General features: G+C 66.8%; 51 protein-coding genes, 3 pseudogenes and 1 riboswitch (1 of these 55 cut by a window edge). Of the genes and pseudogenes, 32 read left to right on the forward strand and 22 right to left on the reverse strand.

Going from position 1 to position 55867, the window contains the following annotated elements:
- Window positions 1-40 precede the first annotated feature (40 nt).
- The 4 genes and pseudogenes from OX89_RS00005 to OX89_RS00020 form a co-directional block, all read left to right on the forward strand.
- Window positions 41-301: pseudogene (locus tag OX89_RS00005) on the forward strand (transporter substrate-binding domain-containing protein); the annotation flags it as partial.
- 120 nt (window positions 302-421) lie between these two features.
- Window positions 422-1174, forward strand: coding sequence for an amino acid ABC transporter permease (locus OX89_RS00010; RefSeq protein ID WP_011804064.1), 753 nt, complete (start codon window positions 422-424; stop codon window positions 1172-1174).
- A 1-nt stretch (window position 1175) separates the two neighbouring features.
- Window positions 1176-1847, forward strand: a complete 672-nt coding sequence (locus OX89_RS00015; protein WP_011804065.1) for an amino acid ABC transporter permease — start codon at window positions 1176-1178, stop codon at window positions 1845-1847.
- Window positions 1848-1869: 22 nt separating this feature from the next.
- A complete protein-coding gene (locus tag OX89_RS00020; RefSeq protein WP_011804066.1) occupies window positions 1870-2607 on the forward strand; it encodes an amino acid ABC transporter ATP-binding protein in 738 nt (245 codons plus the stop codon).
- Window positions 2608-2890: 283 nt separating this feature from the next.
- Here OX89_RS00020 and OX89_RS00025 read toward each other — a convergent pair whose 3' ends face one another.
- Complete coding sequence (locus OX89_RS00025; RefSeq protein ID WP_047349086.1) at window positions 2891-3943, reverse strand: ornithine cyclodeaminase; 1053 nt, start codon at window positions 3941-3943, stop codon at window positions 2891-2893.
- 112 nt (window positions 3944-4055) lie between these two features.
- Here OX89_RS00025 and OX89_RS00030 point away from each other — a divergent pair, with 112 nt between their 5' ends.
- Window positions 4056-4487: an Lrp/AsnC family transcriptional regulator gene (locus tag OX89_RS00030; protein WP_047349087.1), complete on the forward strand. Its 432-nt coding sequence runs from the start codon at window positions 4056-4058 to the stop codon at window positions 4485-4487.
- A gap of 25 nt (window positions 4488-4512) precedes the next feature.
- Here the strand turns inward: OX89_RS00030 and OX89_RS00035 are convergent, their stop codons facing one another.
- From OX89_RS00035 to OX89_RS00045, 3 genes are all read right to left on the reverse strand, one after another.
- A complete protein-coding gene (locus tag OX89_RS00035; RefSeq protein ID WP_011804069.1) occupies window positions 4513-5169 on the reverse strand; it encodes a c-type cytochrome in 657 nt (218 codons plus the stop codon).
- 96 nt (window positions 5170-5265) lie between these two features.
- Window positions 5266-6102 (reverse strand): HAD-IIB family hydrolase, encoded by an 837-nt coding sequence (locus OX89_RS00040; protein ID WP_011804070.1) that lies wholly within the window; start codon window positions 6100-6102, stop codon window positions 5266-5268.
- 17 nt (window positions 6103-6119) lie between these two features.
- Complete coding sequence (locus OX89_RS00045) at window positions 6120-7745, reverse strand: peptide chain release factor 3 (RefSeq protein ID WP_047349088.1); 1626 nt, start codon at window positions 7743-7745, stop codon at window positions 6120-6122.
- 138 nt (window positions 7746-7883) lie between these two features.
- Window positions 7884-7965, forward strand: a riboswitch (S-adenosyl-L-homocysteine riboswitch).
- A 66-nt stretch (window positions 7966-8031) separates the two neighbouring features.
- Here OX89_RS00045 and ahcY point away from each other — a divergent pair.
- The 5 genes from ahcY to OX89_RS00070 all read left to right on the forward strand — a co-directional run bounded on the left by ahcY (window position 8032) and on the right by OX89_RS00070 (window position 12842).
- Window positions 8032-9462, forward strand: a complete 1431-nt coding sequence (gene ahcY / locus OX89_RS00050) for an adenosylhomocysteinase (protein WP_011804072.1) — start codon at window positions 8032-8034, stop codon at window positions 9460-9462.
- A gap of 112 nt (window positions 9463-9574) precedes the next feature.
- Window positions 9575-10573, forward strand: coding sequence for a TlyA family RNA methyltransferase (locus tag OX89_RS00055; protein ID WP_047349089.1), 999 nt, complete (start codon window positions 9575-9577; stop codon window positions 10571-10573).
- Entirely contained in the window at window positions 10570-11409 is an 840-nt protein-coding gene (gene metF / locus OX89_RS00060) for a methylenetetrahydrofolate reductase [NAD(P)H] (protein ID WP_012655616.1), read from the forward strand. The genes OX89_RS00055 and metF overlap by 4 nt, the downstream gene beginning before the upstream one ends.
- A 70-nt stretch (window positions 11410-11479) precedes the next feature.
- Window positions 11480-12103 carry a DUF4124 domain-containing protein gene (locus tag OX89_RS00065; RefSeq protein WP_234305462.1) on the forward strand — a complete coding sequence of 208 codons (624 nt, stop codon included), beginning with the start codon at window positions 11480-11482 and terminating at the stop codon, window positions 12101-12103.
- 19 nt (window positions 12104-12122) lie between these two features.
- Complete coding sequence (locus OX89_RS00070) at window positions 12123-12842, forward strand: septal ring lytic transglycosylase RlpA family protein (RefSeq protein WP_047349091.1); 720 nt, start codon at window positions 12123-12125, stop codon at window positions 12840-12842.
- Window positions 12843-12886: 44 nt separating this feature from the next.
- Here OX89_RS00070 and OX89_RS00075 read toward each other — a convergent pair whose 3' ends face one another.
- Window positions 12887-13777 (reverse strand): 23S rRNA (adenine(2030)-N(6))-methyltransferase RlmJ, encoded by an 891-nt coding sequence (locus OX89_RS00075; protein WP_011804077.1) that lies wholly within the window; start codon window positions 13775-13777, stop codon window positions 12887-12889.
- 215 nt (window positions 13778-13992) lie between these two features.
- Here OX89_RS00075 and OX89_RS00080 point away from each other — a divergent pair, with 215 nt between their 5' ends.
- The 6 genes from OX89_RS00080 (at window position 13993) to erpA (ending at window position 18611) form a co-directional block, all read left to right on the forward strand.
- Complete coding sequence (locus tag OX89_RS00080) at window positions 13993-15879, forward strand: serine/threonine-protein kinase (protein WP_047349092.1); 1887 nt, start codon at window positions 13993-13995, stop codon at window positions 15877-15879.
- A gap of 154 nt (window positions 15880-16033) precedes the next feature.
- On the forward strand, window positions 16034-16462 hold the full coding sequence (gene rplM / locus OX89_RS00085; protein WP_011804079.1) for a 50S ribosomal protein L13: 429 nt from the start codon (window positions 16034-16036) through the stop codon (window positions 16460-16462).
- 10 nt (window positions 16463-16472) lie between these two features.
- A complete protein-coding gene (gene rpsI / locus OX89_RS00090) occupies window positions 16473-16865 on the forward strand; it encodes a 30S ribosomal protein S9 (protein ID WP_011804080.1) in 393 nt (130 codons plus the stop codon).
- A 141-nt stretch (window positions 16866-17006) separates the two neighbouring features.
- A complete protein-coding gene (locus OX89_RS00095; RefSeq protein ID WP_012655620.1) occupies window positions 17007-17723 on the forward strand; it encodes a DUF6776 family protein in 717 nt (238 codons plus the stop codon).
- Between the two features lie 54 nt (window positions 17724-17777).
- The gene (locus tag OX89_RS00100) at window positions 17778-18176 is read left to right on the forward strand and encodes a polymer-forming cytoskeletal protein (protein WP_047349093.1); all 399 of its coding nucleotides are present in this window, start codon (window positions 17778-17780) and stop codon (window positions 18174-18176) included.
- A gap of 60 nt (window positions 18177-18236) precedes the next feature.
- The gene (gene erpA, locus OX89_RS00105; RefSeq protein ID WP_011804082.1) at window positions 18237-18611 is read left to right on the forward strand and encodes an iron-sulfur cluster insertion protein ErpA; all 375 of its coding nucleotides are present in this window, start codon (window positions 18237-18239) and stop codon (window positions 18609-18611) included.
- A gap of 62 nt (window positions 18612-18673) precedes the next feature.
- On the opposite strand, the gene OX89_RS00110 is transcribed toward erpA, so the two are convergent.
- Both OX89_RS00110 and OX89_RS00115 read right to left on the reverse strand, forming a co-directional pair.
- Window positions 18674-19795 carry an anhydro-N-acetylmuramic acid kinase gene (locus OX89_RS00110; protein WP_047349094.1) on the reverse strand — a complete coding sequence of 374 codons (1122 nt, stop codon included), beginning with the start codon at window positions 19793-19795 and terminating at the stop codon, window positions 18674-18676.
- 12 nt (window positions 19796-19807) lie between these two features.
- On the reverse strand, window positions 19808-21172 hold the full coding sequence (locus OX89_RS00115; RefSeq protein ID WP_047349095.1) for a M23 family metallopeptidase: 1365 nt from the start codon (window positions 21170-21172) through the stop codon (window positions 19808-19810).
- Window positions 21173-21364: 192 nt separating this feature from the next.
- Between OX89_RS00115 and tyrS the strand changes: the two genes are divergently transcribed.
- Entirely contained in the window at window positions 21365-22597 is a 1233-nt protein-coding gene (gene tyrS, locus OX89_RS00120) for a tyrosine--tRNA ligase (RefSeq protein WP_047349096.1), read from the forward strand.
- A gap of 71 nt (window positions 22598-22668) precedes the next feature.
- Here tyrS and OX89_RS00125 read toward each other — a convergent pair whose 3' ends face one another.
- Together OX89_RS00125 and OX89_RS00130 are read right to left on the reverse strand one after the other, a co-directional pair.
- Window positions 22669-23097 (reverse strand): bacteriohemerythrin, encoded by a 429-nt coding sequence (locus OX89_RS00125; protein ID WP_047349097.1) that lies wholly within the window; start codon window positions 23095-23097, stop codon window positions 22669-22671.
- A 252-nt stretch (window positions 23098-23349) separates the two neighbouring features.
- Complete coding sequence (locus tag OX89_RS00130; RefSeq protein WP_047349098.1) at window positions 23350-24360, reverse strand: LysR substrate-binding domain-containing protein; 1011 nt, start codon at window positions 24358-24360, stop codon at window positions 23350-23352.
- A gap of 223 nt (window positions 24361-24583) precedes the next feature.
- On the opposite strand from OX89_RS00130, the gene OX89_RS00135 reads away from it, so the two are divergent.
- The 3 genes from OX89_RS00135 (at window position 24584) to OX89_RS00145 (ending at window position 27349) form a co-directional block, all read left to right on the forward strand.
- A complete protein-coding gene (locus tag OX89_RS00135; RefSeq protein WP_234305463.1) occupies window positions 24584-24952 on the forward strand; it encodes a DUF2917 domain-containing protein in 369 nt (122 codons plus the stop codon).
- Window positions 24953-25143: 191 nt separating this feature from the next.
- Window positions 25144-26574 (forward strand): bifunctional UDP-N-acetylglucosamine diphosphorylase/glucosamine-1-phosphate N-acetyltransferase GlmU, encoded by a 1431-nt coding sequence (gene glmU / locus OX89_RS00140; RefSeq protein WP_047349099.1) that lies wholly within the window; start codon window positions 25144-25146, stop codon window positions 26572-26574.
- Between the two features lie 4 nt (window positions 26575-26578).
- Window positions 26579-27349, forward strand: coding sequence for an ATP-binding protein (locus OX89_RS00145; RefSeq protein ID WP_047349100.1), 771 nt, complete (start codon window positions 26579-26581; stop codon window positions 27347-27349).
- 34 nt (window positions 27350-27383) lie between these two features.
- Here OX89_RS00145 and OX89_RS00150 read toward each other — a convergent pair.
- From OX89_RS00150 to OX89_RS00160, 3 genes and pseudogenes are all read right to left on the reverse strand, one after another.
- Window positions 27384-27724 (reverse strand): annotated as a pseudogene (locus OX89_RS00150) (chaperone modulator CbpM).
- Window positions 27725-27726: 2 nt separating this feature from the next.
- Complete coding sequence (locus tag OX89_RS00155; protein ID WP_047349101.1) at window positions 27727-28722, reverse strand: DnaJ C-terminal domain-containing protein; 996 nt, start codon at window positions 28720-28722, stop codon at window positions 27727-27729.
- Window positions 28723-28847: 125 nt separating this feature from the next.
- Window positions 28848-29339, reverse strand: a complete 492-nt coding sequence (locus OX89_RS00160; protein ID WP_047349102.1) for an Lrp/AsnC family transcriptional regulator — start codon at window positions 29337-29339, stop codon at window positions 28848-28850.
- Window positions 29340-29475: 136 nt separating this feature from the next.
- On the opposite strand from OX89_RS00160, the gene glmS reads away from it, so the two are divergent.
- Window positions 29476-31386 carry a glutamine--fructose-6-phosphate transaminase (isomerizing) gene (gene glmS, locus OX89_RS00165; RefSeq protein ID WP_012655631.1) on the forward strand — a complete coding sequence of 637 codons (1911 nt, stop codon included), beginning with the start codon at window positions 29476-29478 and terminating at the stop codon, window positions 31384-31386.
- A gap of 154 nt (window positions 31387-31540) precedes the next feature.
- On the opposite strand, the gene OX89_RS00170 is transcribed toward glmS, so the two are convergent.
- Complete coding sequence (locus OX89_RS00170) at window positions 31541-32176, reverse strand: NAD(P)-dependent oxidoreductase (protein ID WP_047349103.1); 636 nt, start codon at window positions 32174-32176, stop codon at window positions 31541-31543.
- 115 nt (window positions 32177-32291) lie between these two features.
- On the opposite strand from OX89_RS00170, the gene OX89_RS00175 reads away from it, so the two are divergent.
- Window positions 32292-33194: a LysR family transcriptional regulator gene (locus OX89_RS00175; protein ID WP_012655633.1), complete on the forward strand. Its 903-nt coding sequence runs from the start codon at window positions 32292-32294 to the stop codon at window positions 33192-33194.
- A gap of 12 nt (window positions 33195-33206) precedes the next feature.
- Here OX89_RS00175 and OX89_RS18885 read toward each other — a convergent pair.
- A pseudogene (locus OX89_RS18885) lies at window positions 33207-33689 on the reverse strand (DUF4256 domain-containing protein); the annotation flags it as partial.
- A gap of 324 nt (window positions 33690-34013) precedes the next feature.
- Here OX89_RS18885 and OX89_RS00185 point away from each other — a divergent pair.
- Complete coding sequence (locus OX89_RS00185) at window positions 34014-35075, forward strand: NAD(P)-dependent alcohol dehydrogenase (protein ID WP_047349105.1); 1062 nt, start codon at window positions 34014-34016, stop codon at window positions 35073-35075.
- Here the strand turns inward: OX89_RS00185 and infA are convergent.
- The gene (gene infA / locus OX89_RS00190; protein WP_084001957.1) at window positions 35072-35341 is read right to left on the reverse strand and encodes a translation initiation factor IF-1; all 270 of its coding nucleotides are present in this window, start codon (window positions 35339-35341) and stop codon (window positions 35072-35074) included. The two genes, OX89_RS00185 and infA, sit on opposite strands and share 4 nt — an antisense overlap.
- Window positions 35342-35845: 504 nt before the next feature.
- Between infA and OX89_RS00195 the strand changes: the two genes are divergently transcribed.
- From OX89_RS00195 to OX89_RS00210, 4 genes are read left to right on the forward strand one after another with little or no spacing between them, the layout of a single operon-like run.
- Window positions 35846-39259, forward strand: a complete 3414-nt coding sequence (locus OX89_RS00195; protein ID WP_047349107.1) for a response regulator — start codon at window positions 35846-35848, stop codon at window positions 39257-39259.
- Window positions 39260-39300: 41 nt separating this feature from the next.
- Window positions 39301-40134 (forward strand): protein-glutamate O-methyltransferase CheR, encoded by an 834-nt coding sequence (locus OX89_RS00200; RefSeq protein WP_047349108.1) that lies wholly within the window; start codon window positions 39301-39303, stop codon window positions 40132-40134.
- Window positions 40131-40730 (forward strand): chemotaxis protein CheB, encoded by a 600-nt coding sequence (locus OX89_RS00205; protein ID WP_047349109.1) that lies wholly within the window; start codon window positions 40131-40133, stop codon window positions 40728-40730. The genes OX89_RS00200 and OX89_RS00205 overlap by 4 nt, the downstream gene beginning before the upstream one ends.
- Window positions 40727-41875 (forward strand): hybrid sensor histidine kinase/response regulator, encoded by a 1149-nt coding sequence (locus OX89_RS00210; protein WP_047349110.1) that lies wholly within the window; start codon window positions 40727-40729, stop codon window positions 41873-41875. Before OX89_RS00205 ends, OX89_RS00210 begins: the two co-directional genes overlap by 4 nt.
- Before the next feature lie 52 nt (window positions 41876-41927).
- On the opposite strand, the gene OX89_RS00215 is transcribed toward OX89_RS00210, so the two are convergent.
- Both OX89_RS00215 and alkB read right to left on the reverse strand, forming a co-directional pair.
- Complete coding sequence (locus tag OX89_RS00215; protein ID WP_047349111.1) at window positions 41928-42299, reverse strand: response regulator; 372 nt, start codon at window positions 42297-42299, stop codon at window positions 41928-41930.
- A 159-nt stretch (window positions 42300-42458) separates the two neighbouring features.
- Window positions 42459-43121 carry a DNA oxidative demethylase AlkB gene (gene alkB / locus OX89_RS00220; RefSeq protein WP_047349112.1) on the reverse strand — a complete coding sequence of 221 codons (663 nt, stop codon included), beginning with the start codon at window positions 43119-43121 and terminating at the stop codon, window positions 42459-42461.
- A gap of 183 nt (window positions 43122-43304) precedes the next feature.
- On the opposite strand from alkB, the gene OX89_RS00225 reads away from it, so the two are divergent.
- Together OX89_RS00225 and OX89_RS00230 are read left to right on the forward strand one after the other, a co-directional pair.
- Entirely contained in the window at window positions 43305-44879 is a 1575-nt protein-coding gene (locus OX89_RS00225) for an AMP-binding protein (protein WP_047349113.1), read from the forward strand.
- Window positions 44880-44950: 71 nt separating this feature from the next.
- Window positions 44951-45613 (forward strand): DsbA family oxidoreductase, encoded by a 663-nt coding sequence (locus tag OX89_RS00230; protein WP_047349114.1) that lies wholly within the window; start codon window positions 44951-44953, stop codon window positions 45611-45613.
- A gap of 68 nt (window positions 45614-45681) precedes the next feature.
- Here OX89_RS00230 and OX89_RS00235 read toward each other — a convergent pair whose 3' ends face one another.
- The 3 genes from OX89_RS00235 to cphA (OX89_RS00245) form a co-directional block, all read right to left on the reverse strand.
- Window positions 45682-46188, reverse strand: a complete 507-nt coding sequence (locus OX89_RS00235; protein WP_047349115.1) for a CreA family protein — start codon at window positions 46186-46188, stop codon at window positions 45682-45684.
- Window positions 46185-48770 carry a cyanophycin synthetase gene (cphA, locus tag OX89_RS00240; RefSeq protein WP_047349116.1) on the reverse strand — a complete coding sequence of 862 codons (2586 nt, stop codon included), beginning with the start codon at window positions 48768-48770 and terminating at the stop codon, window positions 46185-46187. Before cphA (OX89_RS00240) ends, OX89_RS00235 begins: the two co-directional genes overlap by 4 nt.
- A 94-nt stretch (window positions 48771-48864) precedes the next feature.
- Window positions 48865-51048, reverse strand: coding sequence for a cyanophycin synthetase (cphA, locus tag OX89_RS00245; protein ID WP_047349136.1), 2184 nt, complete (start codon window positions 51046-51048; stop codon window positions 48865-48867).
- Between the two features lie 251 nt (window positions 51049-51299).
- Here cphA (OX89_RS00245) and OX89_RS00250 point away from each other — a divergent pair, with 251 nt between their 5' ends.
- The 3 genes from OX89_RS00250 to OX89_RS00260 all read left to right on the forward strand — a co-directional run bounded on the left by OX89_RS00250 (window position 51300) and on the right by OX89_RS00260 (window position 54793).
- Window positions 51300-53612 (forward strand): ABC transporter ATP-binding protein, encoded by a 2313-nt coding sequence (locus OX89_RS00250; RefSeq protein WP_047349137.1) that lies wholly within the window; start codon window positions 51300-51302, stop codon window positions 53610-53612.
- 16 nt (window positions 53613-53628) lie between these two features.
- Window positions 53629-54135 (forward strand): DUF1854 domain-containing protein, encoded by a 507-nt coding sequence (locus OX89_RS00255; protein ID WP_047349117.1) that lies wholly within the window; start codon window positions 53629-53631, stop codon window positions 54133-54135.
- 217 nt (window positions 54136-54352) lie between these two features.
- Entirely contained in the window at window positions 54353-54793 is a 441-nt protein-coding gene (locus OX89_RS00260) for a hypothetical protein (RefSeq protein WP_047349138.1), read from the forward strand.
- A gap of 100 nt (window positions 54794-54893) precedes the next feature.
- Here the strand turns inward: OX89_RS00260 and OX89_RS00265 are convergent, their stop codons facing one another.
- A complete protein-coding gene (locus OX89_RS00265) occupies window positions 54894-55271 on the reverse strand; it encodes an EF-hand domain-containing protein (protein ID WP_047349118.1) in 378 nt (125 codons plus the stop codon).
- 31 nt (window positions 55272-55302) lie between these two features.
- Window positions 55303-55867 carry the 3' portion of a 5'-nucleotidase gene (locus OX89_RS00270; RefSeq protein ID WP_011804114.1) on the reverse strand. 377 nt of this gene lie beyond the right edge of the window, so 565 of the gene's 942 nt are visible here — the last part of the coding sequence; its start codon lies off the right edge, out of view — the gene reads right to left on this strand; the stop codon is at window positions 55303-55305.

The raw sequence follows: 55867 nt of genomic DNA on the forward strand, positions 1-55867 counted from the left end.
GCGTCCCTGATGCGTTCGAAAAGCACTTTTTCAACGGCCTGTTAAGATCGTGGGCGAAGTGCTGTCGGTGGAGCCCATCGCCTGCATGATCCGCAAGGACGATCCCGCCTTCAAGAAGGCCGTGGACGACTCCATCAAGCGCCAGATTGCCGATGGCTCTCTGGCCAAGCTGTACGACAAGTGGTTCATGCAGCCCATCCCGCCGGCCAACGTGAAGATCGGCCTGCCGCTGTCTGAAGCCACCAAGGAAGCCTGGGCGAATCCGAACGACAAGCCCATGGAGTCGTACGAAGTCAAGTAATCGGCTTGCATTGCATCGCCCCTTCGGCCTCTGGGCCCGAAGGGGCGTTTTTTGTTGTTGCGCCAGCGCCGCCATGTGCCGCCGCGGCAACACGGATCGAAGAATAGAAGGGGTGCTCCTATGAATTGGGATTGGCAGGTGTTCTGCCAGGACACCATTACCCAAGAGGTCGGTCAAAGCTGCTTCGGCAAGAACGGCGACATCACCTACCTCGACTGGATGCTGTCGGCCTGGGGCTGGACGGTATCCGTTTCCTTGCTGTCGCTGGCCGTTGCGCTGGTGGTCGGTTCGCTGGTTGGCACGCTGCGCACGCTGGAAGGCCGCCCATGGACGGTGCGCCTGGGCAATGCCTGGGTCGAGCTGTTTCGCAACATTCCGCTGCTGGTGCACATCTTTGTGTGGTACCACGTGGTGCCGTCGATCTTCCCGGCCATGAAGTCGCTGCCGGGCTTCGTGCTGGTGGTGTTTGCGCTGGGCTTCTTCACCTCGGCGCGTATCGCCGAGCAGGTGCGCTCGGGCATCCAGGCGCTGCCGCGCGGCCAGCGCTATGCGGGCATGGCGCTGGGCTTCACCACGTTCCAGTACTACCGCTACGTGCTGCTGCCGATGGCGTTTCGCATCATCATCCCGCCGCTCACCAGCGAGACCATGAACGTGTTCAAGAACTCGTCGGTGGCGTTTGCCGTTTCGGTGGCCGAGCTGACCATGTTTGCCATGCAGGCGCAGGAAGAGACTTCACGCGGCATCGAGGTGTACCTGGCCGTCACGGCGCTGTACATCATCTCGGCCTTTGCCATCAACCGCATCATGGCGTTCATCGAAAAGCGCACGCGGGTGCCGGGCCTGATTGCCGCAGGCGGGGGAGGACACTGATATGAACCTGAATATCGATTGGTCCTTCTTCACCTGGGAGCTGTTCAGCAACTTCGTGATCAAGGGGCTGTACTTCAGCCTGGTGCTGACGGTGATCGCCACCGTGGGCGGCATCCTGCTGGGCACGGTGCTGGCGCTCATGCGCCTGTCGGGCAAGAAGTGGCTGGACGTGCCGGCCACCATCTATGTCAACGGCATGCGCTCGATTCCGCTGGTGATGGTGATCCTGTGGTTCTTCCTGCTGGTGCCCATGATCATCGGTCGCCCCATCGGCGCCGAGGTGTCGGCGGTGGTGACCTTCATCGCCTTCGAAGCCGCCTACTTCAGCGAAATCATGCGCGCAGGCATCCAGTCCATCCCGCGCGGCCAGGTGTTCGCGGGGCAGGCGCTGGGCATGACCTACGGGCAGAACATGCGCCTGGTGGTGCTGCCGCAGGCCTTCCGCAACATGCTGCCGGTGCTGCTCACGCAGACCATCATCCTGTTCCAGGACACGTCGCTGGTGTACGCCATCGGTGCCTACGACATGCTCAAGGGCTTCGAGATCGCGGGCAAGAACTATGGCCGCCCGATCGAGGCCTACCTGGCCGCGGCCGTGGTCTATTTCATCCTCTGCTACGCGCTGTCCTGGCTGGTCAAGCGCCTGCACAAGAAGATCGCCATCATTCGCTGAAGCGGCGTTCCAAGGAATTGCAATGATTGAACTGAAGAACGTTTCCAAGTGGTACGGCAGCTTCCAGGTGCTCACGGACTGCTCCACGAACATCCAGAAGGGTGAGGTGGTGGTGGTCTGCGGGCCCTCCGGCTCCGGCAAGTCCACCCTCATCAAGACCATCAACGCGCTGGAGCCCTTCCAGAAGGGCGAGATCTTCGTGGACGGCGTGGCCGTGCACGACCCCAAGACCGACCTGCCCAAGCTGCGCAGCCGCGTGGGCATGGTGTTCCAGCACTTCGAGCTGTTCCCCCACCTGTCGGTGACCGAGAACCTGACCATCGCGCAGATCAAGGTGCTGGGCCGCAACCCCACCGACGCCAAGGCGCGCGGCCTGAAGATGCTGGAGCGCGTGGGCTTGACGGCGCACAAGGACAAGTTCCCCGGCCAGCTGTCGGGCGGTCAGCAGCAGCGCGTGGCGATCGCACGCGCACTGTCGATGGACCCCATCGTGATGCTGTTTGACGAGCCGACCTCGGCGCTGGACCCCGAAATGGTGGGCGAGGTGTTGGATGTCATGGTGGGCCTGGCCCAGGAGGGCATGACCATGATGTGCGTGACGCACGAGATGGGCTTCGCGCGCAAGGTGAGCAACCGCGTGATCTTCATGGACGTGGGCGGCAAGATCCTGGAGGACTGCTCGAAGGAGGAATTCTTCGGCAACCCCGAGGCGCGCCAGCCGCGCACCAAGGACTTCCTCAACAAGATCCTGCAGCATTGATTCTGCACACCCCCTGAGGCGCTTCGCGCCTTCCCCCACACTCGCAGCGCTGCGCTGCAGGAGGGGGCGCAGCCGGCGGCAGGGCAGAGCCCGGCCCACGGCTGCCATGGTCCGGGGCGCGCCAGTGGGATGGGCCGTGGCCCAGGCTTGCCCGGGTGGCGTACAAAAGCAAAGGGGCAAAAGGGCAAAAGGGCAAAAGGCGCCATTGGCGCCTTTTGCTTTTATTTTGATAGCTGCTAGCGCTTTATGGATGGGTGTTAGAGCCTGATTTGGCTTGAGGCGGTCAAGCCACGCGCCGCAGCCGCGTGCGGCCTTGGACGCTCGCACCGCGCGTGCGGCCGAACAGGTCCTTGGGGTCGTCTGTGGGCACCAGCTCCACATCCACGCCCAGGCCGCGCGCCTGGGCCTGCTGGTACAGGTAGCGCAGTGCGGAGTAGTCCTCCAGCGCAAAGCCCACGGAATCAAACACCGTGACTTCGTCGGCCCGCGTGCGCCCCGGCGCGTCGCCGCGCAGTACCCGCCAAAGCTCGGTAACGGGATGGTCCGCGGGCAATTGCTGGATCTCGCCCTCCACGCGGCTTTGTGGCTCGTATTCCACGACCACGCGCGCCCCGCGCAGCACATCGGGGTGCAGTTCGGTTTTGCCGGGGCAGTCGCCACCCACGGCATTCAGGTGCATGCCGGGCTCCACCATCGCGGGAGTGAGGATGGTGGCGCGGCTCTTGTCGGCGGTGACCGTGGTCACGATGTCCGCGCCGCGCACGGCCTCGGCCGTGCTGGCGGCGCGCTCCACGGTGAGGTCATCGACATGCGCCAGGTTGCGCACCAGCTTGTCGGTGGCGGCGGGGTCCGTGTCGTACACCCGCAGTTCGCGGATGCCCAGCAACGCGTGGAAGGCCAGGGCCTGGAATTCCGCCTGTGCGCCGTTGCCGATCAGCGCCATGCGGCGGCTGCCGGGTCGTGCAAGCGCCTGCGCCGCCAGCGCCGACGTGGCAGCGGTGCGCAGCGCCGTGGTCAGCGTCAGCTCCGACAGCAGCAGCGGATAGCCGGTACGGACCTCCGCCAGCACGCCGAAGGCCATCACTGTGGGCAGTCCGCCGGCAGGGTTGCCGGGATGGCCGTTCACATACTTGAAGCTATAGAGCGCATCGTCAGCCACGGGCATCAGCTCAATCACGCCGCGCGGGCTGTGGCTGGCCGTGCGGGCGGACTTGTCAAAAGACTCCCAGCGCAGGAAGTCGGCGCGAAGCTCGGTCGCCAGCTCGGTCATGCAGCGTGCGGCACCCCGTTCATGCACGAAGGCAGCAAGGGTCGGCAAATCAATGAGGCGTGTCATGGTGTCGGTCCAACGTGTTTCCCCATTGTGGACAGGCCCTGCGCTTGCGGCCAGCCTGCAAACTGCTCAATAAGCGCAAAAAACTGGCGTTTCGCCAGCAACCCGTGGCACTATGCGCAACATGGACGACGTCGACCGCGAGATCATTGCGCTGCTGCGTGCGGATGCCCGCATGCCGGTGGCGGCGCTCGCCGTACGTCTGCGCGTGGCCCGCGGCACCGTTCAGAACCGCCTGCGCCGGCTGGAGGAAGAGGGCGTCATCGTCGGCTACGCCGTGCGGCTGCGCCCCGAGTCGGAGCCCCACCGGATCCGCGCCTGGATGAGCATTGCAGTGCAAGGGAACGCGGCGCCTGACGTGATTCGCGCCCTGCGTGGAGAGCCGCTGGTTGGCGCGCTGCACAGTACCAACGGCCGCTGGGACATCGTGGCCGAGCTGCACGCGCAGAGCCTGGAGGAATTCGACCTGGCGCTCACGCGCATTCGGCTCACGCCGGGCATCGCGCGCACCGAAACCAGCATCCTGCTGTCCACGTACAAGCTGTGATCGTCCCGCCCGAGCGGGCGGTGCTTCATTGCATCGACGAGACGTACGCCACCAGCGACTCGATGTCGGCGTCCGTGAGGAGCTTGGTGTTGGGCGTCATGATCGAATTGGCGCGCGTGTTTGGGCCGTCGCGGTAACGCTTGAGAGTGCTGCGCAGGTAGTCGGTCTGCTGGCCGGCAATGCGTGCGATCTGGTCGTTGCCCCGGCCCATGTCGCCATGGCAGCGAAAACAGTTCTTGCCGAAGATCTCCTGCCCCTTGGCCAGCAGCGCTGCGTCCGCCACGGGTTTGGGAGTGACGGGCTGCGCGGCGTAGAAGAGCACCATGCCGATCTTCTCGTCGCTGTTCATCGCGCGGATCATGCCTTCCATGAACTCGTAGCGGCGGCGCCCGTCCGCGAACTGCCGCACCTGCTCGAGCAGATAGGCCGGGTTCTGGCCCGCGAGGTTGGGTACCGAGGGTTTGGTGCTGTTGCCTCCGTCGCCATGGCAGTTGGCGCACACCGCCGAGACCTTGCGGCCCACCTTGTAGAGTTCGTCGGCCAGCTTGGGGTCCGCCATGGCTTGCTGCAAGCGCGTGTCGATGTCCACCTTGCTGCGGCCGGCCTGGGCCATCGCCGCGGGTTGCCACGCCAGCCCGGCGAACAACGCCAGCGCCAGCATTGCGGGAATGCGCCTTGCCATGGTGTAACCCTTTTTATGAAAAGGGTCATTCTAGAAGGCCAGCTGTGAAGCCCCCGTGGCGTTTTGGTAGTGCAGCGCGCACCTGGACGGTCGATGTCAGCGATCGTTGATGGCGAGCAAGGATTGCGCAAGTTCTGCAAACCCTGCCCCGCGCTCGCCCTGCGTCACATAGCGCGGCAGATGCTGCAGTTGGGGCACGAAACGCGCAATATTGGCCACACCCACGCTGTGCGGGAAGTGCGCAAACATGAGCTGGTCATTGGTGGAGTCACCGATGTAGACCCAGCGCTCCAGCTCGGCGTCCAGATCACGCCCGAACAGCTCGCGCACGATCCAGCGCGCACCCTCCAGCTTGTTGTGCGCGCCGAACCAGCCATTGATGTGGATGCTGCTCACCGTGGCGTTCATGCCCGCGGCATGCATCAGCGCCACCGCCTGATCGATGGCCGCCTGGGGCAGGTGCGTGAATTCACTGTGGTCGATGGCGATGTCCGTCTCGCGCCCCGGCGAGTCGGTGGCGCGCCGGGCGCCGGGCACGGCGGCTTCAATCTCGGCCAGCACCTGTTGCATGCGCGCGAAGTTGGAGGCGCGCGTGGCGGCGTCCTGTTGATACAACTTTAATAGCTGCTCGCGCTTATCGCACGGGGACTGTAGGCCATTTGGGGCAAAATTTCGGGACGCCCGCAGCAGCGCCACCGCACCGTTCTCAGCAACGATGCTGTCCACCGGCCAGGCAGCGGCAAAAGGCTCGCTCCAGCCCACCGGCCGGCCCGTGATCGGAATGACGTGCAGCCCTGCGGCTTTCAGGTCGGCCAGCGCCTGCAGGGCATCGGCGGTGATGGCGCCATCGGTGGTCAGGGTGTCGTCGATGTCGGTGAGCACGCCGGTGATGCACGTGCGCGCCAACTCGTCCCATGAGGCAAGAGGGTGCATGGCGGATGGGGGTCGCGTCAACTGTTCTGCAACGCCAACCCCGCATGCTCCCGCAGCGGATGGAAGTGAATCTTCGGGAACCGCTCCTGCGCCAGCCGTACGTCATATGGGCTCGTGCACAGATAGGCCAGCGTGTCCGCCGCATCGCGCGCCATGCGCATGGGGTAGGCGTTCTCGAACTCGCGCAGTTCGGCCGGCGTGTCGGCGGTGATCCAGCGGGCTCCCGTGTACTGGCAGGCTTCCAGACGGATGTCGCAGTCGTATTCGGTGTTCAGACGGTGCTGCACCACTTCGAACTGCAGCTGGCCCACGGCACCCAGCAGCATGTTGCCGCCGGCCTCGGGCTTGAAGACCTGGATGGCGCCTTCCTCGCCCAATTGCATCAGGCCCTGCTGCAGTTGCTTGGTGCGCAGCGGGTTCTTCAGCACCACGGTCATGAACATCTCGGGTGCGAAGAACGGCAGGCCGGTGAACTGCAGGTTGGCGCCGTCGGTGATGGTGTCGCCCAGCTGCACGCCGCCGTGCGTGGTGAAGCCGATGATGTCGCCGGCGTAGGCCTCTTCCACCGCCTCGCGGCGCTGGCTCATGAAGGTGACCACGCTGGTGGGGCGCAGTTCCTTGGCGGTGCGCTGCACCTTGAGCTTCATGCCGGGCGTGTACTTGCCGCTGGCCACGCGCACGAAGGCGATGCGGTCGCGGTGGTTGGCGTCCATGTTGGCCTGCACCTTGAACACCACGCCCGAAAAGCCTTCGTCTTCGGGCAGGATGGTCTTCTCGACGGTCTGCTTGTTGACGACGAGCGAGCTCTTGCGCGGGCCGGGCGGGGGCGACATGTCCACCACCGCATCCAGCACTTCCATCACGCCGAAGTTGTTCACGCCCGAGCCGAAGAACACCGGTGTGAGCTTGCCGGCCAGGAAGGCTTCATGGTCCCAGGGCGCCGAGGCACCTTGCGCCAGCTCCATGCTTTCCAGTGCGTCGTCAAAGGCCTGACCGAAGCGCGCGCGCAGCTTGTCGGCGTCGGAAAGAGGAATGACCTCGAAGTCCTGCGGGCGCTTTTCGCTGCCGGGCTGGAAGACCGTCATGCTTTGCGTGCGCAGGTTGATGATGCCGCCGAAGCTCTTGCCCTGGCCCACGGGCCAGGTGATGGGGCAGCAGGGCATGCCCAGCTCACGCTCCACCTCGTCGAGGATGTCCAGCGGGTCGCGCACCTCGCGGTCCATCTTGTTGACGAAGGTGATGATGGGCGTGTCGCGCTGGCGGCAGACCTCGATCAGGCGGCGCGTCTGCGCCTCCACGCCGTTGGCCGCGTCGATCACCATCAGGGCCGAATCGACGGCCGTGAGCACGCGGTAGGTGTCTTCCGAGAAGTCCTTGTGGCCCGGCGTGTCCAGCAGGTTGATGACATGGTCGCGGTAGCTCATCTGCATCACGCTCGACGCCACCGAGATGCCGCGCTGCTTCTCGATCTCCATCCAGTCGGACGTGGCGTGGCGGCTGGCCTTGCGGCCCTTCACGGCGCCGGCGATCTGGATGGCGCCGGAGAACAGCAGCAGCTTTTCCGTCAGCGTGGTCTTGCCGGCGTCGGGGTGGGAGATGATGGCAAAAGTCCGGCGGCGCCGGGTTTCTGGGGCGTACGACACAGTGATTCTGGGTGAGGGCCGCGCGGTGCGCTGCGGCCGGTGCGAGAAGAGGCGGGCGCACCCTGCGGGAGCGCCCTGGCATTGGGCGGGGATTCTACGGCGCGGCGCGTGGTGCGGGGGCGCCGGTATAATCTTGCACTTTCCGAGGAGCGTTGCAGCGTCCCCAGCACGGCGGGGCGCGAGGCTCGGAAGTCATACCCAGCAACGACGCTCACCCACGCCTTGCGGTGCGGTGAGCCCCATCCCCCAGGCGCGGTTTTTTCAGATACCCATCAAGGAAACCACCATGAGCGCTGTTCTCAAGTCCCCAGCCGACTCCGCGATTGCCGATATCTCCCTGGCCGACTGGGGCCGCAAGGAAATCCGCATTGCCGAGACCGAGATGCCCGGCCTGATGGCCATCCGCGAGGAATTCGCGGCCAAGCAGCCCCTGAAGGGCGCACGCATCACCGGCTCGCTGCACATGACCATCCAGACGGCCGTGCTGATCGAGACCCTCAAGGCCCTGGGCGCCGACGTGCGCTGGGCCTCGTGCAACATCTTCTCCACGCAGGACCACGCCGCCGCCGCGATTGCCGCCACGGGCACGCCGGTGTTCGCCATCAAGGGCGAAACCCTGGTGGACTACTGGGACTACACCCACCGCATCTTCGACTTCGGCCCCAAGGGCAGCGAGGGCGAAGGCCCGAACATGATCCTGGACGATGGCGGCGACGCCACGCTGCTGATGCACCTGGGCAAGCGCGCTGAAAAGGACGCTTCCGTGCTGGCCCACCCCGGCAGCGAGGAAGAGCGCATCCTGTTCGCCGCCATCAAGGCCAAGCTGGCCGAGGACAGCACCTGGTACAGCCGCAAGAGCGCCCAGATCATCGGCGTGACCGAAGAGACCACCACCGGCGTGCACCGCCTCAAGGAAATGTCGGCCAAGGGCACGCTGCTGTTCCGTGCGATCAACGTGAACGATTCGGTGACCAAGTCCAAATTCGACAACCTGTACGGCTGCCGCGAGTCGCTGGTGGACGGCATCAAGCGCGCCACCGACGTGATGATTGCCGGCAAGGTGGCCGTGGTGGCGGGCTATGGCGACGTGGGCAAGGGCTCGGCCCAGGCGCTGCGCGCCCTGAGCGCCCAGGTGTGGGTGACCGAGATCGACCCCATCAATGCCCTGCAGGCTGCCATGGAAGGCTTCAAGGTCGTGACCATGGAGTGGGCCGCCGACAAGGCCGACATCTTCGTGACCACCACGGGCAACCGCGACGTCATTACCTTCGAGCACATGAAGGCGATGAAGGACCAGGCCATCGTCTGCAACATCGGCCACTTCGATAACGAGATCCAGGTCGCCAAGCTCGAAGAGCACTGCCAGTGGGAAGAAATAAAGCCCCAGGTCGACCATGTGATCTTCCCGGACGGCAAGCGCATCATCCTGCTGGCCAAGGGCCGCCTGGTGAACCTGGGCTGCGGCACGGGCCACCCCAGCTTCGTGATGTCCAACTCGTTCGCCAACCAGACGATCGCGCAGATCGAGTTGTTCACCCACCCCGAGGGCTACGACGTGGGCAAGGTCTACGTGCTGCCCAAGCACCTGGACGAGAAGGTGGCGCGCCTGCACCTGAAGAAGGTGGGCGCCATGCTGACCGAGCTGAGCGACGAGCAGGCCGCCTACATCGGCGTGCCGAAGCAGGGCCCCTACAAGCCCGACACCTACCGCTATTGATTGTTAAAAAGCATAGCTGCTTGCGCTTGCCAGTAGTCGTTTTCAGCATGAAAAATTGCTGAAATTGGCTCGCTGCAAGCGCTGCCAGCTATCGATATGAGAGGATAGCGCGATGCGCGCGGACGTATTTCTGGTGGAAGGCGGCTACGCGGCCACCCGGTCGCAGGCCCAGCGGTTGATTGCCGCCGGCGTGCAGTGGCGCCTGGCGCCCACGCTGCCGTGGCAGAAGGTGGCCAAGAACGGCGACGACATTCCTGCGGGGGTCGAGGTGCAGCTGCTGGACGCTGCGGAGGCCAAGTACCTCTCGCGCGGCGGCCTCAAGCTTGAAGGCGCGCTGGCGGCCACGGGCATGCAAGTGGCTGGCCTGCGCTGCCTGGACGTGGGGCAGAGCACCGGCGGTTTCACCGACTGCCTGCTGGCACATGGCGCCGCCCAGGTGATTGGCGTGGACGTGGGCCACGGCCAGTTGCACGAGCGGCTGCGCGCCGACCCGCGGGTGGTCTGCGTGGAAGGCGTGAATGCCCGGGCCCTCACGCCCGAGGCGTTGCAGGACGCCTGCGACGTGGCGCTGTCCGAAGTCATCGAGGACGCGGAAGACAACGACACCCAGCCCCAGGCCCCCTACGCCTGGATGCGCAACGGCGGCATGGTGGACGATGAGTACGACGACAGCGACGACGCCAAGGAGCATGAGATCGAGAGCTTCAAGGCCGAGCGCGCCGCCAAGGCCAAGGCACGCGCCGAGGGCTCATTGCCCGTGCAGCGCCGCCGCCGTCCCGGGTGCGAGGACGTGGACATCACGCCGGCGTTCGATCTCGTCACCGGCGACTTGTCCTTCATCTCGCTCACGCTGGTGCTGCCTGCGCTGGTGCCGCTGTTGAAAGAGCAGGGCCAGCTGTTGATGCTGGTCAAGCCGCAGTTTGAGTTGCAGCCCGGCCAAGTGGGCAAGGGCGGCATCGTGCGCGATGCGCAGCTGTATCCGCAGGTGGAGCAGCGCATCCGTGACTGCTGCGCGGAGCTGGGGCTGCACGTGGTGGCCTGGATCGATAGCCCCATCGAGGGGGGCGACGGCAACCGCGAGTTCTTCATCCATGCAAGGAGGAAGGCATGAGCCTTTCCACGGCCTTTCCGGTCAGCTTTGAATTCTTCCCGCCCAAGACGCCCGAGGGCGCCGACAAACTGCGCGCCGTGCGCCAGCAGCTGTATGCGCGCCGGCCCGAGTTCTGCTCCGTCACCTACGGCGCGGGGGGCTCCACGCAGGCGGGCACCTTCGGCACGGTGCGCGAGATCCTCGCCGAGGGCGTGAGCGCGGCCTCGCACTTCTCGTGCATCGGCGCCACCAAGGACGGCGTGCGCGCGCAGCTCGCCGAGCTGAAAGCCATGGGCGTGAAGCGCCTGGTTGCGCTGCGCGGCGACCTGCCCAGTGGCTACGGCATCGGGGGCGAGTTCCATTACGCGAGCGATCTGGTGGCGTTCATCCGCGCCGAGACGGGGCGCGACTTCCACATCGAGGTGGCAGCCTACCCCGAGGTCCATCCCCAGGCACGTTCGTCTGATGCCGACCTGCAGGCCTTTGCCACCAAGGTGCGCGCGGGCGCCGACTCGGCCATCACACAGTACTTCTTCAATGCCGACGCCTACCTGCGCTTCGTGCAGGACGTGCGCCGCCTGGGGCTGGACGTGCCCGTGGTGCCGGGCATCATGCCGATCATGGGCGCGTCGCAGCTGCTGCGCTTTTCGGACGCCTGCGGCGCCGAGATCCCGCGCTGGATCCGCCTGCGCCTGCAGGGCTATGGTGACGATGTGGCGAGCATTCGCGCCTTCGGCCTGGATGTCGTCACGCACCTGTGCGAGCAACTGCGCCGCGAGGGCGTGCCGGGCCTGCACTTCTACACCATGAACCAGAGCGCGGCCACGTTGGAAATCTGCGACCGCCTGGGGCTCTGAAGCAGCGGGGATGGGTAATATCGGCAGCTTTTTCCCGTCCTCTTCCTCCTATCCCCTGCGCGTTTGCGGTATGAGTCCCGTCATTGCCTCCCTGCTGTTCACCACGCTGTCGCTTGCGATGGCATCGCCCGCGTCGGCGCAGACGCGCTATTCCTGCCGCGACGAGCAGGGCGCCGTCTACACCCTGGCGCGCCCGTGCCCGAAAGGCATGGTGACCAGCGCCGTCTCGGCGGGGCCGGTGGAGCCGCGTGCAGAGCCCCGCAGCTATGCGCCCGCTCCGTCCCGGCGCAGCAGTGCGATGCGCGAGGTGCCGGAATACGAGAGCTACATGAGCGGGCGCTGCCGCACGCTGCAAAACAGCATCCGCGGGGCATCGGCCAACGGCTCCAGCTACGACGTCATCGCAGGCATGCAGCGCGAATACCGGCGCGACTGCAGCGACGAGGAGAGCGATGCCGCCTCGCGCTACTACCGCGAGCGCCGCGAGGCACGCAGCCAGCGCCGCACAGAGCGCGAGCGCGAGGAACAAGCCCAACTGGCGCAGGAGGAGCAGGAAAGCCGCAAGGCGCTGCAATGCGCGGAGTCCAAGCGCATCCTGGCCGCCAAGAGAGCGCGCACCGACCTGACACCGGGTGAACGCAATGATCTGCGCCGTTTTGAGACCAACGTCATCACCCGCTGCGGCGACTTCTGACCCTTTGCATCCCGGCCGCATGGGACGGTGGTTGGCCGGCGTGCTGTTGGCGGCCGTGCTGGCGGGTTGCGCGGCGCCACCCGCCGATGCGCCCCCTGTAATAGCACATGGCCCGTCGCAGGCACTGCCGGGACCGGCGGGCGCGCAGGCGGACAGCCCACCGGACTCCGGTGTATCGGCCCCGCCGCGGGCTCGCAAGGAGGGCAGGGTGCGCTCGGCACCGTCTTCTCCGCGTGAAGCCGATACCGCCATCGAGCGCGGCCGCGAAGACGAGGAAGAAAGCGGCGTGCTGCTCGGGCGCGGGCTGGCCTCCTGGTACGGCGGCAGCCTGCATGGCCGGCGCACGGCCAGCGGCGAGCGTTTTGACCGTGGGGAACTCACCGCCGCGCACCGCACGTTGCCTTTCGGGGCGCGGGTGTGCGTGCGCAGCCTGGTCAACGGCAAGGTGGTGGTGGTGGTGCGCGTCAATGATCGCGGACCGTTCGCGCCAGGCCGGGTCATCGACCTGAGCCAGGCCGCGGCGCAGGAACTGGGCATGGTGGGCTTGGGCATCAAGCCCGCGGAGATCTGGCACATGGGGCCGGACGACGACAGCTGCCCCGAAGATCTGCCGGAGCTGGACCCGTCGTCCACGCCCGCAGCCTCGCCGGCCGCTGCTCCAGCGGGCGCCGCGCAAGCGCGCACAAATCAGGGCGCTGCGCGCACTACTCCCCGCAAGAGCCGGGCCCGGCGGCGCTAAACCACGGCATCCCAGGGATCGTGCGGGCGCCGCTGCCCCGGGGCTTAACCCACCTCCAGCGTGTGGGACGCGTTGCGGTCCTGGGCCAGCAATTGCGCCATCTGCGGCAACGCCTCGCGCAGCACGCCCTGCAGCGTGAAGGGAGGGTTGACCACGAACATGCCGCTGGCCGGCAGGCCGGGCCGGCGCGCGCCTTCGCCGGCCGCAGGGGAGGCCAGTTTGCTGGATTTCACGGTCAGCGTCGCATGCAGCCAGGGCTTGCCCGCCTTCTGGGCCAGCGTCTTGAGCCGGCGCGGCAGATCGTGCGCCTCCGCCCGCGGAATGATGGGGTACCAGACGGCATACACGCCGGTCGCAAAGCGCTTCAGCGCATCCTGTAACAGCGCCTGCACGCGCAGGTAGTCGCTCTTGATTTCATAGCTGGGATCGCACAGTACAAGCGCGCGGCGGGCCGGTGGGGGGATGAACTTCTTGACGCCCTCAAAACCGTCCTCCTGCAGCACGGCCACCTGCCTGCCTGCTTCAAGCTGGGCTATGTTGCCGGCGAGGGAGCGGGCGTCGGTGGGGTGCAGCTCGAACAGTTTGAGCTTGTCCTGGGCGCGCAAGAGGCGCTGCGTGATGAAGGGCGAGCCGGGGTAGACGCGCGTGGCATCGCCCTGGTTGAAGGCGCGCACCATGTCCACGTAGTCCTGCAGCGCGGGTGCCAGGGCGGGAAGAGCCGCTGGCGGCACGAGGCGCAGGATGCCGTCCGCGGATTCGGCGCTGGTGGAGGCATAGTCTCCGTCGAGCCGGTACAGGCCCGCGCCGGCGTGGGTGTCCAGAACGGTCAGGGCCGCGTCTTTCTGTAGAAGGTGTTGCAAGGTGGCAATGAGCACCGTGTGCTTGAGCACATCGGCGTGGTTGCCTGCGTGGAAGGCGTGGCGGTAACTGAACATGCACCCAATGGTAACCAGCGCCATCGCGGGCACAATGCGGGTCCGCTTGGTACGGGAAGTGATGTTTTTGGCAGACAGGATGCGCTTTGTTGCGCGTCGGCCTGGCTGCCTGGCGCATCATGGCGTCCGCTGCGGCGTGCCGCGGTGCTTCCTCCGCTTCCTCGTTAGACTTCGCTGCCCTCGCTGATCCGCATCCCTTGTCCGCAACGCCCTCCATGTCTTCGCTCCCCCCCCGCTTCACGCCCGCCAGCGTCGCGCACCACGTCGACGCCCTCCCGGCGGGCACCCGGTTGGGAGAGTTCGAGATCGTGGCGCTGCTGGGCGTGGGTGGCTTCGGCATGGTGTACCAGGCGTTCGACCATTCCCTGCTGCGTTTCGTCGCGATCAAGGAATACATGCCTGCCGCCCTGGCGGGCCGCGCGGACGGGCATTCGCTCTGGGTGCGTTCCTCGTCGGACGAGCAGTCTTTCCAGGCGGGCCTGGCCTCGTTCGTGGACGAGGCGCGCCTGCTGGCGCAGTTCGACCATCCCTCGCTGGTGAAGGTCTTCCGGTTCTGGGAAGCCAATCACACGGCCTACATGGTCATGCCCCTGTACAGCGGCTTGACCCTCAAGCAGGCGCGCGCGCACATGCGCACGCCGCCCCCCGAGGAATGGCTGCGCAAGGTGTTGTGGTCGGTCACCAGCGCGTTGCGGGTGCTGCACGAAGGACAGACGCTGCACCGTGACATCTCGCCGGACAACATCTTCCTGCAGGACCATGGCCCACCAGTGCTGCTGGACCTCGGCGCCGCGCGGCATGCGATCAGCGACCGGGACCAGAAGCACACGGCCGTGCTCAAAGTCAACTACGCGCCCATAGAGCAGTACACGGACGCGGCACCGCACCTGCACCAAGGGCCGTGGAGCGACCTGTATTCGCTGGGCGCCGTCGTGCATGGCTGTCTGTGCAACGACACGCCGTTGCCCGCCACCTTGCGCGCCATACGTGACCGCATGGTGTCGTTCTCCCGCGTAGCACGCACGGTGCGCAAGCAGTTCGGCGTGGAATACTCGCGTCCGTTCGTCGATGCGGTGTCGCAATGCCTGGCGCTGCAGCCGCAGGACCGTCCGCAATCGATCGACGCGTTCCTGCAGACGATGGGCATGACGGCTGCGCCCGCGGGACTGGACGGATTCGACTTCCGTGCCGAACTGGGCGCCATCTGGGTGGAGCCCTCGAGCAAGGATGCGCAGGGCGTGGCAGTCCCGATGATCGACCTCACGGCGATGTCGCAGCCGCAGGATTCCCGGCCGCAGGCCGCCACCGTTGTGGCGGCGCCGGCTAGCGCGCCGGCAGACCTCATGGTGTCACCCGTGGAGCCTGCGACCGTGTTTGCGGAAACCGTTGCCGATGCGGGCGACACGCAGGCCTTCGCAGATACGCGCGAGATGCCGCAACATGACGCGCCGACCGGTACACGCCACCCGACGCACGCGCGCGCACCCCGCCCCCAGAAGGCTGCACGCCATGCATCAGCCCCCCGTGTTGTCAGAGCAGGCCATGGCGGACGGGCACGCCTGGTGTGGGGTATGGCTGCCTCCCTGGCGCTGCTGGTCATCGCCAGCAGTCCGTGGTGGGGAGGCCGGGAGAGCACGCCGCGGTATACGCCCGAAAACGAGATCATCACGGAACTTGCGTCACCAGCGCCAGCACCGGAGCCGGCAGAGGTGGTGATGGTGTCGCATGAGGCGGCGGACCCCGCGTCCGCGCCAATGGCAGTGCAGCAAGAGGCTGCGTCGGTGGCTGAGGCCCGGCCGGCGGTCGTTTCCAAACCCCGGCTTGTGCGCAAGGCTGCCGAGGCGACCGCGCCTGCCCCAGCGCCCGCCCCTGTGGCTCCGGCTCCCGAGCCAGCGCCGCCTCCCCCTGCGCCGTCACGCCCTGCGGTGCCCGCAAGGGTGCTCGGGCCTGACGAGGCCTGCGAGGCATCCAGTTTCTTTGCTCGCCCGTTGTGCATTCACGAGCAATGCCAGAAGCCGGGGCTGGCCAACCATCCCGTTTGCGTGGAAAACCGCCGCCGGCAGGAAGCCGAGGAGCGCAGGCGACAGCTTTACTCGCAGTAGGGCACTGCGCAGCGGTCGATTTTGTATAATGGCCGGCTTCGCAGCGATTTTTAGGTCCCGCGGCGAAGCGCGACATCCCACCTAAGAGGCTTTCATCAGAAAAGCACCGACCGTGGAAAAGGACCGCCAAACCACCTCTAGAAAAGAGAAACTCATGTCCACATTCAGCGCAAAGCCCGCTGAGGTCGTGCACGAGTGGTTTGTGATTGACGCCACCGACAAGGTGCTCGGCCGGGTAGCCAGCGAAGTTGCCCTCCGTCTGCGCGGCAAACACAAAGCCATTTACACGCCTCACGTTGATACCGGCGACTACATCGTCATCATCAACGCCTCCAAGCTCAAGGTCACCGGCACCAAGTCCCTGGACAAGGTGTACTACCGCCACTCGGGTTATCCCGGCGGTATCACGGCCACGAACTTCCGCGATCTGCAAGCCAAGCACCCCGGCCGCGCGCTGGAAAAGGCCGTCAAGGGCATGCTGCCCAAGGGCCCGCTCGGCTACGCCATGATCAAGAAGCTCAAGGTGTACGGCGGCGCGGAACATCCGCACACCGCTCAGCAGCCTAAAGCGCTGGAAATCTAAGGAGCCTTGAATGATTGGTGAATGGAACAATGGCACCGGCCGTCGCAAGTCCAGCGTCGCCCGCGTGTTTCTGAAGAAGGGTTCCGGCAAGATCACTGTGAATGGCAAAGACATTCAGCAGTACTTCGGCCGCGAAACCTCGATCATGATTGCCAAGCAACCCCTGGCGTTGACCAACCATGTCGAAACCTTCGACATCCAGATCAACGTGCACGGCGGTGGTGAATCCGGCCAGGCTGGCGCTGCCCGCCACGGCATCACCCGCGCTCTGATCGACTACGACGCGACGCTGAAGCCCGCACTGAGCCAAGCCGGCTTCGTGACGCGTGATGCTCGTGAAGTCGAACGTAAGAAGGTCGGTCTGCACTCCGCACGCCGCGCCAAGCAGTTCTCGAAGCGCTAAGCCTCGGCCACTGCCTTGCGTTATGCTGCAGCGCCCCTCGGCGTGCTGCAGACTGCAGAAACCGCCCTTCGGGGCGGTTTTTTTGTTTTTGGGCGTTGCCGCGGGCGGCGACCATCCCACTGAAAGAAACGTGCACTGCCCATGCGTTACCGACTGCTGCGCCGCCGCCTCACGATCTCCGCTCCGCGCGTCACCGTGCGCAGCGCGCTTCCGTGGCCGCTGCGCTGGGCGGCCGTGGCCATCGTCCTGGGCCTGTGCGCGGCCATGACGCTGTGGGCCTTCGACCTGGGCAAACGGATCGCCGGGCTGGACGCGGGCAGCCGGGAGGAATTGCAGCGCCTTCGTGCAGAGGTGTCGCAGTTGCGCGAGCACAACCGTCTCCAGCACGAAAAGCAGGAAGCCGCGGGCAGCCTGCGCATAGCCGAGCAGGCGGCCATGGATCGTCTGCTGGAGCAACTGCGGCAACTCGAAGCCGACAACCGTAGCCTGCGGGAGGACCTGGGCTTCTTCGAGAAGCTGACCCCCACCGGCAAGCCTGGCAACCTGACCATCCGCGGGCTGCATGCTGAGACCTTGGAGGGAGGTGGGCAGTTGCGCTGGCAGGTGCTGGCCATGCAGCCCATGCGCAATGCGCCGGAATTCAAGGGCCGGCTGGAACTGCTGCTGGCGGGCACGCTGAACGGGGCGGAGTGGTCCTCCACGTCTCCAGCGGTCATCCAGCCGCTTCAGTTCCGGCAGTACCGGCGGGTTCAGGGCGTGGCGGCCCTGCCGCCGGGCGCCATGGTAAAAACCGTGACCGCGCGCCTGATGGATGGAACCTCGTTGCGCGCCGCCCAGACTTTTTCACTAGAGCCATAGGGCCCGGCTGCGGACCCGCATGGCAATGACTACTACACCCCGAGGGAATACCACATGTTTTCGCGCAAGAAGCCACCCCCGATCAAGAGCCTGATTGCGCAAGGAACGCGCGTGCAGGGCGATGTGCTGTTCGCTGACGGATTGCGGGTGGATGGCGAAGTGATCGGCGACCTGCGGTCTTCGGCTGAACCCAGCATTGTGGTGGTGTCCGAATCAGCAAAGGTGGAAGGTGCGGTGCATGCCGCCCATGTCATCGTCAACGGAACGGTGGAGGGGCCCGTATATGCCACGGAGCTGCTGGAGGTTCAGCCCAAGGCGCGGATCACAGGTAACGTGCATTACAAGGCCCTTGAAATGCACCAGGGCGCGGTGATTGCCGGGCAGCTCTGCCCGGCCGCGCCGCTGCTGCTGGAAGAAAAGCCCACACTGAAACTGGCGTCAAACGCACAGTGAACGGAGCGCTGGGGGGCTATGCCTTACCATCGAAACAAAGACTGACCCAAGGAGCCCTTCATGAGCGCCGTTGCCGAGAACACCACGACCGAGATGCCCGCCCCCATCCTTTTCACCGACAGCGCCGCCGCCAAGGTGGCCGAGTTGATTGCCGAAGAAGGCAATCCTGACCTCAAGCTGCGGGTCTTCGTGCAGGGCGGGGGATGCTCGGGCTTCCAGTATGGTTTCACATTTGATGAAATCACGAACGAAGACGACACCACCATGACCAAGAACGGTGTGTCACTGCTCATCGATGCCATGAGCTACCAATACTTGGTGGGTGCAGAGATCGACTACAAGGAAGACCTGCAGGGTGCGCAGTTCGTCATCAAGAACCCGAATGCCGCTTCGACATGCGGCTGCGGCTCCAGCTTCTCCGTGGAAGACCACTGACGCACAGCCCATGAGAATCCGCCGCCTACGGGCGGCTTTTTTATGGCTGCGTGGCAGATTGCTCAGGCGGGGTAGATGGCGCCGAGGATACGCTCCCCGCGGGCGCCCGTGACCGCGGGCAATCTGGCTGTCTGGCCGTTGACGCATTGATGCGCCAGCCACGCGAAGGCAGCCGCTTCGACCTGCAGGGGAGGCAGCCCGTGGTGATCCGAGCTTTCGACGCGAACCGTCGGCGCCAATTGCTGTAGGCGCTCCATCAGATAGCGGTTCAGTGCCCCGCCGCCGCAGACGATCAACAGCCCGCAGTCCCGTGCGTGCCGTGACAGCTCCTGGACGCACGTAAGGGCCGTGTACTCGGCAAGGGTGGCCTGGACATCCTGGGGCGCGGCGCCCACGGCGCTGGCCGCAAGACGTGTGGCCAGCCATTGCGGATGGAACAGGTCACGCCCTGTGCTCTTTGGGGGCGCAAGGGCGAGGAATGGCTCGTCCAGCATCGCCTCCAGCAGGGCGGGCAGGACATGGCCGCTGCGTGCCCAGGCGCCTTCGTGGTCGTAGGGCTGCCCCGTATGCCGCTCGCACCAGTGATCCATAAGGGCGTTGGCCGGGCCGCAGTCAAACCCCACGGTGGTCCCGTCGGCCCGCAGGATGCTCAGGTTGGAAATGCCCCCCAGGTTCAGCACCGCCACGGTGCGTCCGGCTTGGCCGAACACGCCGCGGTGGAAGGCGGGCACCAGCGGCGCGCCCTGGCCGCCCGCCGCCACGTCCCGGCTGCGGAAGTCGGCCACGACGGTAATGCCGGTGATTTCGGCCAGCAAGGCGGGCTGGTTGAGTTGCAGCGTGTAGCCCGTGCCATCGAACGCCTGCGGCCGGTGGCGCACCGTCTGCCCATGCGCGCCCAGGGCCTGCACCGCGGCCGCCGTGAGGCCCGCTTGGTCCAGCAGACGGTGGACTACCTTCGCATAGGTACGCGCCAGCGCATTCGCGGCGAGCGCCGCGCGGTGCAGTTCGTCGTGGCCGGTGCTGTTGAGAGCGAGGAGTTCTGCTCTTAAATTAGGAGCTAATGGCGCTGATGCATGCTGGGCTACAGTGCATTTTTGGCCTGAAAAATGCGCGAGCACACCATCCACGCCGTCCAGCGACGTGCCCGACATCAGCCCGATGAACCACCGTGGCGGCGTATCCATGGGCGAAGGGCGTTACTCGGCGCTGGCTTGCAGGATCTGTGCGGCGGAGGACAGCTGCACGCGCATGTTGCCGGCCAGGCGGTCGAATGCCGGGCGTGCGGCGGCCGAGACCGGCTGGGCTGCCTCGCTCTGGCGCGCAATAACCATCGGGTCCTTGTGCTCGCCCGCGACGCGGAATTCGAAGTGCAGGTGCGGGCCCGTGGCCCAGCCGGTGGAGCCCACGGCGCCAATCTTCTGGCCCTGCTCCACGCTTTCGCCCTTGCGCACGTCGATGCGGCTCAGGTGCGCGTAGACGGTGACGTGCTGGTTGCGGTGCTTGATGTACACCACGTTGCCGTAGCCGTTCTGCACGCCGGCGAAATCCACCACGCCGTCGCCTACCGTGCGTACAGAAGTACCGGTCGGTGCCGCGAAATCGGTACCCAGGTGCGCGCGCCAGGTCTTGTGGATGGGGTGGAACCGCATCGCAAAGCCGCTGGAGACGCGGGAGAACTCGACCGGCGACGACAGGTAGGCGCGGCGCATGCTCTCGCCGTCCAGCGTGTAGTACGAGCCCTTGGTGGCTCCCGGCTCCTGGAACCAGACGGCGCTGTGGGTCTTGTCGCCATTGTGGAACTCGGCGCTCAGCACGCGGCCGCTGCGCAGGGGCTCGCCATCTGCCTCCAGGGTTTCATACACCACCGAGAAGCGGTCTTCCTTGCGCAGGGCGCGCCGGAAGTCGATGTCACCGGAGAACACCTCTGCCAGCTGCACGGCGACGGCGTCGGGAATGTTGGCGGCATCCGTTGCTGCAAACAGCGAGCTGCGGATGATGCCGCCCGCCAGGCGGCTGCCCACCGTCAGCGGCGCCGTCTCGATGCGCGAGGCGAAGCTGCCGTCCTGCTGGCGCTCGACCACCAGGCGCTTGAAGCTCTCGCTGTCGTCGGGGGCCCAGCGCGCCGTCAGGCGGGTGAGGCGGTGGTCGTCGGTCGTCTCGGCGGACATCGAGCGGCCGGTGCGTCCCAGCAGGTTCTGCCGCACGTTGGCGTCACTGCGCAGGAAGGCCGAAGCGGCGGGGTCTGCCACGCCCAGGCGCTGCAGGATGCTCTCGGCGGTATCGGCGCTGCGGGTGACGTCGGAGCGGTACAGCGCGTACTGCGGGATGTCCACCAGCGACGATAGCGGTTCGTCTGCCGCCAGCGACTGCACGGCCTGCGTGACGGTGCGCACGGGCAGGTCGGCCGGGTCGGGAGCGAAGGAAGCCACTGCGAAGGCACCGCCGCCGCCGGTGAGCAGCAGGGTGGCCACGGCGGCGGTGATGCGTTTTGGATGTTTCTGAACGGACTGCTTCAGTTGGTTGAGCAATACCAGGCAGGCGGTCGTCAAGCCGTTGTTCAAGAGTCTTACCCCAGGCGTCTGTGTGCTTCCAGGCCCCGGGCCAGGGTCTTAAAGGGCGGGAGGCACTGTCAATGTCGTAGTGCTGTGGAAGGGAGCGAACGCCGGGCGTACGGGTGGCCCACTAGAATCCACGGCTGGAAAGTGCCCGGAAGTATAGTCGTTGGGGCCCTGGCGGCACCCCAAAAAACCCTTATGAATCAATCTGCTGTTACAACATTCCCGGTGACCGATGGTGTAGGACGGGCGCTTGAAGTCTCCCTGCGCGGGGTCGACGAGCTTCTGCCCCAAGAAGAATGGACCCAGAAACTGGCGCGTTCGGAGGCCACGGGCCAGCCGCTGCGCATCAAGCTCGGGCTGGACCCCACGGCGCCGGACATCCACCTGGGCCACACGGTGGTGCTCAACAAGATGCGCCAATTGCAGGACCTGGGCCACCAGGTCATCTTCCTGATCGGCGACTTCACCACGCTGATCGGCGACCCGTCGGGCCGCAACAGCACGCGCCCGCCCCTGACGGCCGAGCAGATCAAGGTCAACGCCGAAACCTACTACACCCAGGCGGCCAAGGTGCTGGACCCAGCGCGTACCGAGATCCGCTACAACAGCGAGTGGTGCGACCAGTTGGGCGCGCGCGGCATGATTCAGCTGTCGGCCAAGTACACGGTGGCACGCATGATGGAGCGCAACGATTTCCACCAGCGCTTCACCGACGGCAGCTCCATCAGCCTGCACGAGTTCCTCTACCCGCTACTGCAGGGCTATGACTCGGTAGCGCTCAGGAGCGACCTGGAGCTGGGCGGCACTGATCAGAAGTTCAACCTGCTCATGGGACGCCATCTGCAGCAAGAATGGGGGCAGGAGCCGCAGTGTGTGCTCACCATGCCGCTGCTGGTGGGGCTGGATGGCGTGGACAAGATGTCCAAGTCCAAGAACAACTACATCGGCATCACGGAGGACGCCAACTCCATGTTCGCCAAGGTGCTCTCCATCTCGGACACCCTGATGTGGGACTGGTACACGCTGCTGTCGTTCAAGAGCCTGGGCGAAATCGCCGCGCTCAAGGCCGAGGTGGCGGCAGGCCGCAATCCCAAGGATGCCAAGGTGATGCTGGCCAAGGAGATCACCGCGCGCTTTCACAGCGCCGCGCTGGCCGACGCGGCCGAGCAGGATTTCATCAACCGCAGCAAGGGCGGCATCCCCGACGACATTCCCGAAGTCCGCCTGGCGGGCGCGCCCCTGGGCATCGGCGCGCTGCTCAAGCAGGCCAACCTTGCGCCCTCGACCAGCGAGGCCAACCGCCTCATCGACGGCGGCGGCGTGCGCGTGGACGGCGTCGTGGTCAGCGACAAGGGCCTGAAGCTGGAAGCGGGCAGCTACGTGGTGCAGGTCGGCAAGCGCAAGTTCGCGCGCGTCACCCTGGCCTGACGCCCGGCGGGGAGCGACCGCGCTCCCGCTTTGCCAAGCCACTCCGCGCAGTGGCTTTTTTCCATGCCCTTTCAAGCCAGGGCGACGGTGCGTTGCGCCTGCAGCGCCTCGCGCATGAACGGCAGGTAGGCGCGGTCCACCTTGCAGATGTGGTGCACCAGCCATTGCTTGAGGAATTCCAGCGCCTCCAGCATGACCTCCTGCCCGCCGTCAAAGCGCGTCAGCAGATCCATGGCCTTGCGCGTGAAGCCGTCATGCTCGGCCTTATGGACAGGAGTTTCGGCGTAGTCGTGCTGCTGGAACAGCACCTCCTCCACGATGAAGTGGTTGCGCGTGTAGTCCACCAAGCCTTCCAAAATTTCGCCCACGGCGCTGCGGCGCGGGCTCGCCGCGCTCAGTTCATCGTGCAGGGCGTTGGTCAGCGCGACCAGTTGACGGTGCTGGTCGTCGATTTCGGGCAGGCCAAGTTCCAGTTCCGCGGTCCAGGGCATGAAAGGCATACAGGGTCTTCTCTTTTGTCCATTGGTGTTGTCGGGGGCGGGGCATAGCCTGCCGACGGTCGCAGACCTTTGCGTGACAACCCATAAGGGAAGACCATGTCATTCGCATGGATTTGCATGGGCCTTGATCTTCGTCAGACGAAGCGCCCGGCTGCGTGAGCGGTATGCCACGCATTTCTGTGCCCCAAAAGCCCGTTGCGCCCGCCCATTGAGCGCTAAGCGCTATAAATAGCGGAGCAATCGTGCCGTGGCTCAGGAGATGTCGTCGACCAGGTCCGTGTCCGGCACTTCGCCGACGGCTTGGCGCGTGGCTTCGGCCTGCAGCAGCAGCCAGGCGCTGAACGCCTGGATTTCGGGGCGCTGGCCGCTGCGCGGGCCGACGACCAGCCAGTACACCAGCGGAGAGTCCAGCCGGTGGCCCGGCAGCACCTCCTGCAGGTCGCCCGAGGCGAGGCTTTCCGCGATCAGCGGCATGCGCGCCAGCGCCAGGCCCTGGCCGGCCAGCGCGGCCTGCACGATCTGCTGCGCGTAGTTGAAGTACAGCCAGCGCTTGGGCTGCAGCCGCCCCAGGCCGTGCAGTTCGAACCAGCGCCGCCAGGTGATCCACTCGAAATAGGGCATGCGGTGCGCGTCGCCTGCCTCGATGAGCGTGAACTGCGCCACGTCGGCCGGCGTGCGGATGGGCGGCATGCTGTTGAGGAGCCAGGGGCTGGCCACCACCGCCAGTTGCTCGCCAAACAGCCGCTGCGCGCCCGCAGCCTGCGTGCCGGGCACGCTGGAGCGCAGGGCCAGGTCCACGTCGGCCGTCTCCAGGTCCACGATGGTGTCGGTTGCGTCGATGCGGATGTCGATGTCGGGGTTGTCGCGCTGGAATTCCTCCATGCGCGGGATCAGCCACATGGACGCAAAGCTGGCCCAGGTGGTGATGGCCACGCTCTTGCGCCCCGCCGTCTGGCGCACCAGGCGCACGGCCGCGTCCATGCGCTCCAGCGCGGGCGCCACGGCGCGCTGCAGCTGGCCGCCGGCGCTGGTGAGCTCCACGGCGCGTGTGTGGCGCAGAAACAGGGGCACGCCCACTTCGTCCTCCAGCGCCTGGATCTGGCGGCTCACCGCCGACTGGGTCAGGGCCAGTTCCTCGGCCGCGGCGCGGAAGTTCAAATGCCGCGCCACGGCCAGAAATGCGCGCCAATGGCCTACGGCCACGGGCCGGGTGCGCAGATGCGCGATGGGAGGAGCGCTGGCGGGCAAGAGGGGGGAGTTCATGGCAGATTGATGACCATTGGGAATCAAAATGCTAGCGCTTTTTCATCGATCGCGCAGCGGGCTGCTCAGGCAGCGGGAGCACCGCTGGCGGTTGCCGTCCCCCGGGGCATGGGGTGATACCGTGATTGATGCCGTTCCGTAATCGATGAGGCCTTCCGTTTTCATTGGACGGTGCCCGGGTCGCAGTCGCACACTGACGTCACTTCAAAGGGTTTACCAGGAGATGACCGTGACCACCTCGCAAGTTCTGCATTCGCAAGCCTCCAGCGTTCCCGCCGGCGTTGCCGGACCGGAACTGTGCACCATTCCCCAGGGCGCGGCGCGCAGCCTGCACCCCCGCGCGCCGATGCAACTGCGCGTGGTCAGCGGCCTGGCCTGGGTGACCTTGAGCGACGGCCCCCATGGCTGGCGCGAGGATTCGGGGGACCTCATGCTGCACGCGGGCCAGAGCGTGTGCGTGGCCTCCGGCCAGCACGCCGTGGTCGAGCCGATGGGCCGCGAGCCGCTGCAGTTCCAGTGGCGCAGCGCCGCCGCGGTGCGCGCATCGTCACCGCAGCACGCCGCCCCCCGGGGCGATGTCTGCCGCGCCTGACCGTCCGGCTATCGCATCAAACTGGCTGCTAGCGCCCGAATGACAGGCGTTAGCAGCTATTTTTTTAGGAGCAATCAGGGGCGGTGGTGCAGCCGCGCCGCAGAGGGGCAGCGCATGGGCGGCGGGATAATGGCGGCGGGCTGCCGGCCTGGGCTGGCAGGACACGACGACCTTCCACTCTCCACACCTTCATGACAGCACTGGACATCATCATCATGGCCGCGGGCAAGGGCACGCGCATGAAAAGCCGCATTCCCAAGGTCTTGCAGCGCCTGGCCGGCCGGCCCCTGCTGCACCATGTGCTGGGCCAGGCCGCCAGCCTGCAGGCGCGCCGCGTGGTGGTGGTAACGGGCCATGGCGCTACAGAAGTAGAAGCTGCTTGCGCAGGATTGGCGGGCCATGAGGGCACTTTTGACTTGAAGTTCGTGCGCCAGGAGCCGCAGCTGGGCACGGGCCACGCGGTGCAGCAGGCCACGCCCGCGCTGGCGGGCGATGGCACGGTGGTGGTGTTGTCGGGCGACGTGCCGTTGACCCAGGCCGCGACGCTGCGCGCGCTGGTCGAGGCCGGGGCGGGCGAGCGCCTTGCGCTGCTCACCGTGCGCCTGCCCGATCCCACAGGGTACGGCCGCATCGTGCGCGGCGAGGGCGGAACGGTGCAGCGCATCGTGGAGCACAAGGATGCGAACGATGCCGAGCGCGCCATCGACGAGGTCTACAGCGGCATCATGGCCGTGCCCGCGCAGCGCCTGGCGGGCTGGCTGGCGCGTCTGACCAACGACAACGCGCAGGGCGAGTACTACCTGACCGACATCGTGTCCATGGCCGTGGCGGACGGCGTGCCCGTGGCGGCCCACTGCATTGGCGATGCGCTGCAGGTGGCGGGCGTGAACAGCCCCGCGCAACTGGCCGAGCTGGAGCGCGCGCACCAGCGCGCCCAGGCCGCGGCACTCATGGAGCAGGGCGTTCGCCTGGCCGACCCCGCGCGCTTTGACCTGCGCGACGATGCGCGCAGCGGCGCGCGCGGCGAAATCCTCTGTGCGCAGGATGTGGAGATCGACGTGGGCTGCATCTTCACCGGCCGCGTGGAACTGGGCGAGGGTGCGCGCATCGGCGCCTATTGCCACATCAGCAACGCCACCATCGCCGCGGGCGCTGTGGTCCACCCCTTTACCCACATCGATGGCGAGAAGGCCGGCGCCCATGTGGGCGAAGGCGCACTGATTGGTCCCTTCGCGCGCCTGCGCCCCGGCGCGCAACTGGGGCGCGAGGTGCACATTGGCAACTTCGTGGAGGTGAAGAACAGCACGCTGGCCGACGGCGCCAAGGCCAACCACCTGGCCTACCTGGGCGACGCCAGCGTGGGCGAGCGCGTGAACTACGGCGCCGGCAGCATCACCGCCAATTACGACGGTGCCAACAAGCACCGCACGGTGATCGAGGCCGACGTGCACATCGGCAGCAACTGCGTGCTGGTGGCGCCCGTGACCATTGGGGCGGGCGGCACGGTGGGTGGCGGCTCCACCATCACCAAGGACACGCCACCGGGTGTGTTGAGCGTGGCGCGTGGCCGGCAGGTGAGCATCGCGAACTGGAAGCGCCCCGCCAAACAGGCCAAGGGTTGAGGCCATGACCGGCGAGGGCATTCCACCGGCGGACACGCTGGCGCAACTGCGCAGCGAACTGGCCCAGGCGCGCCAGCAGATCAGCGATATGGCGGCGGCGCAGGAGGACTTTCTACGGGGTGTGTCGCACGACCTGCGCGCGCCGCTGCGCCACGTCACCTCCTATGGCGCGCTGGTGCGCGAGGTACTGCAGGAGCAGCCGCCGCAGGTGGACGAGGCGCTGGGTTTCCTGGCCACGATGGAGCAGTCCGCGCGCCGCATGGCGCAGATGATCGACGGGCTGCAGGCCATCGCCCGCGCGCGCAGCGCTGCGCTGCGGCCCCGGGCCGTTGCGCTGACCGTGGCTGTGCAGGACGCTCGGCAGGCTTTGGGTGCGGCGGCCGAAGGCGCGGCATGGAACATTGCGCCGGATCTGCCCGTCGTGCAGGCCGATGCCGAGCTGCTGGCCCAGTTGCTGGTGCAACTGCTGGGCAATGCGGTGAAGTTCTCGCGCGGCGTGGCGCAGCCCCGCGTGCAGGTGCAGGCCGAACCTGCGGCGCAGGGCGGTGTGCACATCACCGTGCGGGACAACGGCGTGGGCTTTGATGGCACGCGCGCGCAGCAGCTCTTTGGCGTGTTCCAGCGCATGCACCGCGAAGCCGAATTCGAGGGCGTGGGCGCGGGTCTCGCGCTGTGCCAGGCGATCGCGCAGCGCCATGGCGCCCGCATCCAGGCCACCGCGGCGCCCGGTGCGGGCTGCACGGTGGCGCTGGAGTGGCCGGCTGCGGCGCGGTAGCGGCCTGCGCTTGCCGCACTTCCCGCCGCCGCGCTCAAGGCATCGCCGCAGGCAGGCCCAGGCGCGTCTGCAGCTCGCGCAGGCGCTGGCGCAGCGCGGTCACTTCCTCGATCAGGTCTGCCGTCAGTGCGGCCAGCTCGGGGTCGGCGTCAAAAGTGGATTCCAGGCGTGCCAGCCGCGCGCGCGCACCACGCTCGCGCTGCTGAATCGCCAGTGCCCGCCGGCCTGCTCGCCTTGCAGCAAGCCGGCCTCCAGGCGCTCCACGACCCAGTCGGGGCCCATGCAGCAGGTGCGTGCCAGGTCTTCCAGCGTGAGGCGGGGCTGCTCGTCCAGCAGCTCGGCCAGGGCATGATCAACAAATGGGGGCGTGGGCATGCTCAGGCTCCTTGCGTAGAGGGCTTGCGGGGCTGGAATTGCGGGAAGGCCTGCGCGAACGCGCGGTAGGCCTGCTGCTGGGCCTCGTTGGTGGCGGGGGGCAGGGCCACGTGCAGTTCCAGGTACAGGTCGCCGGGCGTGGCGGCGGGAATGCCGCGCTCCTTCAGGCGCAGCTTGCGGCCGGGTTTCCAGCGCGGCGGCACGGTCACTTCCACGGTGGCGCCGCCGGGTGTCTGCACCTCGACGGGGCCGCCCAGTTCGGCCTCCCAGGGCGCGAGGGTGACGGACTGGTACACGTCGCGGTCTTCGGCGCGCCAGCGTGCGTCGGGCTTGAAATGCACCTCCAGGAACAGGTCGCCCGCGGGCGCGCCGCCCAGGCCCGGGCCGCCCTGGCCGCCCAGGCGGATGAGTTGGCCCTCCCGCACCCCCTTGGGGATGTTCACCTGCAACTGGCGTTCTTCATTGACCAGGTGGCCGCTGTCGTCCAGCCGCGCACCGCGCAGCGTCAGCGTGCGCTCGGCGCCCAGGTAGGCATCGCGCAGGTCCAGCTCGATGCTGGCGTGGTGGTCGCGCCCGCGCTGCGGTGAGGTTCTGCCGCTTCCATCATGGGCCGACGGGCCCGCGTGCCGGCTGCGCTGGGCGCGGGCGGCGCGGCCGAAGAGCTGCTCGAAAAAGTCGCTGAACTGCGCCGCGTCCATGCCCTCGGCGCCGGGCGTGCCGGTGAACTCGAACCCTGCGTCCCAGTTCGGCGGCGGGCGGAAGTCCTGCCCCGCGCGGTGCGGTGCCTCGCGGCCCAGCGCGTCGTAGGCGGCGCGCTTCTCCGGGTCCGACAACACGGTATTGGCCTCATTCACCTCGGCCATGCGGGCCGCGGCATCGGCCTCCTTGCTCACGTCGGGGTGGTACCGGCGCGCGAGCTTGCGGTAGGCCTTCTTGATGTCGGCGGCAGTGGCGTCGCGTGCCACGCCGAGGATCTGGTAGTAGTCCTTGAACTCCATGCGTCCCTCCATGCATGGCCGGCCCGCAGTGGGCGCGGCCTTGAGGTTCACAGAGTGGAGTCGCTGTCCCGGAAGGTCAAGAGGTCGTGCAGGATTGCTATAAATTCAATAGCTGTTGACGCTTGCTAGATAAGCGCTAGAGGTACTTTTGTTTCAAACTTTGCACGGTGGACCGAGAAGAACGACTTCACGTTGCGCACATTGGCGTCCTGCGTGAACAGCCGCTGCGACAGGGCCAGGTAGCCCGGCATGTCGCGCGTGTGCACGATGAGCACGAAGTCCGGCCCCGGCGAGACACGCCAGCATTGCTGGACCTCGTCTTCGGCGACGGCGCGGGCCTCGAACGCGTCCAGGTGCTCGGCACCCTGGCGGTCCAGTGCAACCTCGACGATCGCAGCCAGCCCGTGGCCCTGCAGCGCGGCCAGGCGGTCGGGCTGCAACAGCGCCACCTGCCGCTCGATCAGGCCCAGGGTGTGCAGCCGCCGCACGCGGCGCAGGCAGGTGGGTGGGGAGACATGCACCTGTTCCGCCAGAGCTTGGTTGCTGAGGGAGGCGTCGCGCTGCAGTAGGTCCAGCAATTGCAAATCCACGGCATCCAGCGAGGAATCAGATTCCATAAAAGTGTGTTTTATGAATAAATATTTCTTAGATTATGGCGGAAGAAATTTTTGTTCATATGCCATGAAAATAAGATCAAAAATTTCTGGATAGGCCGCCTAGCATCTCGCCCATTCTTTCATCGGAGCAGTATTTATGTGCGGCATCGTCGGCGCGGTATCCACCCGCAATATCGTTCCCATCCTGGTGCAGGGCCTGCAGCGGCTGGAGTACCGCGGCTATGACTCCTGCGGCGTCGCCGTGCACGAGGCGAGCCTGGGCGAAATGCCCGCGGGTGGCCTGCACCGTGCGCGCAGCACTGCCCGCGTGGCCGAATTGCTGGCGCAGGTGAACCATGAACACCTCCAAGGCGCCACCGGCATCGCCCACACCCGCTGGGCCACGCACGGCGCCCCCGCCGTGCACAACGCCCATCCCCACTTCAGCCACGGACCCGGTGCCGCGCCGGCGCAGGCAGAGCGCCCCGGCCGCGTCGCGCTGGTGCACAACGGCATCATCGAGAACCACGAGGAGTTGCGCGCCGAGTTGCAGGCGCGCGGCTACGTGTTCTCCAGCCAGACCGATACCGAAGTCATCGCGCATCTGGTGGACAGCCTGTACGACGGCGACCTGTTCCAGGCCGTGCGCGCCGCGACTGCGCGGCTGCACGGCGCATTCGCCATCGCCGTGATCCACAAGGACGAGCCGCACCGCGTGGTGGGTGCGCGCGCGGGCTCGCCCCTGGTGCTGGGTGTCGGTGAGGGTGAGCACTTCCTGGCCAGCGATGCCATGGCCCTGGCTGGTGTGACCGACCAGATCGTGTACCTGGAAGAGGGCGACCTGGTGGACCTGCAATTGGGCCGTTACTGGATCACCACGGCCGATGGCCAGCCGCTGGACGCCGGCAGCCGCCCCGTGCGCACCGTGCACGCACACAGTGGTGCGGTGGAGCTGGGGCCCTATCGCCACTACATGCAAAAGGAAATCTTCGAGCAGCCGCGCGCCATTGCCGACACGTTGCACGGCCTGCAGGGCATCGTGCCCGAGCTGTTCGACGGCGTGGGCCAGCCCGGGCAGCAGGGCGCGGCAGCCTGGCGTGTGTTCAAGGAGATCGACTCCGTGCTCATCCTCGCCTGCGGGACCAGCTACTACAGCGGCTGCACCGCCAAGTACTGGCTGGAGGGCATCGCGGGCATTCCCACCCAGGTGGAAGTGGCCAGCGAATACCGCTACCGCACCAGCGTGCCCAACCCGCGCACGCTGGTGGTGACCATCAGCCAATCCGGCGAAACCGCCGACACCCTGGCCGCACTGCGCCATGCGCAGAGCCTGGGCATGCGCCACACGCTCACCATCTGCAACGTGGCCACCAGCGCCATGGTGCGCGAGTGCGAGCTGGCCTACGTCACCCGCGCCGGCGTGGAGATTGGCGTGGCGTCGACCAAAGCCTTCACCGCGCAGCTGGCGGGACTGTTCCTGTTGACCCTGGCGCTGGCGCAGTCGCGCGGGCGCCTGACCGAGGAGGCCGAGGGCAACTACCTGAAAGCCATGCGCCACCTGCCCGCCGCACTGCAGGCCGTGCTGGCGCTGGAGCCGCAGATCATCAGCTGGTCCGAGGACTTCGCGAAGAAGGAGAACGCCCTGTTCCTGGGCCGCGGACTGCACTATCCCATTGCACTGGAGGGTGCCCTCAAGCTCAAGGAGATCAGCTACATCCACGCCGAGGCGTACCCCGCGGGTGAACTCAAGCACGGCCCGCTAGCTCTCGTCACCAGCAGCATGCCGGTGGTGACCGTGGCGCCCAACGACGCGCTGCTGGAGAAACTCAAGAGCAACATGGAAGAAGTGCGCGCCCGTGGCGGCGTGCTCTACGTGTTGGCCGATGCCGATACCCATATCGACAGCAGCGAAGGTCTGCACGTCATCCGCATGCCAGAGCACTACGGCGCCCTGTCGCCGCTGCTGCACGTGGTGCCGCTGCAACTGCTGGCCTACCACACGGCCTGCGCGCGCGGAACGGATGTGGACAAGCCCCGTAACCTGGCCAAGAGCGTCACGGTGGAGTAAGGCCAAGCACGCCGGCGGCGCGGTTGCCGCCGCCCGGTTGCGGTATTCCAACGATGCCTATCGCCGGCATCGGTGGTTCATTGGTGCAGCGAAAGTCGGGGCAGAGGATCGCCCCGGGTCGGGCGCGAACCGGCACGGGGCTTTTGGTTCGTTCTCAGTGCGCCACAGTGAAGCGCCGGCCGCGGTGTTTCGCGGACTCTGCTTCATCCACCATGGCGACCGCATAGTCCTCCAGCGAGATGTCGCTGGGCCCGCTATCGCACATGATCACGGCATCGTTCGCGGTCCGGTACTGTCCGGTGCGGGTTCCCGGGTGGATCATGGGCGGGGGGCTCAGCACCGTCCAATCCACATCGGGTGTTTCGCGCAGCAGTTTCAGGGCTGCTCGGGCACCCTCGGCCGTCGCTTTCCATTGTTCAGGGAACGACGGTGTGTCGAGCAATTGCACGCCGGGCTCGACCTCCAGACTGCCCGCCCCGCCGACGACCAGCAGGCGGACGCCCGTGGCACGCGCTGCATCGATGATGGAGTGCATTCCTTTGAGGTAATAGCCATATACGTCGGAGTTGGCATGGCCACTGAATGCGCTGATCACCACGTCGTGCCCACGGAGAACCGCGCGCAATTGCTGAGAGTCCAGGGCATCTGCGCCCTGAACCTCAAGGCCCTGCGCGGCGGGGAGTCTTGCGGGGTTGGACACGATGGCGGTCACGTGATGACCGCGCGAGAGCGCCTCTTGGCGGATGGCGGAGCCGATAAAGCCAGTGGCGCCGATCAGTGCGATACGCATGGAATGTTCCTTTCTTTGACCCGCGGATTCGGGGTGCGGGGTCAATGATCCTCTTGCCGCATCGTCAGAAAAAGAGGACAAAAAGGACAATACTGGTATCTAATTCGAACCAATCATGCCATCCCCCGTGGGCGATCTCAACCTGTTGCGCGCTTTCCTGGCCGTCGCCGATGCGCGCAGCTTCACGGCTGCCGCCGAACGTCTGCACATTGCGCGTCCGCAGGTGAGTCTTCAGATTCGCCGTCTGGAGAACGTGCTGGGCGCGGCCCTGTTCCACCGTACGACGCGCACGGTTACGCTCACCGATGCCGGGCAACGGTTGTTCGAAGAAAGCGCGCCTCTCATGCAGGGGCTTGAGCAGGTGCTGCAACACGCCGGATCGCGTGGATCGGGTCTGCGTGGCCGCTTGCGTGTCAGTGCGCCTGTTGAATATGCCGTTCAGGTCATGTCGCCGGTGGTGGCGGAGTTCGCTGTCCGCCATCCCGAGGTCAGTTTGGAACTTGTGGTCAGTGACAAGGTGCAAGACCTCGTTGGCGAGGGCATCGACGTGAGCATCCGTGTGGGGTGGTTGCGCAATTCAAGCGCGCGGGTTGCGAAACTTGGGGAATTTGGGCAGGCGGTCCTGGCGTCACCCGAGTATCTGGCCCGCTGTCCGCGTCCGGAGGCTCCCGAGGACCTGGCGCATCACCGGTGGATCGCGCTGACCTTGCTGCCGGCGCCCCTCACATGGTCATTCACCAACGGGACAAAGGACATCACGGTGCGCATGGCGCCCAAGCTGCGCACCGATTCCGCTGTTGCCTTGCGCGCCTTGCTGCTCAATGGCGCAGGCGTTTCGGTTGGCAGTTTGCTTCACTTGGAGAGTGACATCCGCAGTGGAGCGTTGGTTCGGCTGCTCCCGGAATGGACATTGCCCAAAGGAGGCGTCTATGCCGTGTATCCGCCCGGCACAGCCATTGCACCTGCGGCGCGCGCCTTCGTCGAGCTTCTGAAGGGCGAAATGCTCCGGAGGGCCTGATGCAGGGGTCCAAATCCAACTCGAAGTCTTCTGGTCGAAATCCTCTACCTCCTGTAGTGCGCGGTACTGCGCCTCTGTCAGCAGGGTGACGCCCATGGCCGCGGCCGCTTCGATGGCGCTGTTCTGCGGCTTGTGCAGCTTGCGGGCATGCAGGGCCTGTGCGTCGTAGCACAGGCTCCTGCGCCCGCTCGGGCTCTCCGCCGTGCAATCGCAGAAAAGGTAGGTTCCGTCCGCGGCGGCACTGCCGACGACGTCGGGCTCGCCGCCCGTTGCCTCCATGTCCTGCAGCGCCTTCAGTTTGTTGGCATTCAAGCGTTCATGGACATCGGCCCAGACGACGGTGGGGTGCCGGTGCATGTGGCTCTCGAACCGCTTTTTCAGCGCCTCGACAAGGACGTCACGTTGTGCTGTTTTCATGTCTGCTCCTGGCAACGGCGCCTTCAGCGCCTGGGTGGTGGCTTGTTGCATCGTCAGCGGGCCCAAACGACGACGCATGGCATGTCCAGCGGCGACCTATTTGGGCGCGAGCGCTGCGGGATGCCGAACCCGAGTAGGCTGGCATAGACGTCACGGTTTCACGCCACCGGGCCGGTGCGGAGGTGGGCAAGCAGCCGTTTCACCACCGCACGGTGTGGGGGTGTCATCGTGTCCTTCATGTCAACTCCTTGGTCGGGGGCATGGCCAGGCTGAGGGGCCGTTGACGCGGTTCTACTCCAGCAACGCCCTGCCTCAGGCCGGAAGTGCCGATAAGATTCTGTTCCGAAACGCATCGGACCGAGCCTGTACAACAGGGGCGTGAGCCATTCACAGGAGAACCCCATGACCGTCAAAGCTTACGGCGCCCACGCGAGCGACCGTCCATTGCAGCCCCTGGAGATCGCACGGCGCGCGCCGGGCGCGCACGACGTGCAGATTGGCATTGCCTATTGCGGTGTGTGCCATTCCGACCTGCACCAGGTGCGTTCGGAATGGGCGGGCACGCTGTATCCGTGCGTGCCGGGGCATGAAATCGTCGGGCGCGTGGTGGCCGTGGGCGCCCAGGTGTCGGCGTTCCAGGCGGGCGACCTGGTCGGCGTGGGCTGCATTGTCGACAGCTGCCGGCATTGCCAGGATTGCGACGAAGGGCTGGAGAACTATTGCGGCCACATGGTCGGCACCTACAACGGCCCGACCGAGGATGCACCCGGCCACATGCTGGGCGGATACTCGCAACAGATCGTCGTACATGAGCGCTATGTGCTGCGGGTGCGCCATCCGCAAGGGCAGTTGGCCGCGGTTGCTCCGCTGCTGTGCGCGGGCATTACCACCTACTCGCCATTGCGCCATTGGAAGGTGGGTCCGGGGCATCGCGTGGGTGTGGTCGGCATCGGCGGGCTGGGCCACATGGGCATCAAGCTGGCGCACGCAATGGGGGCGCATGTGGTGGCATTCACCACCTCTGAATCCAAGCGCGCTGCGGCGCTCTCGTTAGGTGCGCACGAAGTGGTGGTTTCCCGTCATCCGCAGGAGATGGCCGCGCATGCCAACAGTCTCGACTTCATCCTCAACACGGTGGCGGCGCCGCACGACCTGGATGCCTTCCTGCGCCTGCTGCGGCGCGACGGTGCGATGACGCTGGTGGGTGCGCCGGCGTCGCCCCATCCGTCGCCCAATGTGTTCAACCTCATCATGAAGCGGCGCACGCTGGCTGGCTCCTTGATCGGCGGCATTCCCGAGACCCAGGAGATGCTCGATTTCTGCGCGGAGCATGGCATCGTGGCGGATATCGAGTTGATCCGCGCCGATGAGATCAATACCGCCTATGAACGCATGTTGAAGGGCGACGTGCAATACCGCTTCGTCATCGACATCGCCACGCTGGCCGAATCGGCCTGGGCCTAGCGGCGATGGGGCGAGGCGCGGCGCGGCGCGCCGCCGGCACGCGGCTCCAGGTGACGGAAGGTGATACGGCCCTTGGTGAGGTCGTAGGGGGACATCTCCAGCGACACGGTGTCGCCCGCAAGCACTCGAATGCGGTGCTTGCGCATCTTTCCGCCCGAATAGGCGATGAGGGTGTGTCCGTTCTCGAGAACTACGCGAAAACGGGAATCCGGCAGCACTTCGTCTACCTTGCCTTGCATTTCAATCAACTGCTCTTTATTGGACACGGAACTCCTTTGAGATCGACGGCAAGAGCCAGCATGGGCATGCCCTTGCCTGGGGGCCTGTGAGGGCACAGGCTGCGGAACGCGCCGGCCGTCCGGCGCGATAGACGAGGTATTGCCCGTCTTTTGCTGCGCTGGCGCGTTGCCGCCTGCGGCAGTGAAATGAAGGGCCGTATGCGCGCTGCAGAACGCACAGTGCGGCGGATCACCGAGGGAAGGGGTAGGAAGCCGGCGCTTGCCGCTGCGGGGATCTGCTTCCCCGGGCGCGCGTAACGCGGGAAAGGATGGGAGTTTAGGACGATTACCTAACCCTTGCTGACCAGTGGTGGATTGGCCCTGCTGGCAGGTGCGACATAAGATCGCTAGAGGGATACGCTGCGGTGAAGACGTTGCCCTACAGGAGCAAGGGACCCGTTGCTCCTGTCATCGCGCGGCAATGTTTACTCCACGTCACACATGACTGTCTCCAGTTCCGATGCTCGGCCCCGTGCGGCCATCCGAGGGGGCATGCCCGTCCGCCTGATGGTGGGATTTGCTTTGGCGGCATTTGCCGCCCTGTTGATCGCCGTGCTCACCTACCGGTCCAACGACGAGCGCGCGAAAGCCGTGGACAATCTCAACGCGACGGTCGAACGGATCACGCAGATCCAGATGGTCTGGTCGCATTTGAAGGACGCTGAATCCGCCAAGCGGGGCTACCTGCTGTCGGGGCAGGAGCAGACGCTGGGCTTGTTCACCGTAGCCCAGGCCGCCGTGCCGGTGGCCCTGGAAAAGCTGCGCGGGATGACGCGCGGGAGTCTCTTGGAGCAGCAGCGCTTCGACCAATTGCAGGGGTTGGCCACGAAGCGCATGACCGAACTTGCGCACATCGTTGCGCTACAGCGCGAGGGCCGGCGCGAAGAGGCCCTGGAGGCCATGCGCGGCGACGGCCAGGCCACCATGGAAACCACCCGCACGCTGGTGCGCGAGATGCTCAACACCGAACAGCAGCAACTGCAGGCCCAGCGGGAGGTGTGGGAAGGAGCGTTTGCCATCTCGGCCTACCTGATGTGGGGCAGTGCCGCCGTGCTGTTGCTGCTGACCTGTGCGTCTGCGGTGATGACCATGGCGGAGTACCGCAGCCGCGAGGTCGAGAACTGGATCAAAGGCAACCTTGTAGGGCTGGGCACGCGGCTGCAAGGTGAGCAGCGCATCCATGACATGGCGGGTGCTGTCATCGGCTATCTGGCGACGGAGTTGGATGCCAGGGTAGGGGCCATCTACGTGACGCAAGGCCACGGCATCTTCGAGCGCATGGGCGGCTATGCGCTGGCGCCCGACACCGGCCCTGGGGCCGTGCGGGCGGGAGAGGGCCTGCTGGGCCAGGCGTTGCAGAGCCGCACTCTTCAGCATGTGCGCCACGTGCCCAGCGGGTATCTGCCAGTGACCTCCGGCACGGGCCAGGCCGCGCCCGCCGAATTGGTGATGATGCCCATCGTGCTCAATGGCGTAGCGCTCGCGGTCGTCGAAATGGGGTGGTTCCGCGCGGTTGCTCCGCACGAGGTTGACTTCCTTGTGCGCGCCGGGGAGCAGTTGGCCCAGGCCGTTCGGGGCGCATTGGATCGCTCGCGCCTGGAGAGTCTGCTGGACGAGACGCAGCGCCAGGCGGAGGAGTTGCAGGCACAGCAGGAAGAGCTGCGCGTCAACAATGAGGAACTGGAGCAGCAAAGCCGCATGCTGCAGGAGTCCCAAAACCTGATGCAGGCGCAGCAGGCGGAGTTGGAGCACAGCAACGCCCAACTGGAAGCGCAGACCGAGCAGCTGCAGTACCAGAAGCAGCGCCTGCTGACTGCACAGGACGCCCTGGAGGCCAAGGCGCGCGATTTGGCGCAGGCCAGTCAGTACAAGAGCGAGTTTTTGGCCAACATGAGCCATGAATTGCGCACACCGCTGAATTCCAGCCTGATCCTGGCCAAGCTGCTGGCCGACAACAAGCAGCAGAACCTGACGGCGGAACAGGTCCGCTACGCGCAGACCATCCACAACGCTGGCACCGATCTGCTGAACCTCATCAACGACATCCTCGATCTGGCAAAGATCGAGGCGGGGCAGACCTCTGTCGAGATTGGCCCGGTGACGGTGGCCAAAGTGGTGGCGGGCGTGATGGAGCCGCTGCGGGCCCAGGCGCAGGACAAAGGCCTGCAATTCAACGCGGTGGTGGAGCCGGGAGTGCCGGCATTCATAACCTCCGACGCGCAGCGCCTGGCGCAGATTCTCAAAAACCTGCTTTCCAATGCGCTCAAGTTCACCGCGCGCGGCGAAGTGACCCTGCGCGTCTTCGCAGGAGACAACGACACGCTGTGCTTTGCTGTGCGGGATACGGGCATCGGCATCGCGCCCGACCAGCAAGAGCGCATCTTCGATGCCTTCCACCAGGCCGATGGCAGTACCCATCGCAAATACGGCGGCACTGGCTTGGGCCTGTCGATCTCCCGGGATCTGGCGCAGTTGCTCGGCGGCAGCATCGCGGTCCAGAGTGCGCCGGGCGAAGGCAGCGTCTTCACGCTGACCCTGCCCGTCACGGCGCCCCTTGCCGGCGAGCCGGGCGAGCGCCGGGCAAAGATGCCAGTGGCGCCGGCGCTTGCCACACGCGCGGCCGAACCACCGCGTGCGAGCCAGCCAGAGGCCCCGGTGGGGAAACCATTTGCTCCCGTGCACGTCCTGCCGGATGACCGGGAGCAGTTGGAACAGGGGCGTTACACCATCCTGGTCATCGAGGACGACCCGCGGTTTGCGCGCATCCTTTGCGACCTCGCGCATGAGATGGGTTTTCAGTGCGTCATTGCCTCGACGGGCAGCGACGGTCTGGCGGCGGCGCTGGAGTACGGCCCCAGCGCGGTGGTGCTGGACATGAACCTGCCGGATTTCTCCGGCCTGGGCGTGTTGGACCAGCTCAAGCGCAACCCCGCCACGCGCCATATTCCCGTGCACGTGGTCTCGGTGGCCGACTACATGCAGGAGGCCATGGAGCGCGGCGCCATCGGCTATGCGCTCAAGCCCGTCAAGCGTGAGGAGCTGGAGCAGGCGCTGCTCCACATGCAGGCCAAATTCACCCAGAGCATGCGCCGCGTGCTGGTGGTGGAGGACGACGCGCGCCAGCGCGAGAGCGTGCGCCACCTGCTGGCAACCGACGGCGTGGAGATCGTGGGCGCCGCCACCGCGCGGCAGGCATTGGACCTGCTCAAGGGCAGCACGTTCGATTGCATGGTGATGGACCTGCACCTGCCCGACCTGAGCGGGTACGAGCTGCTGCAGCAGATGGCCGAGCAGGAAGAGGTGTCCTTTCCGCCCGTCATCGTCTATACCGGGCGCAACTTGTCGCGCGACGAGGAACAGCAGCTGCGCCGCTTCTCCAAGTCCATCATCATCAAGGACGCACGCTCGCCCGAGCGCCTGCTGGACGAAGTCACGCTGTTCCTGCACCAGGTGGAGTCCACCTTGCCGGACGACCGGCGCCGCATGCTGCAGCTGGCGCGCGACCGTGAGTCCACTTTCGAAGGGCGCACCATCCTGGTGGTGGAGGACGACGTGCGCAACGTGTTCGCGCTGTCCAGCGTGCTGGAGCCCACGGGGGCGCGCGTGGAGATCGCGCGCAACGGACGCGAGGCCCTGGAGGCGCTGGAACGTGCCAACGCCGCCGGCGAGAGCACCGTGGACCTGGTGCTGATGGACATCATGATGCCCGAGATGGACGGCTTTACCGCCATGGCGGAAATCCGCCGGCGCCCCGAGTGGCGCCGTCTGCCCATCATCGCCCTGACCGCCAAGGCCATGAAGGACGATCAGGAGAAATGCCTGGCCGCCGGCGCCAACGATTACATCGCCAAGCCGCTGGACGTGGAGAAACTCCTGTCGCTGATGAGGGTGTGGATGCCCAAGTGAGCGTGCGCCAGCGCGAGGACCCACGATATCGGAGCCAACACTTGCCGTACCAACGCAAGACCGCAGAGATCGAGCAGCAGCTGCTGATCGAGGCCATTTACCTGCGCTACCACTACGACTTCCGCGGGTATGCGCAGTCGTCGCTCAAGCGCCGGCTCCAGGCCGCGCTCACGCGGTTCGATTGCGAGACGCTGTCCCAACTGCAGCATCGGCTGCTGCACGAGCGCGGGGTGTTTCCCGCGCTGCTGGACTACCTTACCGTGCAGGTCAGCGATGTGTTCCGCGACCCGGAGTACTTTCGCGCGCTGCGCGAAAAGGTGGTGCCGCTGTTGCGTACCTACCCCTCGCTCAAGATCTGGGTCGCGGGCTGCAGCACGGGAGAGGAGGCGTATTCGCTCGCCATCCTGCTGCGTGAAGAGGGGTTGTTGGAACGCTCGTTGATTTACGCCACCGACATCAACAGCACGGCACTGCAGCGTGCCGAGGCGGGCGTATACGACATTGAGCGCGTGCCCGGCTTCACCGAAAACCATGCGCGCTCGGGCGGGCGTTCCTCGCTGTCCGACCACTACAGCGCCGCTTATGGCCGCGTGGTGTTCGACAAGAGCCTGCGCCGGCATATCGTTTTCTCCGACCACAGTCTGGCGACCGACAGTGTATTTGCCGAGGTGCACCTCATCTCCTGCCGCAACGTGCTGATCTACTTCGACCGTACGCTGCAGGACCGCGCCCTGGGCCTGTTCCGCGAGGCGCTGTGCCGGCGTGGATTCCTGGGCCTGGGGGCCAAGGAATCCCTGCGCTTTTCCTCGCACGCGCCGGCATTCGAGGACTTCGTGGCGCCCGAGCGCATCTTTCAGAAGAGAGGTGACGCATGAGGCAGGTGGCTTCGCCACGCGCGCGCCTGGACGCCATCGCCATTGGCGGGTCGGCCGGCAGCATCGAAGCGCTGGGCGCGGTGCTGCCCGCGCTGCCTGCGGGTTTCCATGCGGCCCTGCTGGTAGTGCTGCACCTGCCGCGCGAGCGGCCCAGCCTGCTGTGCAACATCTTCCGCCAGCGCTGCGCCCTGCCGGTGCGCGAGGCCCAGGACAAGGAACCCGTGGAGCCGGGCACGGTGTATTTCGCGCCGCCTGACTATCATTTGCTGGTGGATTCGGGGCCGAGGCTGTCCCTGTCCGTGGATGCACCGCTGAATTTCTCGCGCCCGTCGATCGACGTGTTGTTCGAATCCGCCGCTGATGAATACGGGCCGCGGCTCATGGCCGTGCTCCTGTCGGGCGCGAACAGTGACGGAGCGCGTGGCTTGCGCGCAGTGCAGGCCGCTGGCGGCGCCACGGTGGTGCAGTCGCCCGACAGCGCTTCGTCCATGGCCATGCCGCAGGCGGCGCTGGCCCTGATCCAACCCGATCAGGTGCTTCCCCCGGCACGCATCGCCGCGCTGTTGACCACCTTGCATAAGGAGGGACTTTCGTGATTTTTGCCCCACCGGCTGCACAGCCCGCGAGTCATCGGACCGGCGCGTGCGTGAAATGCCTCATCGTGGATGACGTTCCTGAAAACCTCGTCGCATTGCAGGCGCTCTTGAAGGATGGGGACGTCGAGATCCTCATGGCCGGCTCCGGCGCCCAGGCACTGGAACTGCTGCTGGCCCACAACGACGTGGCGCTGGCGCTGCTGGACGTGCAAATGCCCGAGATGAACGGTTTCGAACTGGCGGAGTTGATCCGCGGCAGCGAGCGCACGCGGCACATTCCGCTCATCTTCATCACCGCCGGCTCGCGGGACCAGGGCTGGCAGTTCCGCGGCTACGAAAAAGGTGCGGTGGACTTCCTCTACAAACCCGTCGACCCCCACATGCTGGTCAACAAGGCCCGGGTGTTCTTCGACCTGCAGCGCCAGCGGCATGCGCTGGCACGCGAGCTGCAGGAGCGCACCGAGGCGTTGTACATCAACGAGATGTTCATGGCCGTGCTCAGCCACGATCTGCGCAGCCCGCTCAGCGCCATCATGGCCGTGGCCAGTGCGCTGCAGCGCGCTCCCGAGCCCGCCAAGGTGCAGGCTCTGGCGTGCAACGTGCAGCAGGCCGGGCGGCGCATGGGCCGCATGATCGAGGACCTGTTGGATGTGACGCGCGCCCGCCAGCATGGCGGGCTGGCCATCGAGCCTGCACCCATGGACCTGGGGCCGCAGGCGCAGCGCGTGGTGCAGGAAGTCCGTGCCGGCCACCCCGAGCGCCACCTGCGGCTTGAGCAGCAAGGGGATCTGCGCGGCGAGTGGGACGAAGAGCGCCTGGGCCAGATGCTGGCGAACCTGCTGGGCAACGCCATGCACCACGGCACGCCCGACCAGCCGGTGGAGTTGTCACTGGACGGCGCCGCCGCCGATATCGTGGTGCTGCGCGTGAGCAATGGCGGCGGGATTGACACCGAACTGCTGCCCCGGCTGTTCGCGCCATTTACGGGCCGGCGCAACCGGGCCGGTCAACACCAGGGGTTGGGGCTGGGGTTGTTTATCGTGCACCAGATCGTGCAGGCCCATGGCGGGACGATCGACGCCGCCTCGCAGGCGGGGCGCACCTGCTTCACGGTGACGCTGCCGCGGCGCGCGGTGGCGACTTGACAGGACGGGGGCGGGGGGATGCCGGGCCTTCAGCGGCCCGGCAGGTGCCGCCTCAGGCGGGGCTGGCGCTTTGCAGGTGGCTGGCGATCACGTCCAGCAACTCCTCCAGCTCTTCCAGCTCGAACGGCTTGAGCAGGGACCGCACATGCGTGCCCAGCGTGCCCACCCCGTGCTCCAGCGGATAGCCCGAGCACAGCACCACCCAGCGCTGGGGGTTGCTTGCCAGCAGGTGGCGGCACAGATCCAGCCCGCTCATGCCTGGCAGGCTCACGTCGGAAACCACCACGTCGTGCGGCAGGGCCGCATCGCGCTGCAAGGCCTCCTCGGCCGTGGCGCAGGTGACGACGGTGCGGCCTTCTCCCTCCATCAGCAGGCCGATGGTGTCTCGCAGTTCGCAGTTGTCTTCGACGTAGAGGATGCGCAAGTAAGGTCCTTGGGAAGCGGGCTCTGCCGCAGGGCAAAGGGGCATTGTGCGGGGAACGTCTTACGCCGGTGTAAGACAATGTGCCGTTCTGCGAAATTATCGTTAAGAATGGCTACAAGATCCGCCCAGTAAGCGCAAGCAGCTATCAAACATGTAGCATCAGGTGGCCTTGCGCAGCGTGAGGTTGATGCGGCATTCGCCCGTTGCCGGGTGCTGGCCCGGCGCCACCGGCAGCACGCCGTGAAAGCGCAGCCGGTCCACCCCGCCCCAGACCACCGTGTCGCCATGGCGCAGCGGCACGCGCAAGGCGCGCTCGCCACGTGTGGCGCCACCCCACAAGAAGGTGGCGGGCAGACCCAGCGAGATGGACACGATGGGCGCTGCCAGGTCCTGCTCGTCGCGGTCTTGGTGCAGCGACAGGCGCGTGCCGGGGGCGTAGCGGTTGATCAGGCAGGCGTCGGGCACGAAAGCGGCAAAGCCGGCCTCCTGCGCTGCGGCATGTGCCAGCTGCGCGAAATCCGCGGGCAGGGCGGGCCAGGGCTTGCCGGTCAGCGGGTCCAGCGCAGCGTAGCGGTAACCGCGCCGGTCACTCACCCACGACAACGGCCCGCAGCCTGTGGTGGCTACCGACATCGCCTTGCCTCCAGGGGTCTGCATGTGGCGCCACGGCGCTTGGCGCACCACCTGTCGCACTTCTTCCAGCAACTGGGGTGCCTGTGCCAGCGCGAAGCCGCGCAGCAGCACGGCCTGCATGCCCAGCGCCAGCGTGGATGGCTCCGCGGGGTCGTCGGCAAACAGGTCGTCGGAGGGCGCAGGTGGCATGCCCGTAGTGTGAGCCAAAAGGGCCCCCAGCGCTTAACCATCCAGCGCAATGTGCTACTGATAAAGGAGCAATCGTTTGGTCGGTGCTCATCCCCCGCCAGGGATTTCCCTTGTGTATTTCTGCGACTGTGCGCGCTGCCGGCGCTTGCCTATAGTCGCACCAGGAGACAACGCGACAACCCCATGAACATTGCCCACCTGTTGCAGCGCAGCGCGCTGGTGCATGGCGAGCGGCCCGCGCTGCTGGCCGGCACATGCCTGCTGCACGACTACCGTACCCTTGCCGCGCGCGTGGCCGCGCTGGCCGCACACCTGCGCGCGCATTGCGGCGTGCAGCCGGGCGAATGCGTGGCCATCTTCTCGGCCAATGGTCCGCAGTATCTGGAGGCGCTGCACGCCATCCACTGGTGCGGCGCCATCTCGGTGCCCGTCAACTACAAGCTGCATGCGCGCGAGCTGGCTTACGTGCTTGCCGACAGCGGCGCGCGCGTGGTGTGCGTGTCTGCGGCGCTGCACGATGCGGCGCTGGCTGCGGGCGCCGACGCCGCGGCGGTGCAGGTGTTGGGGGCATCCGCCTGGGAGCAGGCGGCGCAGGGCGCGCCGCTGGCGCTGCAGGAGCGCGCTCCCGACGACGTGGCCTCGCTGTTCTACACCTCGGGCACCACCGGGCGGCCCAAGGGGGTGATGCAGACGCACCGCAACCTGCTGGCCATGACCATGGCCTACTTCACCGACGTGGACGACGTGCAGCCCGGCGACGCCATGGTCTATGCCGCGCCCATGTCGCATGGCGCGGGCTTGTACAACTACGCCCACATGCTGCGCGGCGCGCGCCACGTGGTGCCCGCGTCCGGCGGGTTCGATCCGGCCGAGCTGGTGCAATTGGCCGCGGACGTGGGCCGCCTGTCGCTGTTTGCGGCGCCCACCATGGTGCATCGGCTGGTGGAGCACGTGCGCCGCACGGGCGCCAATGTGGACGGCTTCAAGACCATCGTCTACGGCGGCGGTCCCATGTATGTGGACGACCTGCGCCGCGCCATCGACACCATGGGCCAGAAGTTCGTGCAGATCTATGGCCAGGGCGAAAGCCCCATGACCATCACCGCGCTGGCGCGCGAGCACCTGGCCGACACGGCGCACCCGCGCCGGGCCGAGCGCATCGCCTCGGTCGGCGTGGCGCATGCGTGCGTACAAGTGCGGGTGGTGGATGACGAGGACCGACCCGTGCCCACGGGCGAACTGGGCGAAGTGGTGGTGCGTGGCGACACCGTGATGGCCGGCTACTGGCGCAATCCCGAGGCGTCTGCGCAGACGCTGCGCGGCGGCTGGCTGCACACGGGCGATGTCGGCAGCCTGGACGCGCACGGGTTTCTGACCCTGCGCGACCGCAGCAAGGACGTGATCATCTCGGGCGGCTCCAACATCTACCCGCGCGAGGTGGAGGAGGTGCTGCTGCTGCACCCGCGCGTGAGCGAGGTGGCCGTGGTGGGCCAGCACGATGCCGACTGGGGCGAGGTGGTGGTGGCCTTCCTGGTGGCGGGCGAGGGCGGTGCCGTGGACGATGCCGCGCTGCATGCGGAGCTCGACGCGGAACTTGACGCGGAACTTGACGCTTTGTGCCTGGACCACATCGCGCGCTTCAAGCGCCCCAAGGCCTACCGCTGGGTGCCCGCACTGCCCAAGAACAGCTATGGCAAGGTGCTCAAGACCGAGCTGCGCGCATGGCTGCAGGCCGAAGGGGCGGGGCGCGGGCCGTAACAAACCCGGGGCCGGCGCGGACATTGCGCCGCCCCTACCATGGGCGCTTTGCCCCGGCTGGAGCCCTTGCCATGACCCAACCCGTCTCCCTTAAGATCGACTTCGTCTCCGACGTGTCATGCCCCTGGTGCGCCATCGGCCTGCACGCGCTGGAGCAGGCCGCGAAGCGGCTGGACGGCGAGGTGGCGCTGGATCTGCACTTTCAGCCCTTCGAGCTGAACCCGCAGATGGGCCCCGAGGGCCAGGACATCGGCGAACACCTGCAGCAAAAGTACGGCGCCACGCCGGAGCAATCACAGCAAAACCGCGAGGCCATCGCCGCGCGCGGCGCGCAGTTGGGCTTTACCTTCAACATGGACCGGCGCGGCCGCATCTACAACACTTTCGACGCGCACCGCCTGCTGCACTGGCTGGAGGAAGAGGGCACGCCGGAGCAGCAGGGCGCGCTCAAACATGCGCTGTTCACCGCGTATTTCACGCAGGGCGAGAACCCTGGCGACCACGGCGTGCTGCTGCGGCTGGTAGCGCAGCTGGGGCTGGACGAGGCGCGCGCCCGCGCCGTGCTGGCGTCCCAGGAATATGCCGAGGCGGTGCGCGAGCGCGAGGCCTTCTACCAGGGTCACGGCATCCATTCGGTGCCGGCGGTGATCATCAACGACCGCCATTTGATCCAGGGCGGCCAGCCGGTCGAGGTGTTCGAGCAGGCGCTGCGGCAGATCGCACAGCAGGCTTGATGCTCTTTTATTGATAGCTGGTAGCGCTTGCCCATCAAGCGCTGCAGCCTGTTTTGGCTTGAAACCTGTCAGCGCAGCGGGATCGGCGTGCCCCGGTCCACGGGCACGGCCGTCACGCTGTTTTGCGGCGAGCCGTCGATGAGCTTCTCGGAGTAGGTCAGGTACACCAGCGTGTTGCGCTTGGCGTCCACCATGCGCACCACGCGCAGGCGCTTGAACAGGATGGACATGCGTTCGCTGAACACTTCCTGCTGCGCCTTGAGCGGCTGCATGAAGGTGATGGGCCCGACCTGGCGGCAGGCGATGGAGGCCTCGGCGCGGTCCTCGGCCAGGCCCAGCGTCCCTTTGATGCCGCCGGTGCGCGCACGCGACACATAGCAGGTCACGCCCTGCACAGCGGGGTCGTCATAGGCCTCCACGATGATGTCGTGGTCGCGGCCGATCCACTGGAAGGCGGTATCCACGGTGCCGATCTTCTCGGCCTGGGCCGCGGCCGGCCCGGCAGCCAAGCCCAGGGCGCATGCCAGCAGGGCCAGGCTTGCCATGCCCGCGCGCAGGCCGCCGCGCGCATTCATGGCGCAACCGCCGAGGCTTCGCTGCAGCGCTGCGCCAAGTGGGCCAGGGCTTCCTCCACCTGGTCCACCAGCACCAGGCACAGGTCGCCCGGTTGCAGGCGCTCCAGCGCATGGTCGATGGCGAGGAACTCGCCGTGGATCTCGGTCACGTAGCGCGTGCGCGGCGCGCCCTGCAGGCCCTGGCGCAGCAGCGCCAGCACCTCGCCGTCGGCACGGCCGCGCTGGCAGGCGTCCTGGTACAGCACCACGTCGTCAAAGGACTGGCCCAGGATCTGGGTCTGCTCGACGATGTCCTGGTCGCGCCGGTCGCCCGCACCGCTGATCACCACGCTGCGCTGCCGGGCCGGCATGGCCTGCACGGCCTGCACCAGCGCGCGCATGGCGTCAGGGTTGTGGCCATAGTCGGCGATCACGGTGGCGCCGCGGTAGTCCATCACGTTGAAGCGGCCGGGCGCGTTGTCGCTGTCGTTCATGAAGCCGGCCAGGCCGCGGCGGATGGTCTGCCAGGGCAGGCCCACGCCCCAGGCCGCGCCGATCGCGGCCATGACGTTCTCGACCTGGAAGCCGATGGTGCCGCCGCGCGTGATCGGGATCTCGCGCAAGGAGATGGTCTCGCGCCACGAGCCCTCGGCCGCCACGATGGAGTCCCCATCCACGTAGACCACTCGGTTGCCTTGGGCGCGGTGCGTGGCCATGACGGGGTGGTGGCGGTCGGCGGCGAAGAAGATCACCTTGCCCGGGCATACGCTGGCCATGGCGGCCACGTGCGGGTCGGCGGCGTTGAGCACGCCGTAGCCATCGGCGGCCACGTTCTGCACGATCACGCGCTTGAGCACGGCCACGTCTTCCACGGTGGTGATGAAGTTCAGCCCCAGGTGGTCGCCCGCGCCGACGTTGGTGACCACGGCCACCTGGCAGCGGTCAAAGCCCAGGCCTTCGCGCAGGATGCCGCCGCGCGCGCATTCGAGCACGGCCGCGTCCACCTCGGGGTGGAACAGCACGTTGCGCGCGCTCTTGGGGCCCGAGCAGTCGCCGCTGTCGATCTGGCGGCCGTTCACGTACACGCCGTCGGTGTTGGTCATGCCCACGCGCAGGCCGTGCGCTGCGAACAGCTGGCCGATCAGGCGCGTGGTGGTGGTCTTGCCGTTGGTGCCAGTGACGGCCACCAGTGGGATGCGCCCGTCCTGGCCGGGCGCGAACAGCTCGTCCACCATCGGCACGCCCACGTTGCGCGGCTTGCCGAACGACGGGGCCAGGTGCATGCGCAGGCCCGGCGCGGCGTTCACCTCGACGATGCCGCCGTTTTGCTCTTCCAGGGGCTTGAGCATGGTTTCGCAGACCACGTCCACGCCGCAGATGTGCAGGCCGATGGTCTGCGCGGCCTCGATGGCGCGCGCGGCGATCTCGGGGTGCACGTCGTCGGTCACGTCGGTGGCACTGCCGCCGGTGGACAGGTTGGCGTTGTTGCGCAGCACCACGCGCTGGCCCTGCACGGGCACGGAGTCGGGCGTGAGGCCTTCGGAGGCGATGCGCGCGATGGCGATGTCGTCCAGGCGCACCTTGGTCAGCGCCGTGCCGTGGCCCGAGCCGCGGCGCGGGTCCTGGTTGACGATGTCCACCAGCTCGCGAATGGTGTGCTGGCCGTCGCCCAGCACCTGGGGCGGCTCGCGGCGCGCGGCGGCCACGAGCTGGTGGCCCACCACCAGCAGGCGGAAGTCGTGGCCGGGCAGGAAGCGTTCGACCATGATCTCGTCGCCGAATTCGCGGGCGGTCTTGTAGGCGGCCTCCAGCCCCTCGCGGGTGGTGATGTTGACCACCACGCCCTTGCCCTGGTTGCCGTCCTGGGGCTTCACGACCACGGGCAGGCCCACTTCCTGGGCCACCACCCAGGCGTCCTCCACGTCGACCACCGGGCGCCCCAGCGGCACGGGCACGCCGGCGGCGTGCAGCAGGCGCTTGGTCAGGTCCTTGTCCTGGGCGATGGATTCGGCCACGGCGCTGGTGGTGTCCAGTTCGGCGGCCTGGATGCGGCGCGCCTTGGAGCCCCAGCCCAGCTGTACCAGCGAGCCGCTGGTCAGGCGCCTGAACGGGATGCCGCGCGCCACGGCGGCGTCGACGATGGAGCCGGTGGACGGGCCGATGCGCTCGTCCTCGTCCAGCTCGCGCAGCTCGGCGACCACGGCGTCGGCGTCGAAGGGGGTATCGGCCAGCGCGGACTGCAGCAGGGCGCCGGCGTGCTCCATGGCCAGTCGACCCACGGCCTCCTCGGTGTACTCCACCACCACCTGGTAGGTGCCTTCTTCCAGCGTGGCGTGGGTGCGGCTGAAGGTCACGGGGCAGCCGGCCTGGGCCTGCAGCGACAGGGCGGCCACTTCGAGCACGTGGGCCAGCGACAAGCGCTGCTCGGCGCCCTGGGGCTGCAGGGCGCCGATCTTGGGAAAGCGCGCGCGCAGGCGGTCTTCAAAACCCGCGATGTCTGCGTAGCCGCACTCTTGTGGCTCGCAGTGCACAACGGCTTCGATGGCGGTGTTGCGGCTCCAGAGGTTGGGGCCGCGCAGGGCGCGGATGCGGGTGATCTGCATGGTGTTTTCTTTCAGCCCGATTTTTCAGTCAAATTGGCCTGTAGCGCTTGTGGGATAAGCGGTGGCAGCTATGCTTTTGAAAGCAACGGCGGCGTCACGCGGCATAGTCGAAGGTCTTGATGCCCGCGGCGATCAGGTCCGGCCCGATGTCCATGGACCAGGCTGCGGCAATCGCGGCCATCAGCGCGGCCGTGTCGGGGCGGTGGCCGCCGGGCAGGCTCAGCGCGTCCAGCGTGCCCAGCACGCGTTCGCTGGCGCCCGTGGCCAGCACCACCTGCTCGCCGCGCACGAACACGGCGCGGCCTTCGCCCTCGGCACGGTGCGCGGCGACGAAGGGGTTGTCTGGCGACAGGGAATACAGAAGGACCTCGCCATCACACAGGCGCGCCAGGTCGGCTACCTGCTCGATGTCGGCATTGAGCACGCCTGCGCCCTCGTCCAGCACCACGTCGATCTGGGTGCGCAGCACGCGCGTCATCTGGGCCTGCTCCAGCACATCGTGGTCGGCCAGGGTCTCGAAACCGTCCATGTCGGTCACCACGCCGACCAGGCAGCGGTCGTAGGCCAGGCCTTCCTCCAGGATGGAGCGGGCAGTGGTCTGGATCACGGCGGCCTGCGCCAGTCGGTTGGTCAGCAGGCGGTGCGCGCCGGCCCAGTGGGCGGTGGCGCTCTTTTGTGTGCGGCGGTTGTTGAGGAACATGCCTTCGCTGCTGGCCACGCCCGTGAGCTTGCCCGACAGCTGCAGCAGCCAGCCCACGAAGCGCGCGGTGAACGCGTTGTGGCGCGTGCCCGCAATGCCCACGATGGGGATGCGGCCCGCGCCCGTGCCCCTGCCGGCGCCTTCGTCGGTGACCGGGAACAGGTGTTCCACGATCGCCTGGCCCACAGGGCGGGGCGCACCGCTGGTGGGCTTGAGGTGCATCAGCAGGCCGGGGCCGGCGTTCACCTCCAGGATGGCGCCGCCCTGTTCCTTCATGGGCTTGGAGACATCCTGCAGGATCATGTCCATGCCGGCGATGTCCAGGCCCACGATTTTCGCGGCCAACTGGGCGTAGTAGGCCACGTCGGGGTGCACGTCGTCGGTGCAGTCGATGGCCATGTTGCCGTTGCGCTGCAGCAAGATGGCCTGGCCCGACGGCACCACGGTGTCGGGCGTCACGCCTTGGCGCTTGAGCTCCAGTTGCACGGCGCCTTTTTCCACATCGATCCAGTCCAGCGGGTACTCCTGCTCGGGGCCGCGCCGCGGGTCTTCGTTGAGCACGGCCACCAGCTCGCGCAGCGTGGACTGGCCATTGCCGTGCACGCTGACCGTCTCGCCCTTGGTGGCGGCGACCACCTTGCCGCCGACCACCAGCAGGCGGTGCTCCACGCCGTCGATGAACTTCTCGACGATGACATCCGAGCCCTCGGGCTCGGCCAGCGCGAAGGCGGCCTTGATATCGGCCTCGCGCGAGAGCTCCAGCGTCACGCCGCGCGCGTGGTTGCCGTCCGAGGGCTTCACCGTAACGGGGAGGCCGATCTCCTGCGCCACTTCCCAGGCCTCATCGGCGTTGCGGACGATCTGGCCCTCCGGCACGGGCACGCCGCAGGAGGCGAGCAGCCGCTTGGTGAAATCCTTGTCCTGGGCGATGCCCTCGGCGATGGCGCTGGTCTGGTCGCTCTCGGCGGTCCAGATGCGGCGCTGCGCGGCGCCGTAGCCCAGTTGCACCAGGTTGCCGTCGTTCAGGCGGATGTGCGGAATGCGCCGGGCGCTGGCGGCGTCCACGATGCAGCCGGTGCTGGGGCCCAGGTAGCGGTCGTTGATGGCGGTCTTGATGGCGTGGATGGCGGCCTTGAGGTCGAATGCCTCGTCATTGATGGCCGCCATCAGCAGGCGGTGGCCATGCTCCAGCGCCACGCGGGCCACGGCCTCTTCGGGGCAGCGGAACACCATGCGGTACACGCCGCGCCGGGAGATCTCGCGCGTCTGGCCGAACTCGGCCGGCATGCCCGAGAGGTTGAGCAGTTCGATGACCACGTGCTCCAGCACGTGCCCCATCCAGGTGCCTTCCTTCAGGCGCAGCAGGAAGCCGCCGCGCTCGCCCACGCCGCAGTGGTGCTCCACCAGATCCGGCAGCCAGGTGGTCAGGCGCTCGTTGAGGCCGGGAATCTTGTTGGAGGGGTAGTCTTCCAGCTCCCCCAGGTCCAGCCAGACTTCGAGGACCGGGCGGTAGGTCCAGACACTGGGACCGCGCAGGTAGGTGGTGCGCAGGAGTTGGATATCGTTGAATTTGGCCATGAAGTGCAGCGTGGAAGATTCGGATATCTGCCGGGTTGCGGCGGATGTGGCGATGCCCATGGGCAGAGATTGTGCGCCGATACTGGCGCAGCTCAGCACTGGCGGGTGTCAGCCGTGGGCTGATGATGTGCGTTACGAGGGGATACCGCGGCGGCGCAAGGGCCTGGGGCCCGGTGGCCGACAATGCCCCCCATGGGCCCGGACTGGCCTGCCAACGCCCCGTCCGTGCGGGGGTGGACATACAAAACCAAATGCAACATCACCATTCTGTGGACGCCTCGGGTGTCTTGTCTGGCCCCTGGGGGGCCGAGATGCGGGCACTGCTCGCTCCTGACGAAAACGTGCAGGCCGCCTTCGAGGTTGACCTGACGCCCGACCTGCGCTTTGCCCCCGGCCTGCTGGTGCTGACCGAGCGGCGCCTGCTGGCGCGCGCCGGTGACGCGCCGGCGCAGGAATGGCCGCTGGCGCCCGGCATGGCGCTGCGGCTGCTGGACCATGGCGGCGTGGGCACGGTGGAACTGCACGATGCCGACCGGCGACTGGCGCTGTGGCGCTTCACGCTGGGGCGCCATCCCCAGGCGCTGCACCTGCAGCAGCGGCTGGACGCCCAGGTGCGGCGCCTGGACAGCTTGCAAGGCGCCATCGCGCCCGAAGCGCAAGACGTGCCGCGCTGCGCCGTGTGCGGCACGCCGCTGCCGCCCGACAGCGACGAGTGCACGGCCTGTGCGCGCCAGCAGGCGCCGCAGACCTCCACCTGGGTGCTGTTGCGCCTGTGGCGTTTCGCACGGCCTTACAAAAAGCAGCTGGCCGCGGGCTTCGCGCTCACGCTGGCCTCCACCGCCGCCTCGCTGGTGCCGCCGTACATGACCATCCCGCTCATGGACGACATCCTCATTCCCTACCAGAGCGGCCAGCAGATCCCCACCGGCATGGTGCTGCTGTACCTGGGGGGGCTGCTGCTGGCGGCGCTGCTGGCCTGGGCGCTGGGGTGGGCGCGCACTTACATCCTGGCCCTGGTGTCCGAGCGTATCGGCGCCGACCTGCGCACCACCACCTACGAACACCTGATGCGCCTGTCGCTCGACTACTTCGGCAGCAAGCGCACGGGAGACCTGATGGCACGCATCGGCTCCGAAACCGACCGCATCAACGTCTTTCTGTCGCTCAACGCGCTGGATTTCGCCACCGACGTGCTGATGATCGTGATGACGGCGGCGATTCTGTTCTCCATCAACCCGTGGCTGGCGCTGGTCACGCTGGTGCCGCTGCCCTTCATCGCCTGGCTGATCCACACCGTGCGCGACAAGCTGCGCACCGGCTTCGAGAAGATCGACCGCGTGTGGTCCGAAGTGACCAACGTGCTGGCCGACACCATCCCCGGCATCCGCGTGGTGAAGGCCTTCGCCCAGGAAAAGCGCGAGGCGGACCGCTTCCGTGCCGCCAACCAGCACAACCTGGAGGTGAACGACAAGCTCAACAAGACCTGGAGCCTGTTCTCGCCCACCGTCTCGCTGATGACGGAGGTGGGGCTGCTGGTGGTCTGGGGCTTCGGCATCTGGCTGGTGGCGCGCAACCAGATCACCGTGGGCGTGCTGGCGGCCTTCATCGCCTACATCGGGCGCTTCTACATACGGCTGGATTCGATGAGCCGCATCGTTTCCGTCACGCAAAAGGCGGCAGCCGGCGCCAAGCGCATCTTCGACATCCTGGACCATGTGAGCAACGTGCCCGACCCCGTCAACCCGGTGAAGGTGGACCGCGTGCAGGGCGCCATCGAGATGCGCGACGTGGGCTTTCGCTACGGCAGCCGCACGGTCATCAAGAACCTGTCGCTCACTATCCGCCCCGGCGAGATGATCGGCCTGGTGGGCCACAGCGGCTCTGGCAAGAGCACCCTGGTCAACCTCATCAGCCGCTTCTACGACGTGAGCGACGGCGCCATCCTCGTGGACGACGTGGACATCCGCCGCATGGCGGTGGCGGACTTCCGCCGCCACATCGGCCTGGTGCTGCAGGAGCCTTTCCTGTTCTTCGGCACCATCGCCGAGAACATCGCCTACGGCAAGCCCGACGCCACGCGCGAGGAGATCGTCGCCGCGGCGCGCGCCGCGCATGCGCACGAGTTCATCCTGCGCCTGCCGCATGGCTACGACAGCCTGGTGGGCGAGCGCGGCCAGGGCCTGTCGGGCGGCGAGCGCCAGCGCATCTCCATTGCGCGCGCGCTGCTCATCGACCCGCGCATCCTGATTCTGGACGAGGCGACCTCCGCCGTGGACACCGAAACCGAAAAGGAAATCCAGAAGGCGCTGGACAACCTGGTGCAGGGCCGCACCACCATCGCCATCGCCCACCGCCTGTCCACGCTGCGCAAGGCCGACCGCCTGGTGGTCATGGACCGGGGCGAGGTCGTCGAAGTGGGGCCGCACGACGAACTGATGGAAAAGCAGGGTGCCTACTGGCGCCTGTACGAGGCGCAGGCGCGCCGTGCCGAGGAAGACGCCCAGGCCGCGGGCGTGCGCATCGAAGTGCGCGAGCACTCCGCTCACCCCGCGGGCAACACCTGAGCGAGAAAGACACGCGATGACCCTTCACACATTCCCCTCTACCGCTTCGGCACTCGCGGCAGGCTGGGACCTGCACCGTAATCCCCATGGCCGGCTGGTGCTGCGCGCGGCCGACGGCACCGCGCATGTGGGCGTGACGCCCGTGCGCGCCTTTCCCATTGCCGCTCCCGGCGAAGGCCTGTCGCTGGTCGGGCCGGACGGCCATGAATTGGCCTGGGTGCCCCGCCTGGAACAGCTGGCGCCTGCCGTGCGTGCGCTGATTGAGGAGGAATTGGCCGCGCGTGAGTTTGTGCCCACCATCACGCGCATCCGCTCCGTGTCGAGCTTTTCCACCCCCAGTACCTGGGAGGTGGACACCGACCGCGGAGCCACGCAGTTGGTGCTCAAGGGCGAGGAAGACATCCGCCGGCTGGAGGGGCGCACCAAGCTGCTCATCGCCGCCAGCGACGGGCTGCAGTTCCATGTGCCGGATGTCACGGCACTGGACCGTGCATCGCGCAAGCTGCTGGAACGTTTTTTATAGCGCCTGGCGCTTGCCTGGCGCTTGCCTGGCGCTTGCCTGGGGCGGCCTGTGCCCGTTTGTCCCTGTCATAGCCCACGTCAATCAGACATGGTGGTCGCATGAATTTGTGACAAAAGGCTAATAAGGCCTCAATTTCCCCTTTTGTTTGTCGTAATGAATGTACGACGAGGTGGTAGTTGCGACTGCCGCCGGCCGCATTCACGAGGGGACCCATGCCATGCAACTGCCACCTGTAGACCGATCGCCCGCCCAGTGGCGTACCACGGGCGCGGACTTGTATTCCACGGGCGCTTCGGGGGCCGTGGCGGTGCGGCCCGTGAACGCTGCCAATCCTGCCGAGTCCACGGACCGCCTGGGCGAGGGGGCCAGCCTGCGCGAGCCCACCAAGCCCTCGGCGCCCGACGAAAACAACCGCGACTGGACCCTGGCCGAGGCCAAGAAGGAAGCCCCGAAGGAGCCCGAGGAGCCGCCCAAGGAGCCCATCTACAAGCAACTGCTGGAATTCATCCAGTCGATGTGGCGTGCCAGCGGCAGTGCGGTGGAGCTGGCGCAAGACATCAACAAGAACACCCTCCAGGAGCGACTGGCCCAGCAGGTGCAGGACCGTCAGTCGCTCACGTACTCCGATCCCAAGGTCAAACGCACGGGCGGTTTGTGAGTTTTGCTCCGGCGGTTGCTATCAGATAAGTAGCTGTTAGCGCTTATTGGTAAAGCGCTGGAGGCCAATTGGACTGGTATTTTTGGGTCCGCCGGCGCTCTCAGCGCGCCGCCGCGCGGGCGCCGTCCCGCTCGGCGCGGTACTTGATGGCGAAGGCGCGCACCTCGTCCAGCGTCACGTAGTTGTCGCGGTTGGTGTCCGCATCATCGAACGCCGCAGCCACCTTGGGCACGATGGCCACTTCAGTACGGCTGAGCTTGCCGTCGCCGTTGAAATCCAGCATCTCGAACTGGCGGATCGCCTTGATCTCGCCCTTGGTCAGGGGCGCACTGGCGCTGTGCCGGGGCGCGGTGGCATGGGCCACGCCCTGCGCCTGAGCGGCCAGCGGAGCCGCCAGCGCGCAGGCCATGAGCCACGCGCAGGCTGTCGGGGCCGTCAGCAGGCGTGTAAAGGGGCGGAAGGAGCGTGAAGGCAACATTCAGGAGTAGAGCCGGCGCGCCGCCACTGGTTCAACGCCGCGGGGGGCGGGCTGTATCACCCTGTAGCGCGGCCGCTGTGTTGGCGATGCCGCTGCTGACATGCCCCGCCGGAACATGGCGTGCGGCGGACGCCACGTGGCCCGTCTGGTCATCGAAGAAGAAGTCGGGCTCGAACTCGCGCAGGAAGGGGCCTTTTTCCAGCCCGCCGAGGAACATGGCCTCGTCCACGGTGATGCCCCAGTCGAGCAGCGTGCGGATCGCGCGCTCGTGCGCCGGTGCGCTGCGCGCGGTGACCAGCGCGGTGCGGATGCGCATCTGCGAGGCGTCCGCCTGCTGCTGCAGCCGGTGCAGCGCGGCCAGCAGCGGCTTGAACGGCCCTTCGGCCAGCGGCGTGGCGGCATGGGACACCTCGTGCTGCAGGAAGGCCGGCAGGCCGCCCTGCTGGTACACGCGCTCGGCCTCGTCGGAGAACAGGACCGCGTCGCCGTCGAAGGCGATGCGCACTTCGCGCGGATAGCGGTCGCCCGCGGGCGTGGAGTCGATCATCACCCGTGCGGCGGGAAAGCCGATGGACAGCGCCTCGCGCACATCCGTC

Source organism: Diaphorobacter sp. J5-51 (assembly GCF_001023515.1).
In the GTDB taxonomy this organism is placed as follows: domain Bacteria; phylum Pseudomonadota; class Gammaproteobacteria; order Burkholderiales; family Burkholderiaceae_C; genus Diaphorobacter; species Diaphorobacter nitroreducens.

Bases quoted from the DNA above. Each gene is read 5' to 3' on its own strand.
- OX89_RS00265 (WP_047349118.1), bottom strand. From the start codon at position 55,271: ATGTTGCCTTCACGCTCCTTCCGCCCCTTTACACGCCTGCTGACGGCC.
- OX89_RS00055 (WP_047349089.1), top strand. From the start codon at position 9,575: ATGCGCGCGGACGTATTTCTGGTGGAAGGCGGCTACGCGGCCACCCGG.
- OX89_RS00205 (WP_047349109.1), top strand. From the start codon at position 40,131: ATGAGGCAGGTGGCTTCGCCACGCGCGCGCCTGGACGCCATCGCCATT.
- OX89_RS00025 (WP_047349086.1), bottom strand. From the start codon at position 3,943: ATGACACGCCTCATTGATTTGCCGACCCTTGCTGCCTTCGTGCATGAA.
- OX89_RS00075 (WP_011804077.1), bottom strand. From the start codon at position 13,777: ATGTTCAGTTACCGCCACGCCTTCCACGCAGGCAACCACGCCGATGTG.
- OX89_RS00100 (WP_047349093.1), top strand. From the start codon at position 17,778: ATGTTTTCGCGCAAGAAGCCACCCCCGATCAAGAGCCTGATTGCGCAA.
- rpsI (WP_011804080.1), top strand. From the start codon at position 16,473: ATGATTGGTGAATGGAACAATGGCACCGGCCGTCGCAAGTCCAGCGTC.
- OX89_RS00125 (WP_047349097.1), bottom strand. From the start codon at position 23,097: ATGCCTTTCATGCCCTGGACCGCGGAACTGGAACTTGGCCTGCCCGAA.
- OX89_RS00035 (WP_011804069.1), bottom strand. From the start codon at position 5,169: ATGGCAAGGCGCATTCCCGCAATGCTGGCGCTGGCGTTGTTCGCCGGG.
- OX89_RS00015 (WP_011804065.1), top strand. From the start codon at position 1,176: ATGAACCTGAATATCGATTGGTCCTTCTTCACCTGGGAGCTGTTCAGC.
- OX89_RS00095 (WP_012655620.1), top strand. From the start codon at position 17,007: ATGCGTTACCGACTGCTGCGCCGCCGCCTCACGATCTCCGCTCCGCGC.
- OX89_RS00160 (WP_047349102.1), bottom strand. From the start codon at position 29,339: ATGGAATCTGATTCCTCGCTGGATGCCGTGGATTTGCAATTGCTGGAC.
- cphA (WP_047349136.1), bottom strand. From the start codon at position 51,048: ATGGCCAAATTCAACGATATCCAACTCCTGCGCACCACCTACCTGCGC.
- glmU (WP_047349099.1), top strand. From the start codon at position 25,144: ATGACAGCACTGGACATCATCATCATGGCCGCGGGCAAGGGCACGCGC.
- rplM (WP_011804079.1), top strand. From the start codon at position 16,034: ATGTCCACATTCAGCGCAAAGCCCGCTGAGGTCGTGCACGAGTGGTTT.
- alkB (WP_047349112.1), bottom strand. From the start codon at position 43,121: ATGCCACCTGCGCCCTCCGACGACCTGTTTGCCGACGACCCCGCGGAG.
- OX89_RS00260 (WP_047349138.1), top strand. From the start codon at position 54,353: ATGCAACTGCCACCTGTAGACCGATCGCCCGCCCAGTGGCGTACCACG.
- OX89_RS00225 (WP_047349113.1), top strand. From the start codon at position 43,305: ATGAACATTGCCCACCTGTTGCAGCGCAGCGCGCTGGTGCATGGCGAG.
- OX89_RS00145 (WP_047349100.1), top strand. From the start codon at position 26,579: ATGACCGGCGAGGGCATTCCACCGGCGGACACGCTGGCGCAACTGCGC.
- OX89_RS00020 (WP_011804066.1), top strand. From the start codon at position 1,870: ATGATTGAACTGAAGAACGTTTCCAAGTGGTACGGCAGCTTCCAGGTG.
- OX89_RS00235 (WP_047349115.1), bottom strand. From the start codon at position 46,188: ATGAATGCGCGCGGCGGCCTGCGCGCGGGCATGGCAAGCCTGGCCCTG.
- OX89_RS00135 (WP_234305463.1), top strand. From the start codon at position 24,584: ATGACCGTGACCACCTCGCAAGTTCTGCATTCGCAAGCCTCCAGCGTT.
- glmS (WP_012655631.1), top strand. From the start codon at position 29,476: ATGTGCGGCATCGTCGGCGCGGTATCCACCCGCAATATCGTTCCCATC.
- OX89_RS00110 (WP_047349094.1), bottom strand. From the start codon at position 19,795: ATGGATACGCCGCCACGGTGGTTCATCGGGCTGATGTCGGGCACGTCG.
- OX89_RS00250 (WP_047349137.1), top strand. From the start codon at position 51,300: ATGCAACATCACCATTCTGTGGACGCCTCGGGTGTCTTGTCTGGCCCC.
- OX89_RS00155 (WP_047349101.1), bottom strand. From the start codon at position 28,722: ATGGAGTTCAAGGACTACTACCAGATCCTCGGCGTGGCACGCGACGCC.
- cphA (WP_047349116.1), bottom strand. From the start codon at position 48,770: ATGCAGATCACCCGCATCCGCGCCCTGCGCGGCCCCAACCTCTGGAGC.
- erpA (WP_011804082.1), top strand. From the start codon at position 18,237: ATGAGCGCCGTTGCCGAGAACACCACGACCGAGATGCCCGCCCCCATC.
- OX89_RS00065 (WP_234305462.1), top strand. From the start codon at position 11,480: ATGAGTCCCGTCATTGCCTCCCTGCTGTTCACCACGCTGTCGCTTGCG.
- OX89_RS00175 (WP_012655633.1), top strand. From the start codon at position 32,292: ATGCCATCCCCCGTGGGCGATCTCAACCTGTTGCGCGCTTTCCTGGCC.
- OX89_RS00080 (WP_047349092.1), top strand. From the start codon at position 13,993: ATGTCTTCGCTCCCCCCCCGCTTCACGCCCGCCAGCGTCGCGCACCAC.
- ahcY (WP_011804072.1), top strand. From the start codon at position 8,032: ATGAGCGCTGTTCTCAAGTCCCCAGCCGACTCCGCGATTGCCGATATC.
- OX89_RS00030 (WP_047349087.1), top strand. From the start codon at position 4,056: ATGCGCAACATGGACGACGTCGACCGCGAGATCATTGCGCTGCTGCGT.
- OX89_RS00185 (WP_047349105.1), top strand. From the start codon at position 34,014: ATGACCGTCAAAGCTTACGGCGCCCACGCGAGCGACCGTCCATTGCAG.
- OX89_RS00130 (WP_047349098.1), bottom strand. From the start codon at position 24,360: ATGAACTCCCCCCTCTTGCCCGCCAGCGCTCCTCCCATCGCGCATCTG.
- OX89_RS00010 (WP_011804064.1), top strand. From the start codon at position 422: ATGAATTGGGATTGGCAGGTGTTCTGCCAGGACACCATTACCCAAGAG.
- OX89_RS00070 (WP_047349091.1), top strand. From the start codon at position 12,123: ATGGGACGGTGGTTGGCCGGCGTGCTGTTGGCGGCCGTGCTGGCGGGT.
- tyrS (WP_047349096.1), top strand. From the start codon at position 21,365: ATGAATCAATCTGCTGTTACAACATTCCCGGTGACCGATGGTGTAGGA.
- OX89_RS00255 (WP_047349117.1), top strand. From the start codon at position 53,629: ATGACCCTTCACACATTCCCCTCTACCGCTTCGGCACTCGCGGCAGGC.
- OX89_RS00230 (WP_047349114.1), top strand. From the start codon at position 44,951: ATGACCCAACCCGTCTCCCTTAAGATCGACTTCGTCTCCGACGTGTCA.
- OX89_RS00170 (WP_047349103.1), bottom strand. From the start codon at position 32,176: ATGCGTATCGCACTGATCGGCGCCACTGGCTTTATCGGCTCCGCCATC.
- OX89_RS00040 (WP_011804070.1), bottom strand. From the start codon at position 6,102: ATGCACCCTCTTGCCTCATGGGACGAGTTGGCGCGCACGTGCATCACC.
- OX89_RS00195 (WP_047349107.1), top strand. From the start codon at position 35,846: ATGCCCGTCCGCCTGATGGTGGGATTTGCTTTGGCGGCATTTGCCGCC.
- metF (WP_012655616.1), top strand. From the start codon at position 10,570: ATGAGCCTTTCCACGGCCTTTCCGGTCAGCTTTGAATTCTTCCCGCCC.